Origin of the sequence: Caballeronia sp. EK (genome assembly GCF_014384845.1) — a bacterium.
GTDB classification, from domain to species: domain Bacteria; phylum Pseudomonadota; class Gammaproteobacteria; order Burkholderiales; family Burkholderiaceae; genus Caballeronia; species Caballeronia jiangsuensis.
In genome coordinates, this window is sequence record NZ_JACSUE010000006.1 from 110,975 (window position 1) to 168,645 (window position 57,671).

Below are 57,671 nucleotides of genomic sequence, written 5' to 3' on the forward strand. Positions count from 1 at the left end.
TTGGCGGCGTAGTTGATCTGCACGAAATCGATGCGCTCCGTACGCAGCACCGCTTCGACCTGCGGGAACGCGCCGGACGTGTAGTGCGTGACGCCGATATAGCGGATCTTGCCGGCGGCTTTCCAGTCGCGCAGCGTGGCGAGATGCGTGCGCCAGTCGAGCAGGTTGTGAATCTGCATGAGGTCGATGCGATCGGTCTGCCACAGTCGCATCGACTGCTCCATCTGCGCGATGCCGGCCTCGCGTCCGTCGGTCCAGACCTTGGTGGCGATGAACGCCTTGTCGCGCGTGTGCGATTGCGCGAGCAGCGCGCCCGCGACGGCTTCGGAGGAACCGTACATCGGCGATGAATCGATCACCGAGCCGCCTGCCGCGAAAAGCACGCGCAGCACTTCGGCGAGTTCGCGGCGGCGGGCTGCGTCATCGCCGACGTCGAAGGTGCGCCAGGTGCCGCAGCCGACGATGGGCAAAGGCTCGCCGGTCGAGGGAATGGGACGTTTGTGCATGAGTTGGGCGGGCGGTTCGGCGGCTTGGGCTGCCTCGGTTGCGCGGGCGACGAGCGCGGCGGCGGTGAAGTGGAGAAAGTCGCGGCGGGTGGTCATGGGCGGCGCGCGCGGGTCGCGCGATTCGGCGGGTGAAAGGGCATTGTCGCGAGTTTCTGCCCGAAGGTGGTCCGTTCGATTCTTTCACTTCTGGAAACGCACGATGACGCAACTTCGTTTCCATCCCGGAGCCGCTGCGCCTACCTTGAAGTTACGCATTTTTGCGGTTCGGACGCTTCGAAGAATTAGCATAACCGGCCGTCACCGGCGATCTCAGCTCACAACATCATGACCCATCCCAACGACCTGCAACACATGGAGCCGCTGGAACTGATCCGCGCGCTTCGGCTAGCCGGCCGCGCCAGAGAGGCGCAAGCCCTCGCGGCGAAGTTGTCGGCGTCGGACGATCCCGGCTGCCATATCGGTCAGCTCGGCATCGACCTGAGCTTCGCCGGGCTGCACGCCGAAGCCGAAAAGCATCTGGAACGCGCTTTGGCCGACGAGTCGCTGTCTCAGCGCGATCGCTACATCATGAGCGAAGAGCTCGCGATCGTGCAGTTCATCCTCGGCAAGTTTCACCTGGCGAACGAGCGACACCGCATGATTCGCGGGCGGGCGTACGCGGAAGCCTTCCATAGCCTCATTCTGGGAGATCATCCCGTGTGGCAGGCCACACCGCCGGAGAAGCTCCTCGGCATGGACGAATCCGTCGCGGGCATGCAAATTTACGTCCACTACGAGGGCGGTTTTGGCGACTTCGTACAGTTCTCGCGCTACGTCGATCTGCTGCTTCGCGACGGTGCGCGGGAAGTCGTCGTGGAGTATTTCCCGGGATGGAACGAGATTTTCCGGCATAGCGACGTGGTGCCGCTGTTATTGGCGACGGAGGAGCAGCGCGCGATCGGACTCGAACGCTGCGATCGCTTTACCTTCGGCTTCAGTCTCTACGCGCGCTATCAGCGCTCGCCGTATTTTCCGGCGGAGAATCCGGGGGCGCGCATCGCCATCGATCCGGCCACGGTGTTGTCCGACGAAGCGAGCGCGCTGCTGAGCGCCGACACGAAGCGCCCGAAAATCGGCCTGATATGGAAAAGCGCGAGCGGCGTGCGTCAGGAGCCGTATCGATCGATTCCGCTCAGCCGCCTCGAATCGGTGCTGTCGAACCGCGCCTGCCGTTTCTATTCGCTACAGGTAGGCGAGATCAGCGACGAAGAACGCGCCGTCATGCACCGTCACGACGTGACCGACATGGCGCCGCATCTCTCGACCTTCGGCGACACCGCCCGCGTGCTCGAAAAGCTCGATCTGCTCATCACCATCGATACGGGCTCGGGGCATCTGGCCGGCGCGCTGAATCGCCCGGTGTGGGTGTTGCTGTCCCAGACCTGCGATGCGCGCTGGCTCGACTGTCGGCGCTTCACGCCGTGGTATCCGTCGATGCGTCTTTATCGACAGACCGAACTCGGCAACTGGACCGGGCCGCTCGCCGACATGCACGCCGACCTCAGTGCTTTCTCAACGCAGGCGTCCGCGGGCTCCCCCTGAGCGGCTCCCTCCGATGTTCGTCATCCGAAGTGCGCGGGGCGAACTGTGACGCTCGCGAGTTCGGCGATACGTCTGCTCGCGATATCGAACCATCGATCGATGTATTCGGACAAGAGCGCACGATTCTCGCCGTAAATGGATTCGCGCATGGGCCGCATTCGCTCCAGCGTCTCGACGGCGCGTCGAAGCGAGTCGACGTCGGTGAGATGATTCGTGCCCCAGTATTGCGTTTCGAGCAATGGGGCTAGATTCATCGCTTCGCGTCGCGAGAGTTGCGGGAAGAACGACCGTACCACCAAGTCGCGATTTGCTCGGCCTGAGGCGAGAACGGACTCGACGTCATGGCTGATGTTAGTCGCGTGCCACCGGTACACGGCAAGCACACGATCGAGATTTGCAAAGCCCGCTCCGGCCAGCATCGCGTCGATCCAGAAACGATGATCGCGACCGGAAGGCAATGACGCATTCCACCAGATGTTTCGCTCGAGAAACCAGGCCCGACGCCACATGGTTGTGGACGTGATGAAATGGTAGCCGCCGTCGAGCAATGCGCTTTTGATGTCTGCGTCCGAGCGTGCTGTCCATTTCAACGGTGCCCTGATTCCGGTCGACTCATCCAACGTGTCCACCTGTGCGCCGGTGACGGTCACCCAAGAATTGTTATCGAGCACATCGACTTGATAGAGCAGTCTGTCGGGCAGGGCAATATCGTCGGAGTCGAGTCGCGCGATGTACTCTCCGCGTGCAGCAGTAATCGCGATATTGGTCGCGATGGACTCTCCTGAATTCGAGCTTAGGGTAATGACGCGAACGCGGGAATCTCTTTCGTAGCGACTCAGGACGCGCACCGTATTATCGGTCGAACCGTCGGATACTATGATTACTTCGAAATCTTGAAAAGTCTGTGCGAGGACCGAATTGACGGCTTGCTCAATGAACGCGCCGGCGTTGTAGGCGGGGATAATTACTGAAACTCGGGGTGAGGTCACTGCTGAGAACCTGTTATTGAGTTATTTCATCGAGCATACTTAGGGATGCTTAATTGATTTGTGTGTTAAAAAGTATTAAAAAATGATAAATTTTAATAAAACTAATTAAACGATCGAAATCGAAAAAGAATCGGGGATCTTAGCAGATGGCAATTCAAGCCCGAGTTATGACAGATATTCACCTTTATCCGGCGATGGATTGAAGGTGTGTCTCCATCGCCGGACTGAGCTGCGACACTGGGCGCAGCCGTTTTCCGTTCCGCACGCCGACCTCAGTGCTTCCGTAGCACCGCCGTCCGCCGAAAACCCCTGAATCGCTCGCGCCGATGTTCCTCGTCGAAGTGCGCGCGCGCGGGCTTGACGAGATCGCTGCGCGACACGATGCCGACGAGCCTTAGCGACTGCTTGTCCGCGACCACCGGCAGGCGCTCCAGTTCATGCACGGCAAGGCGCGTCGCGGCAAGCCGGCACGGTTCTCCCGGCAGCGCGAAGACCGGCGCTGCGGGCTGATGCCGCTGCAATGCCTCACCGATGCTCATACCCGCCTGCGCTTCGTTCAACGTCCCGAGCGCCCCTCGATCCAGCATCCCGACGAGCACGCCGTCACGCACGACCGGATACGCGCGATGCACCTGATGCGGCCCGAAGTGCTTCGCGAGCACGTCGCTCAAAGGCGCGGCGGCGTCGATCGTCAGCACGTCGCGCGTCATGACTTCATCGACGTGATGACGCTCCAGCGGATCCACGCCGTATTCGCGATAGATGTGATAGCCGCGCCGCGCGATCTTCTCGGTCATGATCGAGCGTTTCATCACGACGGTCGCGAAGCCGTGCGCGACGAGCGTCGCGGCGAGCAGCGGCAGGAGCGCGTTCGCATCGTGCGTGAGGCCGAACGCGAAGACGATCGCGGTGAGCGGCGCGCCCAGCGTCGCGCCGAGCGTCGCGGCCATGCACACGAGCGGCCAGAGCGCGGCGTCGTGGCCGGGGAGGATCGCGCCGAGCGCCGTGCCCAGGCCCGCTCCGAGCATCAGGAGCGGCGCGAGCACGCCGCCCGACGTGCCCGAGGCGAGCGCGACCACCCAGATGAGCGCCTTCACGGCGAGAATCGACAGCGCCACCTTGATCGCGATGTGCTGATGCAGCAGGTCGCCGATCACGTCATAGCCGACGCCGAGCGCGCGCGGCTCGATATATCCGCCGATACCGACGAACACCGCGCCGATCGCGGGCCACCACATCCAGTGGATCGGCAACTTGCCGAACACGTCCTCCAGCTTGTAGAGCGCCGCCGACAACCCCGACGCCAGCGCCCCCGCCAGCAAGCCGGCCACGAGGCACGAAAGCAGCGAAATCATCTGCGACGGCTGCGTTTCGAGCGGAAAGAGCGCGCCCGTGCCGAACACCGACGCGCGCGCGAAGCCCGCGACGGCGCACGCGAGCGCGACCGGCAGAAAACTGCGCGGCCGCCATTCGAAGAGCAGCAGTTCGACCGCGAGCAGCACCGCTGCGACCGGCGTGCCGAACACGGCGGTCATGCCCGCCGCCGCGCCCGCGACGAGCAACGTTTTGCGCTCGGCCGCCGTCACGTCGATGCATTGCGCGATCAGCGAGCCGAGCGCGCCGCCCGTCATGATGATCGGGCCTTCCGCGCCGAACGGCCCGCCGCTGCCGATCACGATGCCCGACGACAGCGGCTTCAGAATCGCCACTTTCGGCGACATGCGGCTCTTGCCGAAGAGAATCGCCTCGATGGCTTCGGGGATGCCGTGGCCGCGAATTTTCTCCGAGCCGAAGCGCGCCATCATCCCGACGATCAATCCGCCGAACACCGGAATCACGATCACCCAGGGTCCGAGCGTGTTGAGCGCGGGAGAACGGTCCTCGATCGAGAACGTGCCGAAGAAAAACAGGTTCGTGAAGAGATGGATCAGCCCGAGAAGCACGACGGCCGCGAGCGTGGCGACACCGCCGATGATCGCGGCGAGCCCGCAGATCCTGAGCAGCCGGTCGTTGACCGAAAAGTCGCGCTTGTGATGGTCCATGATCAGTGCTCCAGGAGATTCAGAGATCGATGCTCGGCACGCGGAACGCGCCTTCGAGCGACTTCAGCTCCGCGCGATGCAGCGCGGCGAGTCGTTCGAGCACGTCTTCGCCGCGCGCTTCGAGATGCACCCGGACCTGGCGGCGATCCTCGTCGCTCGGCGCGCGGCGCACGAGCCCGGCCGCCTCGCAGCGCGTGACGAGCGCCACGACGCCGTGATGATGCGATTGCAGCCGCTCCGCGAGTTCGCCGACCGTCGCCCAGTCGCGGCCCGGATAGCCCTTGATGTGCAGCAGCAGCAGATACTGCAGCGGCGTGATGCCTTCGCTCTGCGCGGCTTGCTCGGAGAAGCGTTCGAAGCGGCGCATCTGATAGCGGAATTCGGATAGCTGTTCGAAGTCCGGCTTGTCGAGCGTGCGAGGGGTTTTCATCGGATTCCAGTCAGCGCGAGGGGGTCAGGCGCTCTTGCGCTCGCCCACGAAAGATTGCCGATAGAGCCCGGAGATCAGGTCGGTTTCCGTGATCATTCCGGCAAGCTCATCGTGCGTGCCGACCACCGGAATGTGGTGGTGCCCGAAGTGCGCGAACATCGGCACCAGTTCGGCGATCGCGGTGCCGGTCTTCACGGTGCGCACGTCCGTCGTCATCAGCGAGGCGACGAGCGGCGGCGTCGTCGACGGGCCGCGCATGAGCCGCTCGATCGCGCGCTTCATACCCTCGACGATGCCGCCGCGGCGCACCGGCGCCAGGTCCGCGCGCGTGACGATGCCGCACACGCGGCGCGTTGCGTCGATCACCGGCAGCGCCTTCACCTGATGCCGGTCGATGAGCGCGAGCGCCGCCTGCGCGCTCGTATCGGGCGTCACCGACACGATCGCGCGCGACATGATGTCCGCGCATGTGAATTCCGTGAAACGGCGCGCGTAGGCCTGCAACTGCGTCTCGCGCAGGAGCGCTTCGAGATCGTCCGGATCGACGTCGAGCATTTCGCTGCGCCGCGACAGCACGGCTTCGAGATCGGCGCGCGTGAACGAGGCGGCGTCGGGCGGCGCGTTCGCGGGTTTCGGCGCGGCGTGGCCGTGCGGATAGCGATGGCCCGTCAGCGCATGAAACACGATCGCCGAGGACAGCAGCGCCGCCGACTGGATCGCCACCGGCGCGAACACGAAGCCGAAGCCGAGCGCATGAATCGACGGTCCGCCGAGCACGGCGGTCAGCGCGACCGCGCCCGAAGGCGGATGCACGCAGCGCAGCGCGAACATTGCGCAGATCGCGAGGCAGACGGCGAGCGCGGCGGCGTCGACGGGATCGTGGATGAGCATCGCGCAGGCGACGCCGACCGTCGCCGACACGAGGTTGCCGCCGATGATCGACCACGGCTGCGCGAGCGGACTCGCGGGAACGGCGAAGAGCAGCACGGCGGAGGCGCCCATCGGCGCAATGAGAAACGGAATGGCCGCTGCGTCGCCTACCAGGAGATGCGCGAGGCCGCCCGTCAGCGCGATGCCGATCAGCGCGCCCAGACCGCCGCGCAGCCGCTCGGTCCAGCGCAGCGTGACAGGAGCGGGGAGAAAGCCTTGCAGCCAGCGAAGCAATACGTTACGCGACACTTTTTCAGCGTTCCGGAAGAGTCAGTGGAGGGTCACACTGGCCGGCCGGATCGGTGGCGCGAAAGCAAGCGTGCGACGATCCGAAAATTATATCCCAACATGATACAAATTGTCGCATGTCGCGATTCGTCGCGGGAAACGGGCGTGCGCGTCCTCCTGTACGATAAGTTTTCTCCCTGCGGCGCGGGCTCTCACATGTTTCGTCGCTTCATTCCCGATCTGGCGTGCGTCATCGTCGGCATGTGCGTGTGGTCGTGCGCCCTTGCCGCGACGGACGACGATCCTTCCACCGTCGTCAGCGACGTTCACGAGTTCGTCGTCGCCGCCGATGGCTCGCTGACCGAAGACGACGCCGCCGTGCTGCGCGCGAACACGTCGGCGGGCGTCGACGAGATCGCGCAGCGCTATGTCTGGTACGACAAAAGCGTGTCGAAGGTGGATATCGTCGAGGCCTATTCGGTCGATGCGAACGGTGCGCGCCACGACGTCTCGCCCGATCAGATCCGCGACATTCAGGAGCCGCGCTCGGCGGGCGCGCCGACGTTTCAGGACGCGAAACTGCGCGCGGTGATCTTTCCGGCGGTGGGCATCGGCTCGACGGTGCATCTGCGTTCTCGCAAGAGTCAGGCGGCGGCGGTGATTCCGGGGCAGTTCAACTATTACGTCGATCCGGGGCCGAGGCCCGTGCTCCAGCAGCGGCTAGTCTTCGATCTGCCGGCGGACAAGCCGCTCTATGCCGACGCGCGCGGTTACGTCGCCGAGCCGCCCGTCACGGAAAACGGGCGCACGCGTTATGCGTTCGTCTACCGGCGCGACCGTATCGCGCGCATCGAAAGCGGCTCGGTCGGCTATGCGCAGTACGGCGATCGCCTGATGGTCACGACCTTTCCCGATTACGCGAGCTTCGCGAAGAGCTATCGCGAAGCGGCCGCCGACCCGGGCGCGAGCGATCCCGCCATCCGCGCGCTCGCGCAATCGCTCACGAGCAGCGACGCCGACGACCGCGCCAAAGCCAAAACGCTCTACGACTGGGTGCGCCACTCGATCCGCTATGTCGCGATGTTCATCGGTCAGAGTCCCGCCGTGCCGCATCGCGTGACCGACGTGCTCGCGAACCGCTACGGCGATTGCAAGGACCACGTCGCGCTCTACGGCGCGCTGCTCGATGCCGTCGGCATTCGCAACGAGCCCGCGCTGATCGGCCTCGGCTCGGTCTATACCCTGCCGTCGGTGCCGGGATACGGATCGGGCGCGATCAATCACATCGTCACGTGGCTGCCCGATCTGAACCTGTATGCGGACAGCACGGCGTCGAGCGTCGAGTTCGGCTTTCTGCCGCTCGCCGACATGGATCGTCCCGCACTGCTCGTGAACACCGGCGCGCTCGCCCGCACGCCCGCGACCCAGCCGCTCGCGCGCACGGCGCGTCTGCAGATCGAGGTCGCGCCGCAAGGCGAGGCGAGCTTCGCCTACTGGGTGGAGGACGCGGGATGGAGCGCGGAAATCGAGCGGATGAACCTGCGGCTCGCGAATGCGCAGCGGCGCGACCAGATCGCGGCGGACCGGCTGCGCTTCACGAACCTGCGCGGCGCGGGCGCGCTGACGACGAGCGATGTCGACGCAAGCGGCGGCCCGTTCGCGACGACGCTGCGCGGCACGCTCGACGATGTCGTCTGGCCGACCGGCACGACGGCGCTGCCCGCGCTTTCGAGCCTGTCGGGCGGCATCGCGACGGCGACGCGCAACTGGCTTGCCGAGCGCACGCGCACGCAGCCGTATCTGTGTATCGGCGGAACGTTCGACGAGGTCTCGCAGATCTCGCTGCCGAAGACGATGCGCGTGGCCGAGGTGCCTGCCGATCAGGATCTGACGAGCGATTTCTTTCGCTACCGCTCGCGCTATCTCTTCGATCCGTCGACCAATGTCGTGCAGATTTCGCGCACGCTGGAAGCGCGCTTCGGCAGGCAGGTCTGCACGCCCGACGATTTCAGGGCCGCGCTGCCCGCGCTCAAGACGATCGAGCGGGATGCGCAGGCGCAGATCATCGTGAAGGCCGCGGGCCGATGAAGCTCACTCCATGTCCCGCGCGACGCGAAAGCCGTTCTGCGACTGGCGCACGCTCGAACTGTATTTGAAGCGCGTCGCCGACTGCATGTAGGACGCGCCTTCGCGCCACGAGCCGCCGCGAATCACGCGCACGGAGCACGAGGGATCGTCCCACGCGCGGCCATCGACGGGCGCGCTCTTGTACGAGCTATGCCAGCAGTCGGCGACCCATTCCCAGACGCTGCCGTTCATGTCGTACAGGCCATAGGGATTCGCCGCGAACGATCCGACGGGCGTCGGCGCGTCGGGTTTGTACGGATCGCCGCAATCCTTGCAATCGGCCGTGCCCTTCTTCATCTGGTCGCCCCACCAGTAGGTGGACTGCGTGCCGCCGCGCGCCGCGTATTCCCACTCCGCTTCCGTCGGCAGACGATACGCCTTGCCGCCCACCTTGCTCAGCCATTTGACGTAGACCTGGGCGTCGTCCCAGCTCACGTTGCGCATCGGCGCATTGCCGGGCGGCGTGCCCGACTCGCCCTCCGCCGCGACGCGCGTGCACGCGCCCGCATCGACGCAGGCGTTCCATTGCTCGACCGTGACTTCGTATTTGCCGATGGCGAACGCGCGCCCGATCGATACCCGATGCGGCGGCTTCTCGGCGGGATCGTCGTTGTTGCTGCCCATCGTGAAGCTGCCTGACGAGAGCGGAATCAGGACAGGGCACGTCGGGCAATCCTTGATCTCGCCGCCGCTTGCCGTTTTCGCCGCGGGCTTGGTGGTGATGGCGGCGGGCGGCGCCGTCACCGCGGCGGCAGCGGGCGCGGCAGGCACGCTCGGGCGCGGCTTTTCCGGCGCGGTAGTGGTTGCGGCGGCCGGCGCGGACGGCGGCGGCTTGGGCGCCGGTGCGGCAGGCGTCGCGGTCGCAGCCGGTGGCGCGGCCGGCGCCGATGCCGCCGGCTTCGCATTGCCCGCCGCGTGCAGACGATCGATGCGCGCCTTCGCGAGCGCGGCGAAACGGCCATTCGGATACGCCTTCAGATACGCTTCGTAATCGCTCGGATAGGTGCTGTCCTTGATCGATTCCCAGAACGTCAGTTCGTACTGCTCGTTGCTGTCCTTCGGAAGGATGCCGCGCGTGCGCACGGCGTTGGCGGAATCGGCAGGATGGATGGCGTTCGCGTCCGCGATGCGCATGTTCGTCGATGCATCGGCGATCGCAAAGTCCGCATCGAGCGTCGATGCGAGCCACGGCCGCTGTGCGCCGCGCGATGACCGCGCAACATCGGAGGCCGCCGCCGCGAAAGTCGATGGCGTCACCGATCCATGCGCGCCCAGCGCGCGCAGCAGCGCCGCGGTATAGCGCCCGTTGCGTTCGCTCTCGGCGGCGTCGTTTCCAGGCGCTGCCGCATACGCGACGAGCGTGCGCGGCGGCAGCGTCCACGTCCGCGCGTTCGTTTTTTCGAAAGGATCGGTAAGGCACATGTCGAGCACGACGATGTTCGCCGCGTCCGGCCGCGCGCGCGTCATGCGTTCGACGATGTCTTTTGCGGAGAGCGTGTCGCGCACGAGCGTCGCGGGCCGCTGCTCGCGAGCGTCGAGCGGCACGAGCAACGCATCGCCGCCCGCCTGCAATCCGTGGCCCGCGAAATAGACGAGCGCCGTGTCGTTCGGGCCGAGCTTCGTGGCGAATGCATCGAGAGTCTGCCGCATCGCGGCTTCATCGAGATTCGTGCGCTGCGTCACGTCGAAGCCGAGTGCGTCGAGTGCCGCGGTCATGTCATCGGCATCGCGCGATGCGCTTGCGAGCGGATGATCGACATAGTCTGCATTGCCGATCACGAGCGCGAGATGTCTGGGCGCGTGTGCGGTCGTCGCGGTCGAAGGAGAAGTCAGCGCTGCGACCGAAGCCGCATTCGCTTGCGCGGGCGGCAGGCCGATCATCAGCAACACGCCCGCGATAAGAAGAGTTCGCCACATATTCACACCCTGTCCGTCCGGCTTTGAGTGGAGGGCATCGCGTTGCATTCGCGCTCGATGCCGAGGCTTTGGGGCGAGGTCCGCGCCCTCTGTTTGTCCAGCACCAACAACGATAGCACGCACTTACGCAGCGCTTAATCCCCTGAAGGGAGGTATCCGTGATGAGGGCCGGCTCGCACGCCTCTGCACGTATCTTTTTTAAACGTTACGTCCTAATCTAAAAGCCAACGACGGTGCATCACGCAACCCGCAACTCGCGCCGAGCACGAGCGTTCGCGCGTGCAAGGCACGATTCCCTGGCCCATCCGCGAGGCCTTTCAACGAGAGAGGCGTGCATAACATGCTGAGAAGAACCGTGCTTGGCGCGCTGGCTTCCCTGGCCGCTCTGGCCGCCGATTCGTCGTTCTCCGCCGCCGCGCGTGCGCGCACGCCAGCGCCCCCGAACGCCGAGGCGTACATCATCTGGCCGCCCGACGGCGCCGTGATTTCGGGCGGCAAGCTCTGGGTGCGCATGGGCCTGCGCAACATGGGCATCTGTCCGAAGGGCGTCGATCTGCCGAACGTGGGGCATCACCATCTGCTGGTCGATGCGGATCTGCCGCCGCTCGATCAGGAGATTCCGTCCGATCGCAATCATCTGCATTACGGTGCGGGCGAAACCGATGCGCGCCTCGAACTGCCGCCGGGCAAACACACGCTGCAGTTGCTGATGGGCGACTACAACCACGTTCCGCACGATCCGCCGGTGTATTCGAAGAAGATCACGATCACTGTGAAATGAGCTGTGAAATGAGCAGTGAAATGAGCCGTGCACTTGCCGAGGGCACATGACATGAAAAAACGATCCGCTGACGCGCTCGCGTTCTCGCGTTCGCTCCTCGTCGCCGTCACGCTCGCGACGGCGATCGCCGCGCCGTGCGCGTTCGCCGGGCCGACGCCCGCGCCCGCCAACGCCTATGCGTACATCGGCTATCCGAACGACGGCCAGACCTTGCCCGCGGGCAAGCCCTTCAAGGTCTGGTTCGGGCTGCGCTACATGGGCGTCGCGCCGCGCGGCGTGAAGTTTCCGAACACGGGGCATCATCATTTGCTGATCGACGTTGACTTGCCGCCGATGGATCAGGAGATTCCATCGGATCGCAATCATCTGCACTACGGCGCCGGTGAAACCGAAACCATGCTCGAGCTTCCGCCGGGCAAGCACACGATTCAGCTTCTGATGGGCGATGACAAGCACATACCGCATAACCCGCCCATCTATTCCAAGAAGATCACGATCTACGTCAAATGAATCCGGGCGCCGCGTGAGGCACTGAGCGGCGCCTTTCCCGGTTTTTCCATCGGCTTCGAGTCCGCGCGCGTATCGCGGAGGGAAACGTTCGTCCTCGCGCTGGATGAGGTGTCGTTCGTGAACCGACAGTGCAACAGGGAAGTGTCGGTCGGACAGCATCACGATGCTGAAAATGACGACGCAACGCGAATCGATGAAAGCCTTGCGCAGCAACGAATCCAGCGAAAGGCGGCCGATACGCGACATGGTTGGCACACCCTATGCATTACATGGTTGCGAGCGACAAGTTGCTCGAAGCCACCACCGAATGCGCGACGCGCACCCAAGGAGAGCGGAAATGAAGACGCTGACCATCAAGGACCTTCCCGTCACAGCAGAACTCGACAGCCGCGCGATGTCCGCGGTGCGTGGCGGCTATGCGACCTTGTTCCCCGGCTATATCTCGATGAACGGGGCGACGCTCTCGATGCCGTTCAACCCGCAGCAGATCATCAATCAGACGCAGACCACGTTCAACCAGAACGGCAGCAACATCGCGTTTGCCGAAGCGCTCAAGTCGCAATCGACGGTTGCGCCGACGCAGGAAGCGAAGAACATCGCCAACGTCAACTTCGGCGTGGCGGGCAATCTCGCGTGAAGAGATTGTCGCGAGGAATGAATCGAATGCCGATGCAGTAAGCATTCAAGCAGTCAGCAGTAAAGGCGGGGCATGGGGAGCTCTGCTGTAACACCGCCCGCGACATCGGGCGCTGCGGATCGGCCGGGGTCGCATCCTGCCGGACCGCGTCACGAAATGCGCGACGTGCCACAGAGCACGCGCGCGCCACGTGACTTTACCCGTATGGAGTCGCGGCGCGCCGTGTGATTTACTTGAAGAACACAACGGCCGGCACCGCGCTTCTCACCCTTCAAACCGACCGTCGGTGCGCGTTCACCGGGAGCGAGATCGTGCGAGCCTTGTTGCCATCGTTGCGCGTGACCATCAGGCGCGAGTGGGCCGTGCTGCCGGGGCTGATTGCCGCCGCGTTGCTGTCCGGCTGCATCGACGTGAAGGTGCCGACGTATCAGCGGCCCGACACGCCGGAGAAGACAGCCTTCACGAAGATCGACGCAGCGAAGGTCGCCGCATCCGACACGATCCAGCCCGACTGGTGGAAGCAGTTCCACGACCCGACGCTGGACGCGCTGGTCGAGAAGGCAATCAGCGGCAACTTCGACATCAAGGTGCTGGCCGCGCGCATTCAGGTGGCGGGCGCGCAGATCGGCGAGGCACGCGCGGGCGCGTTGCCGTCGATGGATCTGGGCGCTGGCGCGAGCTTCGAGAAGACGACCGGCCAGCAGTTCTCGAAACAGTACAACCTGGCGACACAGGTGAGCTGGGATATCGACATCTGGGGTTCGGTCGAGAAGGGCGTGCAGGCCCAGAAAGCCGAATTCCGCGCGACCGAAGCTGACTGGCGCGCGGGCTATCTCGAACTCGTCTCGCTGGTTTCGACGACCTACTTCCAGATTCTCCAGTTCGACGATCAGATCGCCCAGCAGCAGCAGACCATCACGACGAACCAGCAGATCCTGACGATCTTCGAAGGCATGCAGAAGAACGGTCTCGTGCCGAAGACGCAGGTGCTCACGCAGCGCGCGGAACTCAATCGTCTGACGCGCGAGCTGCTGGAACTGCGCCGCTCGCGCGATCTCGCGAACAACGCGCTCTCGACGCTGATCGGCGTGCCCGCGGGCGAATTCAGGATGCCCGACGGCAAGCTGCAAAAGCGCGTGCAGATTCCGCCGGTGCCAGGCGGCCTGCCGTCGCAGTTGCTCGCGCGCCGTCCCGATCTGATCGCGGCCGAGTATCGCGTGCTCGAAGCCTACGACCTCGTCGGGCAGGCGAAGCTTGCGCAACTGCCGACCATCAACCTGACCGGACGGGCCGGCTCGGCGAGTTTTCAGCTCACCGATCTGCTGAAGATGTTCACGTTGAGCTTCGTGCCGAGCATCAATATCCCGATTCTCGATCCGGCCGTGCGCGCCCACGTGAAGACAACCGAAGCGCAGACGGCGGTCGCCGAACAGCAATATCGCAGCACGGTGATGAACGCGTTCGAGGAAGTGGAGAACGCGCTCGTCAATCTCGATTCGCACACGAAGCAGCGCGTCGAGTTGCAGCAGGAAGTCGATCAGCTAACGGTGGTCGCCGCGCAGATCGACGCGCAACTGAAAGAGGGCGTGATCTCGCAACTCCAGGTGTTCGAGACGGAGCGCACGCTGCTCGCGGCGCAACTCGCGCTGCTCGCGAACCATCAGCAGATTCTGTCCGACACCGTGACGCTCTACAAAGCGCTCGGCGGCGGCTGGCCGATGGTCGATGTGCAAAGCGCGAGCAAGGAAACGACGAAGTGAAGCGCTCCATTAATATCGACGGAGCGCATTCATATGAATTACTAACGATCGTTCCATATCGATGGCCATTTGCGTGACGAACCGGTGCCGCACGATTGACTACGACGATGCAGGACTTAAACTCTCAACAGCCGCCGGTTACGAATGACTTCAATAACGGCGCGGTCCAACCTGTCCATGCGCCCGACGTTGCCGGGCATTCCTCTGGCGCGTCGGCGGCAGCGGCTGGACGTACCTCGTGACATGGACATGGCTCAAGGCTTTTCCGTGGCGGAACAACCGCCGAGCGTGGGCGAGGCGTTCGACGTCATTCTGAAGCCCATGCCGCATCCCGAGCTTGCCGGCGAGCTGGCGGACAGGCTGACGGAAATCCGCATCGACGAAAATCTATTCGCGATCGGCCGCGCCGAAGCGCCGTTCGACACGAGCCCGCCCGAAGCCGTCGCGCAACTCTCGCGCCGTCACGCGCGCATTTTCATCGAGCATGGTTTCGTCTATATTGCCGATCTCGCGAGCAAGAACGGCACCGCGGTGAACGGCACGCCCGTGCGCGATACGCCCGCGCGCGTGCGAAGCGGCGACATCATCTCGTTCGGCAGCCGGCTGTCGTATCGCGTGCAGTTCGCGCCGCGCACGCGACGCATCAACGCGCCGAAGCCGATCGGCATCACGCTCACGCCGCAGCGCGACGATCTCGGTCTTCATCCCGTCGAACTCGCGCAGTTTCCGTTTCTCGTCAGCAAGACCGACGAGACGTTTTCGCGCTATCGCGAGCAGTATCCGCATCAGGTCAACTACGTGTCGCGGCGGCATGCGCATGTGTTCATCAAGGGCGGCGCGCCGTTCGTCGAGGATCTCGGCAGCACCAACGGCACCTTCGTGAACGGCGAGCGGCTCGGCGCGTCGGCGGTCGAGCTGAAGAATGGCGACACCGTCGCGTTTGGCGGCACGCACTTCGCGTACACGGTGCATCTGCACGGCGAAGAGAGCGAATCGACGCTCACGGAAATGGTCGCGCAGGTGGAGGCGCAGGCTCACGACGACGAGCACGACAGCGACAAGACGACCTTCGTCGGCTCGGCGCATTCGTTCCTGGATATCTTCTGCGTCGATCAGGCCGCCGCGCGCGAGGACGAAGTCAACGAGGAAGCGCAGCCCAAGCCCGCCGACGAAAGCCGTCACGACACGCGCGCCGCGAAGCGCAGCAAGTTCGCGCTCTTCGTGGCCGAACTGCATCGTGCGCTCGCAAGCGACGATCAACGCGCCGCGCGTCGCACGCGCATCATCGTCGGATGCGTGCTGGCCGCGCTCGTCGCGGGCGGCGCGGCGCTCTACTTCATCGGCTCGCCCGAGCGTCAGGCCAAATCGCTGATGGCGCACGGAGAGTTCGGCGAGGCCGCGAGCGTTTCGAACGACTATCTGAAGACGCATCCGAAAGACGCGCAGTTCGCGTCGATGAACACCGAGGCCGTGCTCAAATCGAACGTGCCGCGCTGGCTCGCCGCGTTGAAGAAGGGCGATTTCGCGAGCGCGGACGCGATCATCGCGCAGATGAGAACGCTTGCCGAGCACAACGCCGATGTGCATTCGCTCATCGACGAACTGCAGTGGATCGGCAAGCTGGAAAGCTTCGTGATGGGCCGCGGCGGCGCCGAAGCACCGATCCGCATGTATGCCGACGAGCCGCCTATCGGCGCGATCCTGAAGCACTGGGAAGCGGATGCGGCGGGCCATCAGCGCGATCTCGACCGCATCGCGGGCTACGTGCCCGAGTTTCGCGATCCGTACGCGCTCGCGTTGAGCCATCTGCGCAAGCTGCAAAGCGACGATTCGGTGTATCTCGCGGCCATCGAGAGGCTCAATGCGAGCATCGTCAAGAGCCTGGGCCAGGACGATCCCGACGCGATCGGCGCGACGCTCAAGGAATACGCGGACAAGTATCCGCGTCTCGCGGGCCTCGATCGCGTGCGCGCCGATCTCGACAGCTATGCGGGTCTGCGGCGCAGCCTGAACGCCGGAAGCCTCGCGCCGCTCGCGGGATCGGTGAGCAAGGCGAATTTCTCGACGCCGCCGTTTCAGGAAAAATTCGGCCAGATGCGCGCGAGCCAGTTGCCGCCCGCCGACGTGCTCGCGCAATACGCGACGGTCGCCGAGGCATGGAGCCGCGGCCAGAGCGCGCAGGCAATCGAGGCCTTGCAAAAGCTGCCGCAAGGCTCGTGGTCGCCTACCGTGCAAAAGGAACTCGCGCACAAGAAGGCCGTCGCCGCGCAGTTCGCCGATCTGCAGAAGGCGCGCGGCTCGAAGGGCTATGAAGAAGCGTTGCTGTCGTTCTACGAAACGCTCGATCTCGATAGCGACACGTTCTATGCGAAGGCCGTCGCGCCGGATGTGGCATCGCTGAAAGACAAGGCGACCGCCCGCGCGCAGACGCTGATGACGCAGGCGCAAACGCTCTGGCAGCAGTATCGGACCAATGGCGGCATCGGCGGGTCGCAGCGGCTCGAGTCGGGCGTGTCGGATACGTTCAGGACGCAGGCGCGGCTTCTGTCGGACGCGCAGGATGCGGCCACGCGCGGCATGCGCGTCTTCAGGCAGGTGAAGGCGGACAGCGCGACCGCGAAGTGGACCGCGCTCGCCAATGAGATCGACACCGAAGCGGATCTGCAGCGACGCTCGCTGCAGGACCTGCGCATGGTGCTCGAACCGGGACTTCTCAATACCAAGCTGAGTCTGATCGGCGGAGGCACGAGCAGTGAAGAGAGACACACACCTTAAGCCGTTGTCGGAGGCGCTCGGAGAACACGGTGCCGAAGGCATCGCGATTCTCACGGCCGAGCCGCTCGGGCTCACAAAAGGGCTCGTCTACGCGATGGTGGCGCTCGTCGCGTCCGCGCTCGTGTGGTCGTTCGTCGGCCATGCGGACGTGATGGTCAGCGCCCAGGGCACGCTCGCGCCGGAATCGGAAGTTAGGCGCTTCTATACGCCGATCGATGGCGAGCTGGCCGATCTCTATATCGCCGAAGGGCAGCCCGTGCGCAAGGACGATGTCGTCGCGCGCCTGAACGCGCGCGGCGCGATCGAGGCCGCCAGCAACGCGCTCGAAGCGCAACTCAAGCTCGACGACGCCGAGCGCGAATGGAAGCAGTTCCCCGAGAAGAAGCTGCTGATGGAGCGCAAGATCGCCGCGCTCAAGGATCAGATGGACGTGGAGGAGCATCAGCATCAGCAGCGTGTGGCCGAAGGCACGAGCAAGCTCGCGGAAGGCCAGAAGGCGCAGTTGCAGGAAGCGCGCAGCACGCTGGAAAACGCACGCCGCGCGCGCGATGCGGCGAAGGTGGAGTACGACCGCTTTCAACGTCTGCTCGCGCTGCCGGGCGGCGGCGGCGTGGCCGAAACGCAGGTCGATGCGAAACGCAATGCCTATCTGGAAGCGGACGGCGCGTATCGCGTGGAGCAATCGCGGCTCGCGGAACTCGACTTCCGGCTGAGCCACGATTTCACGCAGGCGAAGCGTCAACTCGAAACGAGCGGTCAGGAAGCGACGAGTCTGCGGCTGCAATACGAAGCCGCGATGCGCGAAGTCGCGAGCACCGAAGACAAGCTGCGTCTGCAACTACAGACGGCGCGCCTCGTCGCGGATGCGGCCGCGCGCATCAAGTTCGAAAACATCGACAAGGATAATTTCCTGCTGATTCTCGCGCCGGTGTCGGGCGTGGTCACCGATGTGACATCGACGCAGCCCGGCGACAAGATTCAGGCGAACACGCCGCTCGGCGGCATCGCGCCGGCGAATGCGAAGCCGGTGCTGAAGATCGAGATCGCCGAGCACGACCGCGCGTTCCTGCGCGAAGGGCAGCGCGTGAAGCTCAAGTTCAACGCGTTTCCTTATCAGCGCTACGGCGTGATCGAAGGCACGCTCGCGTTCATCTCGCCCGCGACCAAGCCGAGCCCGACGACCAAGCAACCCGTCTATGAAGGACGCGTGACGCTCGATCGCGATTCCTATCAGGTTGCGGACACGAAGTACCCGCTGCGTTACGGCATGACGGCGACCGCTGAAATCGTGGTGCGCGAGCGGCGCCTGATCGACCTCGGGCTCGACCCGTTCCGTAATGTGGCGGGATAAGGATGGGGGGTTACACGAGCACCGCAACGCGGACATGATGCGCAATTCAACATAGAACCGAACGGAGAACGAGATGACGGCGATTGTGCGTATCGACGACGAAGTGGTCGACGTCGGCGAATTCATCAGGTTATTGAAACTGAACGGCCAGTTCGACGGACTTATCGAGCAACTCGTGCGCGACAAGCTGACCGTGCGTGCGGCGAAGAAATCGGGCGTCGCCGTGAGCGACGAGGAAATCCAGAACCGCGCCGATCAGTTCCGCCGCATTCGCGGACTGCATCGCGCGGCGGACATGAACAACTATCTCGATGCGCTGCACGTGAGTCTCGACGAGTTCGAGGTCTATATCACCGACACGCTCTATCAGGAAAAGATGCTCGACAAGGTCGGCACCGAGCGCGAGATCGAAGAGTACTTCCAGCTCAACTCGCCGAAGTTCGACAGCATCGAAGTCAGTCACATCCTGCTCGATACCGAGGGCAGCGCGAAGGAGATGATCTCCTATCTCAACGACGATCCCGACAGCTTCGCCGAGATGGCGCGCGAGCATTCGCTTGCCGATACGCGCAACGAAGGCGGCGTGATCGGCCGGGTGATGCGCGGACAGATGAAGCCGGAGGTCGAGGCGAAAGTGTTCAACGCGGAAGTCGGCGATCTGCTCGGACCATTCATCTCCGCGGATGGCGCGTCGTATGAAATTTTCGCGGTGACGGCGAAGTATCCCGCGAAGCTCGACGAAGACGTGTCCGCGGAAATCCGCCGCCTGCTGCGCGAAGACTGGATGCTGACGCGCGCGCAGGAGCATGTCATCGAACCACGCTGACCGACGGGGAACGCGATAGAACATGGACGCTCCATCGAGCCTTGATTCGCCCGCCGACTTTCTTTCGTCGGTCGAGATTCTTTCGCCATTCACGCGCGAGGAGATCGAACACCTGGCGGCGAATACCGAGTCGCGCCGCTTCGGCTTCGGCGAAACCGTGTGCAATGCGGGCGATGCGGCCGACGGGCTCTATATCGTGAAGGCGGGCTCCGTGCGCATCTTCACCGAGGAGCACGGCAAGGAAATCAGCATGGGGGTCAAGAAGGAGCGCGAGACCTTCGCCGATATCGCGATGCTGCGCGACTACCGGCACGAGTCGTCGGTGCGCTCCTCCGGCAAGACCGAGCTCCTGTATATCCCGCGCATCGCGATCGATCCGGTGATCGCGAAGAATCCCGCCGCGCTCGCGTTCGTGACGAGCTACGTCGCGATCAATTCGGCGGGCGGCTTCGTCGCGAAGCTCTTCGATCTGCGCGGCAAGCTCGACAAGGCGGAACTCGAAGAATGCGTGCGCAGTGTCGGCGTGAAGCGCGTCGGCGAGGGCAAGGAGATTCTCAAGCAGGAATCGCGCGACGACCGGCGTCTTTATGTCGTGCGGCAGGGCGAAGTGCGCATCGTGCGCGAAGAGGGCGGCGAAAAGCATGTGCTCGCGACGCTCGGTCCCGGCGAGATCTTCGGCGAGAAGGCCTGCGTGATGCGCCAGGAGCAGATGGCTTCCGCCATCGCGAGCGCGGATACGCGCCTGCTCGTGATCCCCGAGAAGACGGTGCATTTCATCATCGAGCGCAACGTGAAGCTGCGCGAAGTGCTCGAAGAACGCATCCGCTTCACCGAGCGCGAATTGCAGCGCCAGAAGAAGCTCGCCGAGCGCCGCAAGCTGCCCGCGATGCTCGATCTGCACACGAAGCCCGAGCTTGGCGAGCGCGTGATCAAGCGCTTCGCGTGGGTCGAGCAGGCCGAGGAAATGGATTGCGGCGCGGCCTGTCTCGCGATGATCTGCCGCCACTACGGCATCAACATGACGCTCGGCAAGCTGCGCGAGCTCGCCAATGTGACGACCTCGGGCGCGACGCTCGATTCACTCGCGCGCGCGGGCGAATCGCTCGGCTTCACGACGCGCGGCGTGCAGTGCACGTTCGAATCGCTGCGCGGCTTCGAGATGCCGTTCATCGCGCACTGGGAGGGCTATCACTACATCATCGTCTACGGCGTGTCGAGCGAGAACGTGTGGGTCGCGGACCCGGCGATCGGTTTCCGGAAGATGACGGTCGGCGAGTTCGAGCGCGGCTGGAGCGGCACGTGCCTGCTGTTCACGGCGGGGCAGGATCTCACGCAGAAAGCGGTTTCGCGCTCGCCGTGGCTGCGTTTCGTCGGCTATCTGAAGCCCTACAAGAAGATCCTGCTGCATCTCTTTCTGGCGACCTTCGTGATTCAGGTGCTGGGCGTGATTCCGCCGCTCATCATCCAGAACATTCTCGACGGCGTGATCGTGCATCAGAACGTGAGCCTGCTGCATGTGCTGATCGGCGGCCTCGTCATCGCGAGCCTGTTCACGCAGCTCATGACGACGATACGCGCGTACCTCGCGAACTTCATGGTCCGCAACATGGACTTCGCGATGATGTCGCAGTTCTTCAAACATACGTTCTCGCTGCCGTTCGGCTTCTTCGCGAAGCGCAAGACCGGCGACGTGTTCGCGCGCTTTCAGGAGAATCACACGATCCGCGCGTTCCTCACGGAATCGACGGTATCGACCGTGCTGAACCTGCTGATGATCTTTATCTACTTCACGATCATGTTTCTCTACAACGTGAAGCTCACGTTGCTGCTGATCGCGTTCGTGATCCCGATGATGGTGCTCACGGTCGTCGCGACGCCGCGCATCAAGCAGAATGCGCGCGAGACGTTTTCCGCGGGAACGGATGCGCGCTCGTATCTGATGGAAGCGCTCGGCGGCGTCGAGACGGTGAAGGGCATGGGCATCGAGCGCCCGGTGCGCCTGAAGTGGGAAAAGAAGTATGCGAAGTCGCTGGAAGTGCAGTACAAGTCGCAGCGCTTCAATATCGCGGTGGGCCTGTGCAGCCAGTTGCTGAATGCGGCGACGACCATCGGCGTGCTGTGGGTCGGCGCGAACCTCGTGCTCGCGCGCGAACTGACGATCGGGCAACTGATCGCGTTCAACGCCTACATGGGCAGCGTGCTTGCGCCGCTGATGGGTCTCATCAACTTGTGGAGTCTCTTGAACGACGCGGGCGTCGCGATGGAGCGATTGGGCGATGTGCTCGACATCGAGCCGGAACAGAAACCCGAAGACATGCAGCAGCGCGTGATGCTGCCGGACCTGCAGGGCGACATCAGCTTCAACGGCGTGTACTTCCGTTATGGCGACGGCGACGCGCCCTACGTGCTGGAAAACATCAGCTTCGATGTGAAGCCGGGCGAACTGATCGCGATCGTCGGGCGCAGCGGTTCGGGCAAGACGACGCTCGCGAAACTGCTCGTCGGTTTCTATGCGCCGAGCGAGGGCAAGATGACGGTGGATGGCTACGATATCAACGTCGTCGACAAAGGCTTCTTTCGCGCGCAGATCGGCTATGTGATGCAGAGCAATCTGCTGTTCTCGGGGACGATCGCCGATAACATCGCGAGCGGCGACGAAGCGCCCGACAGACGGCGCATCGAGGAAGTCGCGAAGATGGCCGATGCGCATGCGTTCATCGTGAAGATGCCGCTCGGGTATGAGCAAGTGGTGGGCGAACGCGGCGTGGGCCTTTCGGGCGGACAGATCCAGCGGCTATGCATTGCGCGCGCGCTGTATCACGACCCGCGTCTGCTCGTGTTCGATGAAGCCACGTCCGCGCTCGACACGCAATCGGAAAGCAATATTCTCGGCAACATGCAGGAGATCCTGAAGGGACGCACGGCGGTGATCATCGCGCACCGGCTGTCGACGATCATGCGCGCCGACAAGATTCTCGTGCTGTACGAAGGCGGCATCGTCGAGCAGGGCAAGCACGACGAACTCGTCGCGAGAAAAGGCATGTACTACCAACTCGTGCAAAAGCAACTGAGCGCAGCATGAAAATACTCGACCAACCGGAAAGCGATGCAAGCGCGCCCGCATCATCGGCGATTTCGTATGCGGGGCTCATCGAGAAGATCGAGATTCTGCGCTCGACGCTCAGATGGACCTCGCGTCTCGAACGGCCCGAAATCGAAAAGCTGCTGCGGCAGGCGAGCACCTTGCGCGACGAAGTGATGCAACTGTCGCATAAGGAGCGCTTCGTGCAGGCGGCCGGCGCGGAGCCGAAGCGCGACCTGCCGCCGGGCGCGCGGCGTCAGGCGCTGATCGAACGCAGCTTCGTGTTCGAAGGCACGTTCGGCGATAACCCGAAGCTGCTGGAAGCGCTGGAAATCGCGGAAAAAGCCGCGCCGACGGACCTGCCGGTGCTGATCGACGGCGAGAGCGGCACCGGCAAGGAACTGATGGCGAAGGTCATTCACGCGAACGGCTCGCGCGCGGACAAGCCGTATATCTCGGTGAACTGCGGCGCGATTCCAGACAATCTGCTGGAGTCCGAATTATTCGGCCATCGCAAGGGCGCGTTCACGGGTGCGTCGAACGACCGTAAGGGCAAGTTCGAAAGCGCACATACGGGCACGATCTTTCTGGATGAGATCGGCGAGCTGCCTTTGTCCGGACAGGTAAAGCTGCTGCGCGTGCTCGAAGCGCACGAGATTCAGCGCGTGGGCTCGGATGAGCCGATCGCGGTGGATACGCGCATCGTCGCGGCGACGAATCGCAACTTGCGCAAGTTCTGTGAAGAAGGGCGCTTTCGCGAGGACTTGTTCTATCGGCTGAGCGTGATTCATCTGACGCTGCCGGCATTGCGCGAGCGGCGCGACGAGATTCCGCTGTTGCTCGCCTATTTCGGCGATGAAGCCGCCGCAACTTTGAAGCGCAGGCCGGTGAAGCTGTCGCCGAGGCTGCGCGATTTTCTGCGCAACTACGACTATCCCGGCAATATCCGCGAGCTGAGGAACGTGCTGTATCGGGTCGCGTGTCTTGCGGGCGATATGGCCGATATCGAACATCTGCCGGTCGATATCCGGCCGAAATCATCGCTCTCGCTGGCGATGGGCGGGCCGGCCGCGAGCGGCAACGGCATCGCGACGGCGAGTTCGCTGGCGGAAGCGAAGCGCGTCGCGAGCGATGAGGCGGAGCGCGCGTTTCTCGAACGCGGGTTGCAGGAAACCGGCGGGACGGTCGCCGAGCTTGCGAGGCGGTATGAGATGAACCGGTCGCACCTGCAGATGCTTTTGAAGAAGCACGGGCTGCATTCGAAGGAGTTTCGGGCGGCGGCGCAGAAGAATAAGGAGGCGGGGGGATAGCGGCCCGGCCATCCAAAGCTAGTTGACGTCGTGCGCCGTTGGCATCAAAATGTACATACAAACGTCAATACGGGTGGTGTGTGCATTTCGAATGGGATGAAAAGAAAAATCAAACCAACATTCGAAAGCACGGAATCGATTTTCAAGATGCAGCCGACGTATTCAATCACCCGGTGCTGACGTGGCCCGATACGCGGGAAGCGTACGGAGAAGAGCGCTGGATCGCGCTGGGCTGGATGAAGGAGCTAGTAGGCGTCGTGGTGTATGTCGAGCGATATGCGGATGTGATCCGTATCATCTCGGCGCGCAAGGCAGCCAGACACGAGGCGAAAAGATATGAGCAAGAAATCGGGAACTGACTGGAAGCGGCTGGCGAAGATGAAGGACGCCGACATCGATTTTTCCGACATAGCGGAACTCGACGACGCGTTCTTCGAGCAGGCGGAACTGCATGTGCCGCCCAAGCAAGCCGTGACGATGCGGCTGGATGCCGACGTGCTGGAGTGGTTTCGCCAGCAGGGAAAGGGATATCAGACACGTATCAACCGGCTTCTGCGCGCCTACATGCAGACTCAGCAAAGGCGTCATTCCTGAACGCCCCTAAATCGACGGATTCACCTGCGTCTTGTCGGGCGCCATCAAATCCTCCACATGCGCGACGACGACCGAAATGTTGTCGCGCCCGCCGCGCGCCAGTGCGATCTCCAGCAGCCTTTGCGCCGCCATATCGCAATTGCCGGGCGCAAGCTCGTTCATGATCTCCGTCTCGCTCACCTCATTCGACAAGCCATCGCTGCACAGCAGAAACGTATCGCCATCGTGCAAGGCGAGCGTGTTTTCGTCGAGTTCGAGCACGTCGAGCGCGCCGACCGCACGCGTGATCAGATGCTGCGCCGGATGATGCAGCGCTTCCTCCGCCGTTAGCTGGCCGCGCGCCTTCAGCTCCTCGACATGGCTGTGATCGCGCGTGAGCTGCACGAGGCGTCCCTGACGGAACAGATAGATGCGGCTGTCGCCGGCCCACACGTAACCGCATGCGCCATCGCGCGCCGCGAGCAGCACCACCGTGCTGCCGATGCGCGATACCATCCGCCGCGCCGCCTCCGCACGCAACTGGTCGTTCACGTCGAGAAGCCGCGTGCGCGCATCCGCGATCACGCCCGACAGGTCGTTCGACGCCGATACCCGGGCCAGGCTCTCGATCACCATCCGGCTCGCCAGATCGCCGACCGCGTGTCCACCCATGCCATCCGCGACGGCCCATAAGCCGCGCTCGGGGGCATCGAGCAGCGCGTCCTCGTTGATCTGCCGCACGCAGCCGGTGTCGGTGCGGGCGGCGGAAGTCCATCGAAACTCGGTGTTGAAGGTCACGGCAACCTCCGGAATCCTGGGTGGCGCGGCGTCGGGCGCGCGTCGCGGACGGTCCCGCTCATTGTGTACCAACGCGCGCCCGAAGCGAATCTTGATCTGCACCGTTCAACCCGCGCGATTCCCCGCCACCGAGCTTGGATTGACCGTGAGCGTCGCGCCGTTCCCCGTGTTGCTGACCGCGACGTTCTGAAACTGATTGACCATCTGGCCGACCGAGATGTTGGTGATGTTGTTGGTGACCTCGTAGACGTTATTGGTGACATCGATGAGGTTCACCACGGCGCTTCCCCCAACGCCGCCGCCCGACGGGCGATCGACATACGGCGTAATCCAGCCGTACACCCAGGGCGCACCGCCGCCGCCGCTGATGGCCGACATCGCCGCGTGATCCAGCTCGCGGTCGTATTCAAGATCGGTGACGGTGATGGCGCACATGTCGTTTCTCCGGGATGGGCCTGTGAGCAGGACGCAGGAGTCAATGCAAGGCTCATGCCGACGCACACGCTCTTTCGCATTTTTCCGCGCGTGCCCGGTGGGACGGCGTTCCGGCGAAACCGGCCCAAGCGCGCGCAATGGCATCCGTTGGGTCGCCGCCAACAAGCGCTGTTGGCGCAGCAGCGACCAACCAACACACGCAGGCGCGTCCCACGCTCGCGGGCTTCTGCCACGAAGGTGCGTGTCCTGACGCACTCAGCCCAACAAACATCCCTCGAAACTGTTGGCCGATCCAGAACACAAGGTCGTTGAGACTTGCTCGCAAATTATGGATAATTCAAACAAATCAGTGACTTAGAGAAGCTGGCAAGGAAGATGCAAATGACATGGCAACCCGGCGCCAAACGAACACATGGCGCCAAGCAAAGAAAAATCGGAGCCAGCCATGTCAACCAACCAACAAACCGGACTGATCGACCAGCAAGCCGCTTGCGGTTTCTCGCTCGACGACGAACCGGCGCTCGGCACCGAACTCATCACGCGCCGCTCGGGCTACGAACACCACGGCATCTACGCCGGCAACGGCATGGTCATCCACTATGCCGGCTTCGCGAAGTCGCTGCATCGCGGCCCGGTCGAGGAAGTCTCCGTCGAACAATTCGCCGCCGGCCACGAAGTCACGATCCGTCAGAACCCGGCCGCGAAGTTCGTCGGCATGGAAGCCGTGGGCCGCGCACGCAGCCGCCTCGGCGAAGACCAATACCACCTGCTGACCAACAACTGCGAGCACTTCGTCACGTGGTGCCTCGACGGCCGCGCCCGCAGCCGTCAGGTGCAAGCGTGCTTCGTGCATCCGCGCGCCGCGCTTCGCGCCGTGTCGGGACTTTTTCGCGCCTATGTCGCCGCCGAACGCCGCCGCCGCATGAACGCGGCGCTCGCAGCCTGAACCGCACGTCTTGCCGATCGATTCCGAGGAGACCATCATGCAAACCATCGAAAATTCGCTGCACTGGGCCGTCGACAAATGGCTCGCCCCGACACCCGCGCGTCCGGCACGTGTCGTGCGTCTGTGCCGCTCGCATGTCACCGGCGCGCGCTATGTTTGCATCGAGGCAGAGCATCCGGGCGGCCCGCTCGCGATCATCTTCTTCCGCCATGACGACGGCACCTGGAACGTGTTTCCCCCGCAGGCGAAGCGCCCGTCGATGAGCGCGCAGCGTCTCGCCGCCTGAGCGCATACTGAATGCGTACGATGGGCCGGGGCGCGTCGGGCTGCCCCGGCTTTGACACGGCAATCCCGCTGCCGCTACTCTAGGCGCACCCAGGCGGCCATTCGACGAAGCCGCCGGGTCGCACGGATGCGGCAGGTCGTGGTAGTTTTGCGTCCGTGAACCAGATCGTACATTTTCGAGGTATTGCCGATGACCCAGCCCGACTCTTCTTCCTCCGCCCGCGCGACGCCCGATTCGACCCTCGGCGACAATCCGCTCGGCATCGCGGGGCTGGAGTTCGTCGAGTTTTCCAGTCCCGATCCCGCGGGCCTCGCCAGGCTGTTCGAGACGCTCGGCTTCGTTGCCGTCGCGCAGCATGTCAGCAAGGCCGTGACGCTTTTTCGGCAGGGCAGCATGAATTTTCTGCTGAACGCCGAGCCGGATTCGTTCGCCTCGCGCTTTGCGGAGTCGCATGGCGTCGGCATCGCCGCGATCGGCATTCGCGTGCTCGATGCGCAGGTCGCCCACGAGCGCGCGCTAGAGTACGGCGCGTGGGATTTCGAAGGCGAAAAGATCGGCCCGAACGAACTCGCAATTCCGGCGATCCAGGGCATCGGCGATTCGCATATCTACTTCGTCGATCACTGGCCGGGCAAGAACAGCGGCGAGACGTCGATCTACGACATCGATTTTCGTCCGATCGCCAGCGCCAGCGCGGACCCAAAGAGCACCGGCCTGCTGGAAGTGGATCATTTCACGCAGACCGTCGGCGCGGGCCGCATCCAGGAATGGCTCGATTTCTACCGCGAAGTCCTGCACTTCTCGGAGATTCATCAGGTGCACCCGGACTGGCATGTGTCGCAGGATTCCGCCGTCACGCTGTCGCCGTGCGGCTCGATCCGCATTCCGGTCTATGAGGAAGGCACCTATCGCACGGACCTGATGCAGCAGTATTTGCCCGATCACGAAGGCGAGGGCGTGCAGCATATCGCGCTCGCATCGGCGGATATCTTCGCTTCCGTCGATGCCCTGATGGCGCGCGGCGTGCGCTTCCTGCAGCCGCCGCCGCGCTACTACGACGAGATCGACGAGCGGCTTCCCGGCCACGGCCTCGACATCGACGAGATGCGCACCCGCGGCATTCTCGTCGATGGCGAGATTCTCCCCGACGGCACGCCGCAGCTTTTCCTGCAGACCTTCGTCGAGCGCCAGCCCGGCGACATGTTCTTCGAAATCGTCGAGCGGCGCGGGCATCACGGATTCGGCGAAGGCAATCTCGCCGCGATCGCGAAGGCGCGGGGCTGACAAGCCAACCGCATGCGCCACGCCGGGCGGCGCTCATTGCACGACGATCGTCCCCGTCATGTGCGGATGCAGCGAGCAGAAGTATTTGTACGTGCCCGGCTTGTCGAACACATGCGAGAAGCTCTCGCCGCTGTCTAGTGGATCGGATTTAAAGCTCTTTCCTTCATCCGCGACGGTGTGCAGCATGTCGTCGTGATTCACCCACGTCACCTTCGTGCCCACCGGCACGGTGAGGGCCGGCTGACTGAACGCGAAGTTGTCGATGGAGATGGTCGGCGTGTTGGCCGCCGCGACCTGTTGCGCGGGCTCCTGCGCACAGGCCGACGGAATCGCGGCGCTGATGACGCCCTTCACGACGAGCGCGAACGCGGCCTTGCGCAGGAACTTGCCGGCGAGCGGACGGAGATTGGCGGGCGAGACATAGCTCGCGATCATGGCGGCGTTCATGACTGCGCGGCGGCGAGCGCCGTGTCGGTGATGGCCAGTTGCGAGCGCCCCGCGATATGCGTGACTTCGCGCAAGCCGAGCATCGTACGCAACTGCTCCGCGGGCACCTTCATCGGTCCGGGCCCGGACGGCGCGCCCGGCGCGGGTTGCGGAAACGCTGTCGACATCGCCGAATAGAAACGCATCTCTCCCTCCACTTTTTGCGCCACCTGATGCACGTGGCCATTCAATACCGTCACCGAGCCGAAGCGCTTGAGCAGCGCGAGCGCCTGCGCGCTGTCGTCGGTGCCCCAGCCCCATTGCGGATACAGCGCCCACAGCGGGATGTGCGCGAACACGACGATCGGCGTGCTGCTCGATTTGCCCTGCAGATCGGCCTTGAGCCACGCGAGTTGCGCATCGCCGAGAAAGCCGAGGCCGCCGCCCTTCAGATCGATCACATTGGTGAGGCCGATGAAATGCACGCCGCCCTGATCGAAGCTGTACCAGTGGCGCGTGCTGTCCTTGCCGTACTGCCCGGAAAAACGCTCGAAGAAGGGATTGCCGTCCTCGACCAGCACGTCGTGCTCGCCGGGAACGTAATGCACGTCCATCCCCGCCTTGTTGATGATCTGCGTGGCCGTGTCGAACTGGCCGGGCTTCGACATGTGTGTGATGTCACCCGTGTGGATCATGAAGGCGGGGCGCGTCTTCATCGTGCTCACGCGCGTGACGGCCTCTTCGAGCGTGCTCGTCGGCTCGGTGTTCGGATCCTTGTTGAAGCCGATATGGCTGTCGCTGATCTGCACGAAGCTGAACGAACTCGTCTTCTCGGCAGCTTCCGCCGACGAAATCAGGCGCGAGACGGGCACGCCGCCGCTTACGGTCCAGATCACGCCGGCGCCCGCCCAGGCCATGCAGGAGAGGGCGGTGCGGCGGCGCTTGCCGTGCTCGTCGAGTTCGTCGCGTTCCTGCGCGGGCGGCAGTGCGGTCGGGTCGGGTTTCATGATGGGGTCCTCTGATGATTGCGGCCGCGGTTCTTGTCATTCGAATCGGCAAAATCGCGCCCACGGCGGCTCGATGCATGGGCGCGAGGCCGGCGACGTACGCTTCGTTCGGGCGAGGTCGCTTGGGCATCCGTCCATCGAACCGGCGAAGATGGCGGGATATTCCCGCTATATTTTTTTGAGTCGCTGCTGCAAACGGGAATAAACCGTCCGCGAGAGGAGTAACGGAGGGGAAGGCGCGAGAAAGCGATGCCGGTCGCGCCCGAACGATGTTTTCCGAACGTGGTTGTCGAAAGGAGACCCCGCGCGATGTGGCCAAGCAGGTCGAAAGAAGACAAGTCCGGGCGCCGCGGCCAGGCGGGCGCCGAGGCGGTGCACGCGCGCTTCGAGGCGACGGTGATGCCGCACCTGGACGCCGCGTACAACCTCGCGCGCTGGCTGTCGGGCAGTGCGACCGACGCCGACGACGTCGTGCAGGAAGCGTATCTGCGCGCGTTCCGTTTTTTCGGCGGATTCGAGGGCGGCGAGGAAGCGAACGCGCGGGCATGGCTGCTCGCGATCGTGCGCAATACGTGGTTCACGGAATGGCGGCGGCGCGTGCAACTCGCGGACGCGACGCCCTACGACGAGGAACTGGGCGGCGACGAGGCGTTGCCGGGCTGGTCGGAGGAAGGCGCGGCCGATCCGGAAACGCTCGCCGTGCGCCGCGACGAAGTTCATCTGGTGCATCGCGCACTGGAGGCGCTGCCGATCGCCTTTCGCGAGGTGCTGGTGTTACGTGAGCTGGAAGACATGAGTTACAAGGAAGTCGCATCCGTGACAGGCGTACCGATCGGCACGGTGATGTCGCGGCTCGCGCGCGGTCGCAAAATGCTGGCGGGGGCGGTTCGCGCGGCCCAGGGCGGGCAGGACAAGCCGAGCGTGCGGCTCGTGCGCCGTGCCGGACCGGGACATTCAGAGGAGTCGGGAAATGGAAAATAACGACACCGCCTCGCTCGATACGAGGCTCACCGATGGTTCGCTCTATCAGCGCGCACCCGTGCATCTGCGGGCGCAAGTGCTGGCGCGTGTGCGGGAGGAAGCCGAACGGGACGCCCGCACGCGCTTGCCGGAGCGCGCGGCGAAGGGCGGCTGGAGCAACCTGTTCTCGGCGCCCTGGCCGTTCTTCGGCGGCGCGTTCGCGGGCGCGACGCTCTCCGCGCTCGTGCTCGGCGCGATGCTGTGGTTTCAGGCCGCGCCGCTCATGACGGGCGTGGCGGGCGCTTCGCCGATCGCGCAGGAGATCGTGTCGAGCCATGTGCGCGCGCTGATGTCGGACCGTCCGATCGACGTGCTCTCCAGCGACAAGCACACGGTGAAGCCGTGGTTCAACGGCCGCATCGACTATGCGCCGCCGGTGATCGATCCGGCGGGACCGGGCTTCGCGCTCGTCGGCGGACGGCTGGATTACATCGATCATCGGCCGGTTGCGGTCGTGGTGTATCGCTACCTGAAGCATCCGATCGACGTGTACGTGTTTCCCGAGCGCAAAGGCGACGTAAAGAGCGATGCGAACGACAAGGAGTTCTCGCCGGTCGTCACACAGTCCGACGATGGCTACGCACTCGCGCGCTGGAACCATGACGGCATGACGTTCTGGGCCGTCACCGATGCATCGGGCGCGGTGCTGCGCCAGTTCGCTCACGCGATCGAAACCGGCGCGCCGCGCTAAAGCGGTGCATCGCGATAAAGCTCTTATTCGCTGAAAGAACCTGAGAGTGCGCAAGGTTGCGCGCGGTGATCCTCCGGGGACGCCGCGCGTTTTTTTTTTGCGCGTCCTTACGCGTATACCCGCTGTCTCTTCGCTTTCCCGAAACTAAAAAAACGCTTCGGGATGCTGTCCAAATCCTGTCCGCGCAATGCTTCTTTAACGCTTATTCCATGCTGTGCACCCTTACGATGCGTCAGGTGTGGGCTAACGCTCGTGCTCTTCGGGTATGTCCGAATATGGTCATATCCTTACATTTTTCTACACTCGCTCACAGCCCATGTAATCGATAACGCGCAATGCATTTAAAAAGCATTGCAGGGTTTTCGCGCGATGCATGGGACTTTCAAAAAACGATCAGGCGATGGAGACACACATGGGTATGAAGATGAAGCTCATCGCGAGCACGCTCGCGTTCGGCGTTTTCTCGATGGCGCACGCGGCGGACCCGATCAAGATCGGCGTCGATGGTCCGTTTACGGGCGGTTCGTCATCCATGGGTGTCAGCATGCGCGACGGCGTTCGTCTCGCCACGGCGGAGATCAACAAGTCCGGCGGCGTGCTCGGCCGACAGATCGTGCTCGTCGAACGCGATGACGAGGCGAAGAACGAGCGCGGCGTGCAGATCGCGCAGGAGCTCATCAACAAGGAGAAGGTCGTCGCGGTCGTCGGCTATATCAATACGGGTGTGGCGCTCGCGTCGCAGCGCTTCTTCCAGGAAGCGAAGATTCCCGTCTTCAACAATGTCGCGACCGGCACGGTGGTGACGAAGCAATTCGACGATCAGCCCGATAACTACGTGTTCCGCAACGCGGCCGCCGACCGCATCCAGGCGCCGATGATCGTCGAGGAAGCGGTGACGAAGCGTGGCTTCAAGAAGGTCGCGATTCTCGCCGATTCGACGAACTATGGTCAGCTTGGCCGCGAAGATCTTGAAAAGGCGCTGGCCGCGAAAGGCGTGAAGCCTGTGGCTGTCGAAAAGTTCAACATCAAGGACGTCGACATGACGGCCCAGTTGCTGAAGGCGAAAGAAGCGGGCGCCGAAGCGGTGCTGACTTACGGCATCGGGCCGGAGCTCGCGCAGATTGCGAACGGCATGTCGAAGCTCGGCTGGAAGGTGCCGTTGATTGGCAGCTGGACGCTTTCGATGGCGAACTATATCGACAATGCCGGCGCGAACGGCGAAGGCGCGCGCATGCCGCAGACCTTCATTCAGGAAGCGAATACGCCGAAGCGCAAAGCCTTTATCGATGCGTACCTGAAGGAATTCAAGCCGAAGAACGATCGCATCGATTCGCCGGTGTCGGCGGCGCAAGGTTATGACTCGGTGTACCTGCTCGCGGCGGCGATCAAGCAGGCCGGCACGACGGATGGTCCTAAGGTGAAGGAAGCGCTCGAAGGCCTGAACACGAAGGTCGAAGGCGTGGTGATGGTCTACGACAAGCCTTTCTCCAAGGGCGATCATGAAGCAATTTCGCCCAATGTGCCGGTGATCGGCGAGGTGAAGAGCGGCCGCGTGATCTATGCGTATGACGCCGACAAGAAAGGCGGCGGGACTTTGCGTAGCAAGCAGGCTACTACTGCTTCTAATTGACGTTGCCGTTTTTTTAAGGGGCTTTGCCGGTGGAATCCTGATTTCGTGTCGGTCTATTGGCACTGCCCCTCCCCGGGGCGGGGTCACTTTCTTTGCTGCTGCAAAGAAAGTAACCAAAGAAAGCAGCTTCTCACCGCCCGCGGTCACACGCAGTTTGGCCATGCTTGCCAGCCCACGGTGGCACTCGCCTAAGTGTCGCCCCCAAAGGACTTACCGGGCTTGGCTCGCGCACGGTCTGACAAGCTAGTTGTTTTAAGGCGCTGGTTCAGCACCAAATAGCTTCGGCACAGCGCTACGCGCTGCCGTGGGGTATGCGAGGGAAACCGAAGAGGGAGCGCGCGCGCACCCGATTGACCCATCGGCCGCGAAGCGGGCTGGAGCTATATGGTGCTGAACCAGCTTGTTGTGTGGCGCGATGAGTCAGACCGTGCGCGGTCCAAGCCCGGTGAGTTTTTCGAGGGCACTCGCTACTGCCGGGCCATTAGGCCAATCGTCTGTGCCGCGGCCGGTGTGAAGTGCTTAGGCTGGGGATAGCTGTTTCTTTGGTTACTTTCTTTGCAGCAGCAAAGAAAGTGACCCCCGCCCCGGGGAGGGGCAGAGCCAATAGACCGACAAGAAATCAGGATTCCACGAAAGCATAAGCGCACCAACCCCAACCGCCCAAAAACCCGCGATGATCCTCCTGCAACTCATCTACAGCGGCATAGCCCTCGGCATGATCTACGCCGTGATCGCATTCGGCTATCAGCTCACCTTCGCCACATCGGGCACATTGAACTTCGGCCAGGGCGATGCCCTGATGCTCGGCGCGCTCGTCGGCCTGACGCTCGTCTCCGCAGGCGTCAACTACTGGCTGATGATTCCGCTCGTATGCCTCTTCGGCCTGATGCAAGGCGCATTCGTCGAGCGCATCGGCGTGCGGCCCGCCATCAAGATCAAGTCCGAATTCGGCTGGATCATGTCGACGATCGCGCTCGGCATCATCTTCAAGAACGTCGCGGAAAACGTATGGGGCCGCGACGATCTGCGCTTTCCGTCGCCGCTGCCCGAAGCGCCGCTCAAGGTGTTCGGCGCAAACGTGCTGCCGATGGAACTGCTCGTCGTCGGCGGCGCGCTCGTGATGATGCTCGCGGTCGAGTTCTTCAACCGCAAGACGATCTTCGGCAAGGCCGTGGTCGCGACCGCGAACGATCGCGATGCTGCGTCGCTCATGGGCATCAACACCGGGCTCGTCATCACGTTCTCGTATGCGCTTTCATCGCTGACCGCTGCATTTGCAGGGGTTTTGATCGCGCCGCTCACATTGACGGGCGCGACGATGGGCGCGGTGCTCGGCCTCAAGGCCTTCGCCGTCGCGATCATCGGCGGCTTGTCGAGCGGCATGGGCATCATCGTCGGCGGCATGATTCTCGGCATCGCGGAAACGACGACCGGATTCTATATTTCCACCGGCTACAAAGACGTGCCGGGACTCGTGCTGCTCTTGATCGTGCTCGCGGTCAAGCCCGCAGGTCTCTTCGGCAAGATGGCGATCAAGAAAGTCTGAGGCGGCGACGATGAAAGCAAAGAACTGGATTGCGGCGATCGTCGGGCTTGCCGTGCTCGCGATTTTTCCGGTGGTATCGGGCAATCCGTACTACATCCACCTCGTCGAAACCATCATGATTTACGCGATCCTTTTGTTCGGGCTCGATATCGTGGTGGGTTATACCGGCCAGGTGTCGCTCGGTCATGCGGGTCTGTTCGGCGTGGGCGCGTACACGGCGGGCGTGCTGTTCATGAAGCTCGGCATGCCGTTCTATGTGACGGCGCCGCTTTCGATTCTGGTGACGGCCGGCTTCGGCGCGATCCTCGCGTTGCCCGCGCTGCGCGTGTCCGGCCCGTATCTCGCGATGGTGACGCTCGCGTTCGGCACGATCATCCAGATCCTCATCAACGAGATGGATTTCCTGACGAACGGACCGATGGGCCTCAAGATCCCGAAGCCGATGTTCGCGGGTCACCGGCTCGACGAAGTGCAGTACTACTGGCTCGTCGCGGCATTGCTCGTCGTGTCGTTGATCGTCGTGCATCGCGTGCTGAAGTCGCATCTCGGGCGCGCGTTCGAGGCGTTGCGCGATAGCCCGATCGCATCGGATTGCATGGGCGTGTCGGTGTATCGCTACAAGGTCTATGCGTTCGTGATCAGCGCGGGCTTCGCGGGACTTGCGGGCTGTCTCTATTCGTATTCCGAGCAGTACATTTCGCCGAACACGTATAACTTCGAACTCACTATCCTGTTCCTGCTCGCGATCATCATGGGCGGACGCAAGACGCGCACGGGCGCGATCATCGGCTCGACGGTCATCGTGATGTTGCCGAAGCTGCTCGACGATATCGCAAACTTTCGCGTCGTCGCGACGGCGCTGGCGGTCGTCGTCGTCGCGGGCGCGGTGCTCGCGCTCGTGCGCAAGACCACGACGCTGCAGCGCGTGGCGGTGCCGGTCATCGGCACGGCGGGCCTCGCGGTGTTCTCGTTCTGGATCGAAGCGCTGACCGACTGGCGCCTCACCATCTTCGGTCTGATGATCCTGCTCGTCGTGTATTACCTGCAGGACGGCATCGTCGGCTTCGTGCGCAAGACGCTGAACCTTGGCCGCGTGCGTGTGACGAAGGTCGATACCGATGAACTCGCGACCCAGACGCGCCAGGACGATGCGGTGGCGGCGGTCGGCACGCAGGGCGCGGATACGATCCTCGACGTGCGCGGCGTGCTGATGCAGTTCAGCGGCCTGAAGGCGTTGAACGACGTGAACCTGACGGTGAAGCGCGGCACGATCCACGGCCTCATTGGTCCGAACGGCTCGGGCAAGAGCACGATGATGAACGTGCTGACGGGCATCTATGTGCCGACGGCGGGTGCGATCGAATACGAAGGGCAGTCGCTCGCGGGGCGGACGTCATCGAAGATCGCGCTCTCGGGCATTGCGCGGACGTTTCAGAACGTGCAGCTCTTTGGCGAGATGACGGCGCTGGAGAATGTGCTCGTCGGCTTGCATCATACGTTCGAGTCGAACTTCGCGGATGTCGGCGTGATGAGTCCGCGATATCGACGTGAGGAACGTGCGGCGCGTGAGCGTGCGTTCAACATGCTGCGCTTTGTCGGGCTGGAGAATGTCGCTGCGGAGGAAGCGCGCAATTTACCTTACGGCAAGCAGCGTCTGCTTGAAATTGCTCGTGCTCTGGCGCTCGATCCGCAACTGCTTTTGCTCGATGAACCAGCGGCGGGGTTGACCGCGCCGGATATTCGCGAACTCGTCGCGATCATTCGCAAGGTGCGCAATCATGGGATTACGCTCGTTTTGATCGAGCATCATATGGATGTCGTCATGAGTGTTTGCGATACCGTTTCGGTGCTGGATTTCGGGCAGAAGATCGCTGAAGGGAAGCCTTCGGAGATTCAGGCTAATGAGAAAGTTATCGAGGCTTATTTGGGTGGGCAGGCGGCTCAGGTTGCTTGATTTGGGGTTTTTTTTTGCTTTGCCGGATCCCGGTTTCGTGTCGGTCTATTAGCACTGCCCCTCCCCGGGGCGGGGGTCACTTTCTTTGCTGCTGCAAAGAAAGTAACCAAAGAAAGCAGCTCGTTCAGGCCCGAGGTCACACGCAGTTTGGCCATGCTTGCCAGCCGCCGATGGCACTCGCCTAAGTGTCGCCCCCAAAGGCCCACTCGGGCTTGGATCGCGCACGGTCTGACGAGCTAGTTGTTTTAAGGCGCTGGTTCAGCACCAAATAGCTCCGGCACAGCGCTACGCGCTGCCGCTGGGTCTACAAGGGAAACCGACGGAATACATGTGCGGTGCATTGAGTTGGAGACATCAGCAAAGAAGCACACGCAAACCCGATTGACCGGTCGGCCGCGTAGCGGGCCGGAGCTATTTGGTGCTGAACCAGTGTGTTGTGTGGTGCGATGAGTCAGACCGTGCGCGATCCAAGCTCTTATCTGCTTGTGAGGGCACTCGCTACAGCCGGGCCATTCAGCCAATCGCCTGTGCCGCGGCCGGTGTGAAGTGCTTAGGCTGGGGATAGCTGTTTCTTTGGTTACTTTCTTTGCAGCAGCAAAGAAAGTGACTGCCGCCCCGCATAGGGGCAGAGCCAATAGACCGACACGAAATCAGGATTCCACCAAAAAAAGCCTAAAGCGAAAACCAGAAATGCTGACGATAAAAAACCTCCACGCCGGCTACGGCAAAGTCAAAGTCCTCCACGGCATTTCGCTAGACGTGCCCAAGGCGAAGGTAGTCACCCTGATAGGCTCCAACGGCGCAGGCAAGACCACAACCATGCGCGCGATCTCCGGCATGATCAAACCGACGGAAGGCGAAATCACGATGGGCGTCGGCAGCAACACAAAGCGCATCGACTCGCTCGAGTCGCACAAGATCGCGCGTCTCGGGCTCGCGCATTCCCCCGAGGGGCGTCGCGTCTTCGCGACCATGTCCGTCACCGACAATCTGCTCCTCGGCGCATTCCCGCGCCTGACGTGGTCGCGTCCGAAAGGCGACGTCAACGCCGATCTCGAACGCGCGATCGACCTGTTTCCGCGATTGAAAGAGCGCCGCAATCAGCTCGCAGGCACGCTATCGGGCGGCGAACAGCAAATGCTCGCGATGGCGCGCGCGATCATGCTCAATCCGGACCTCGTGCTGCTCGACGAACCATCGATGGGCCTCGCGCCCATTCTCGTCGACGAAGTATTTCGCATCATCGAGCGCCTGAAAGCCGATGGCGTCACGATGCTGCTCGTCGAGCAGTTCGCCGCCGCCGCGCTCAACGTCGCGGATTACGGCTATGTGCTGGAGAACGGCCGCGTCGCGACACATGGGCCGGCCGAGCAGTTGCGCAACGATCCATCGGTGAAGGCCGCGTATCTCGGCGCGAGTCACTGACACTTCGAACAAATGCCGCACTGCGGCAAGCGAAGCCGAACTATCATGGTGACGGGCGCGCGCAAACATGCGCACGCGACATCCTCACAAGGAGCTGCCATGATCAGCGGCAAGACCACTCTGATTGCCCACCTCGGCTACCCGACCGAAGCGTTCAAGGCGCCGATGATCTACAACCCCTGGTTCGACAAACAGAACATCGACGCCGTCGTCGTGCCGATGGGCGTCAAACCCGAGGATTACGTCGCGTTCCTGCCGCATCTGTTCAAGCTGACCAACATTCGCGGCGCGCTCGTCACCATGCCGCACAAGATCACGACCGTCGGACTGATGGATGAAGTCAGCCCGACCGCGCGCATCGCCGGAGCCTGCAACGCAATCCTCAAACGCCCGGACGGCACGCTCGTCGGCGATCAGTTCGATGGCGCGGGTTTCGTGCGCGGCGTCGAACGCAAGGGCCGCAAGCTCGCGGGCACGAGCGTGCTCGTGCTCGGCAGCGGCGGCGTCGGGTCGCCGATCGCGGCATCGCTCGCGGCGGCAGGCGTCGCGGAACTCGCGATCTTCGATACCAACACGGCTTCGGTCGAAGGGCTCGCGTCGCGCTTGCGCGAGCACTATCCCAAGCTCGTCGTAAGAACGGACACGAAAGATCCCGCCGGCTTCGACGTGATCGTGAACGCGACACCGCTCGGCATGAAGGAAACAGACCCCTTGCCGTTCGATATCGACCGCATCGCGCCGGGCACGTTCGTCGGCGAAGTCGTGATGAAATCGGAGTACACGCCGCTCTTGCGCGCAGCCAAGGACAAGGGCTGCGCCGTGCAGGTCGGCACGGACATGCTTTTCGAAATGATTCCGGCGTATCTGGAGTTCTTCGGCTACGGCACCGCCACCGCCGATGACTTGCGCGCGGTTGCGCAGATCAAATATGCGTAAGGAAGCTTGCGCGGACATAACCGCGCTTCGTTCCTATACTTTGATCGACATAGCTTCGATCGACACAGCAACGCAGACGCTCATCCTCTGACAAATAGGCCGTCCCACGCGGCGGCCCGGAAAAAGGAAGGGAGGAATCATGGGATCGACTGCACCCGGCGTTCCGGCCGACGACAAGCACGCGCCCGAGCCGCACGGCCACCCGGCATTGATGGGGCTCTCGCTCGCGGCGCTCGGCGTCGTCTACGGCGACATCGGCACGAGTCCGCTCTATACGCTCAAGACCGTCTTCGATCCCGCGGGCGGTCTGCCATTGCAGCCCGCGAACGTGATCGGCATCGTGTCGCTCATCTTCTGGTCGCTCACGATCATCGTGTCGCTCAAATACGTGACGCTGATCCTGCGCGCCAACAATCACGGCGAAGGCGGCATCATGGCGCTGCTCGCGCTCGCGGCGTCATCGGTCGAATCGAAGAAGCGGCTGAAGCATGTGCTCTTGCTCATCGGCGTGATGGGCGCCGCGCTCTTTTACGGCGATGGCGTCATCACGCCGGCCATTTCCGTGCTGAGCGCGGTGGAAGGGCTCGAAGTGGCCGCGCCGGGGCTGCAGCCCTATGTCGTGCCCGTGACGCTCGTCGCGTTGATCGCACTCTTCGTGATGCAGAAGCACGGCACATCGGGCATCGGCGCGGTGTTCGGGCCGGTAATGGTGCTGTGGTTCGCGATACTGGCGGTGTCGGGTGTCGTGAACATCAAGGATGCACCGCATATTCTCGTGGCGCTCAATCCGCTCGAAGGGCTCGCATTCTGCCTGCATCATCGCTGGCTCGCGTTCGTCGCCCTCGGTGCGGTCGTGCTTTCGCTCACGGGAGCCGAAGCGCTTTATGCCGACATGGGCCACTTCGGCTCGCGGCCGATCCGCCTCACGTGGTTCGCCGTGGTCTTTCCCGCGCTCGCGCTCAATTATCTCGGACAGGGCGCGCTGCTGATCACGGACCCGGGCGCCTTGCAGAATCCGTTCTACCGGCTCTTTCCATCGTGGATGCTCTATCCGATGGTCGTGCTCTCGACCATCGCGACGGTCATCGCATCGCAGGCCGTCATCTCCGGCACCTATTCGATGACCAAGCAGGCGATGCAGCTCGGCTTCCTGCCGCGCATGAGCGTCGTGTACACGTCGGCGAAGGAGATCGGGCAGATCTATGTGCCGGGCATCAACTGGACGCTCCTGCTCGCGGTGGTCGCGGCCGTGCTGGGCTTCGGCTCGTCGACTGCGCTCGGTTCCGCATACGGCATCGCCGTCACCGGTACGATGCTCATCACGACGGTGCTGACGTTCTTCGTGATCCGCTACGCGTGGCACTACAACTGGGCGCTATGCGTCGTCGCGACGGCCTTCTTCTTCGTCATCGACGCGATGTTCTTCTCGGCGAATTGCCTGAAGATCGCGGAGGGCGGCTGGTTTCCGGTCGCTATCGGTCTCGTGATGTTCACCGTCATGGCGACGTGGGGACGCGGCGCGCAAATGATGATCCAGGAGGCTCGCGTGCGCGCCGGCGCGACGCCGCTCAAGCCCTTCCTCAAGAGCCTCATCGCACGCGCGCCCGCACGCGTGGAGGGCACGGCGATATTCATGTCGAACGATCCCAGCGGCGTGCCGCATTCGTTGCTGAACAACCTCATGCATAACCGCGTGCTGCACGAACACACGGTGTTTCTGACGGTCACCACCGAGCCGGTGCCGTGGGTCGAGGAGGCGCGCCGCGTCTGTATCGAGACGCTCGGCAACGGCTGTTTTCAGGTGACCGTGAACTACGGTTTCAAGGACGAAGTTGACCTGCCTGCCGCGCTCGAAAAGTGCCGCTCTTCGGGGCTCAAGTTCGATCGCGCGACGATTTCGTATTTCCTTTCGCGTGCAACCGTGGTGCCGACGCCGGGCACCGGCATGGCCTTATGGCGCGAACGCCTCTTCGCGATCATGCTGCACAATGTGGGCAACGTAGCGGCCTATTTGCGATTACCGGCCGATCGCGTGATCGAGCTCGGCGCGCGGGTCGAAATATGACGGCGCAAATCGGCTGATTTGCGTGCATCCGGCGCAAGCGGGCGGCCGCGGATTGCGCGAGACTCAAGACAAGACATGCGGCACACAGGAGACGCCATGACCGCCAGCAGCCCGCCGACCCGCCATCCGTTCCCCTCTACCGCGCGCCTCGTCGAGCGCGGCAAGATCGTCTCTGCGCGCGAGGCGGTGCGCCTGATCCGCTCGGGCGATACGCTCGCGACAAGCGGTTTCGTCGGCATCGGCTTCGCGGAGGAAGTGGCGATCGCGCTCGAGGAACGCTTTGTCGAAGGCAGCGATCCGATCGGGGATCTCACGCTGGTCTATGCCGCGGGTCAGGGCGACGGCCGCACGAAAGGCCTCAATCACCTGGCGCATGAAGGCCTGATCAAACGCGTGATAGGCGGCCACTGGGGACTCGTGCCGGGCCTGCAGAAGATGGCGATCGAGAACCGCGTCGAAGCGTACAACCTGCCGCAAGGCGTGATCTCGCAACTCTTTCGCGATATCGCCGCGCATCGGCCCGGGCAGCTCTCGACGGTCGGCCTCGGCACCTTCGTCGATCCGCGCAACGGCGGCGGCAAGCTCAACGCGCGCACGACCGACGATCTCGTGCGGCTCATGCCCATCGACGGCACGGACTATCTGTACTACAAGACCTTTCCGATCGATGTCGCGATCGTGCGCGGCACGACCGCCGATCTGAACGGCAACATCACGATGGAAAAGGAAGCGCTGACGCTCGAAGCGCTGTCCATCGCGATGGCCGCGCGCAATTCGGGCGGCATCGTGATCGCGCAGGTCGAGCGGCTCGCGGAGTCGAACACGCTCAATTCGCGTCACGTGAAAATTCCCGGCGTGATGGTCGATTGCGTCGTGGTCGCGAAGTCCGACAATCACTGGCAGACCTTCGGCGAGCAATACAGCGCGGCATTTTCGAGCGAGCTGCGCGTGGCCGCGAGTTCCGTGCCGCCGATGGCGCTCACGGAACGCAAGATCATCGCGCGGCGCGCCGCATTCGAGCTGATGGCCAACAGCGTCGTCAATCTCGGCATCGGCATGCCGGAAGGCATCGCGAGCGTCGCGAACGAGGAGCAGGTGATCGACCTCTTCACGATGACGACCGAGCCCGGCGTGATCGGCGGCATTCCGGCGGGCGGCCTCAACTTCGGCGCGGCCACGAATACGCAGGCGATCATCGATCAGCCCTATCAGTTCGATTTCTACGATGGCGGCGGCCTCGATATCGCGTTCCTCGGTCTCGCGCAGGCGGACGCCGACGGCAATCTCAACGTGAGCAAGTTCGGGCCGAAGCTGGCCGGCGCGGGCGGCTTCATCAACATCAGCCAGGCGGCGAAGAAAGTGGTGTTCGTGGGCACGTTCAACGCGGGCAAGCTGGATGTCGCTATCGGCGACGGCAAGCTCAGGATTCGCCGCGAAGGCGATTGCCGCAAGTTCGTCGATGCGGTCGAGCATCGTACGTTCAGCGGCCGTTATGCGGCCGAGCGCGGGCAGACCGTGCTCTATATCACCGAGCGCTGCGTGTTCGAACTCACGGACAAGGGCCTCGCGCTCACGGAAGTCGCGCCCGGTATCGATATCGAACGGGATATCGTCGGGCAAATGGGCTTCAGGCCGATCATGGATACGCCGCCGCGTCTGATGGACGAACGCATTTTCCGCGACGCGCCGATGGGTCTTCGCAATGTGCTGCTCAGGCTCGATCTGTCGGAACGCTTCAGCTACGACCCGGAAAAGAATCTCTTCTTCATCAACTTCGAAGGCCATGAAGTAAAGAGCCTGAGCGATGTCGAAGCGATACGCGTCGAAGTCGAAAAGCAATTGGCGGCCATGAGGACGAAGCCGCACGCGATCGTGAATTACGATAACTTTTCCATTCGGCCCGACATGCTCGACGCCTATTCGGAGATGGTGACGAAGCTCGTCGATGGCCTCTACGACCGCGTGACGCGCTATACGACGAGCAGCTTCCTGCGCCTCAAACTCGGCGATGCATTGAAGCGCCGCGGCGTCGCGCCGTATATCTACGAAAGCCCTGAAGAAGCGCGCGAACACGAATCGAAACGCGCGTCCGAATGACAATGGGCCGCGTCGAGCGGCCCATTGCATTGCATGTTATCCACGCGCGGTGTGCTTCGGCGCAGTCTCCCGCTGATTGCGCAGCCTGCTGTGGCGTATGCCATAGCCGAAGTAGATCACGACGCCGATCGCCATCCATACGATGAGCCGTATCCATGTATCGGCGGGCAGTCCGGACATCAGGAAGAGCGAGGACAGCGCGCCGAGCGGAGCGACGACATACACCGCGGGTGTCTTGAACGCGCGCTCCAGATTCGGCTGCGTGATGCGCAGCACCAGCACGCCGATACACACGACCATAAACGCGAACAGCGTGCCGATGCTCACCAGCTCGCCAACGAGCCCTATCGGCAAAAGCCCCGCCAGGATCATCACGATGATGCCGGTGATGATCGTCGTGATGTAGGGCGTCTGAAAGCGCGGGTGAATCTTCGATGCAAACGGCGGCAGGAGGCCGTCTCGCGCCATCGAATAGAAGATGCGCGGCTGCGACAGCAGCAGCACGAGAATCACCGACGTGAGGCCGAAGATCGCGCCCAGCTTGACGATGGGTGAGAGCCAGCGCATGCCGATCGCATCGACGCCGACTGCGATCGGATCGGCCACGTTGAGCTTGTCGTATGACACGATGCCCGTCAGCACATACGACACGAGCACATAGAGGATCGTGCAAATCGTGAGCGAGCCGAGCAGGCCGATCGGCATGTCGCGTTTCGGGTTGCGCGTCTCCTGCGCGACGCATGACACCGAATCGAAGCCGATATAGGCAAAGAACACGACCGCCGCGCCGCGCAGCACGCCGCTCATGCCGAACACGCCCGATTCTCCTGTGTTCGGCGGAATGAACGCGCCTGTCGGGTTTTGCGCGGTGACCCAGTGGCTCCTGTCCACGAACGCGATGCCCGCGGCGATGAACGCGATCACGATCAGCACCTTGATGATGACGATGAAGCTGTTCACGCGCGCCGACTCGCGTATGCCAATCACGAGCAGCATCGTGATGAGCCCGACGATCACCATCGCAGGCACGTTGAGGATCGCGCCGACGTGGCTCCAGCCGTGACCGGGATCGTAGGCGAAGGGCGCTTTCGCGAGCTGCTCCGGTATGTCGATGCCGAGCGAATGCAGAAAGCTCACGACATAGCCGGACCAGCCGATGGCGACTGTCGTCGCGCCGACCGCGTATTCCAGGATCAGATCCCAGCCGATGAGCCATGCGATCAGCTCGCCCATCGTCGCATAGGCATACGTGTAGGCGCTGCCGGAAACCGGCACAGTGGACGCCATTTCGGCATAACACAGTCCCGCGAGCGCGCAGACGATCGCGCCCAATACGAACGACAGGATGATCGCGGGCCCGGCGTTGGTCGCGGCCGCGTGGCCCGTCAGCACGAAAATCCCCGCGCCGATGATGCAGCCTATGCCGAGCAACACGACATCGAGTGCGGTGAGCGAACGTTTCAGCGTGTGGCCGCCGTGTTCCTGAAGCACTTCCTCGGTTTCTTCCGCTTCGCTTTGCAGCGTAGCAACGGACTTTCTTTGCATGACGGTCACGATCGCCTCCTGTGCGGCGGCAGCGAGGCCGCGCCCGGTGGCGCGGCGAAGTCTGTCGCCCGTTCAAGTGCGGGATGATGCACACGCCGCTTGCTTCACACCTGCACGTTCGTTCTGACGTATTGCCGTTTCGTGATAGCAGATTTTGCCGGGGAATTCGAGCGCTGCTAAGCGATGCGCGTGCAACGACACGTTTTACGAGTACGTTCGTGCACGGCGAGCGGCTTGCAGCAGGAAACGTGCCGCGCCCGGCGCCGGTTGTGGCTGCGCTCGCGCGGCGCAAGACCCCACAACGGTCAAGGACATACGCGGACGGCATAAAGCACGGATGCGCGGCGCACTATAATCAGTTGCACAGTTGCGATTTTCAACCCGGAATCCGTTCCTGTTGCTTGCGGAACGTTCACCGGACTTTCCTCACGTGGAGAATTTGATATGGCTATACGCATTGGTGATGAAGCCCCCGATTTCACGGCGGAGACGACCGAAGGCACGATTCGCTTTCACGAGTGGATCGGCGACAAATGGGCGATCCTGTTCTCGCATCCGAAGGACTTCACGCCCGTCTGCACGACCGAGCTCGGCTACATGGCCAAGCTCAAGCCCGAGTTCGACAAGCGCGGCACGAAGGTGATCGGACTCTCGATCGATCCGGTGACGAATCACTCGCAATGGGCCAAGGATATCGAGGAGACGCAGGGCACCGCGGTCAACTATCCGATGATCGGCGACGCGGATCTGAACGTCGCGAAGCTCTACGACATGATTCACCCGAACGCGAGCGGCGCGAATCCGCGCACGGCAGCCGACAACGCGACGATCCGCGCCGTGTTCATCGTCGGTCCGGACAAGAAGGTGAAGGCTACGTTCACGTATCCAATGAGCGCGGGCCGCAACTTCGACGAAGTGCTGCGCCTGCTCGACGCGCTGCAACTGAACGCGAAGCACACGGTCGCGACGCCGGTGAACTGGAAACCGGGCGAGGACGTCATCATCCCCACGTCCGTATCGGATGACGACGCGAAGAAGAAGTATCCGGACGGCTTCAAGACGCTCAAGCCGTATCTGCGCACGGTGGCGCAGCCGAAGTAACGCACGCGCAACTGAAATCGAACGCCGGCCGCACACGCGGGCCGGCGTTTTTATTTCAGCTCAGTTGTGCCCCGTGCGGCGCTCGGGCGACGTTTCGACTTCGCCCGGCTTGCGCAGCATCTTGTCCACTTCCCCCGCGTGCATCTCCTCGGTTTCGATCATCTGCCGCGCGTATTCTTCGAGCGCGACGGAGCGGCCCTCGACGAGCGTCAGCAAGTCGCGATAAAGACCGAGCGCGACGTTTTCCGCCTGCAGCGATTCACGCAGGATCGTCGCGATGTCGAAGGTGTGATTGTCGAGCAGCGGGCCGATTGCGAGCGATGGATAGGCGCCGAGCGTCGTGATCCATTCGCCGGCCTGATGCGCATGCACGAGCGATTCATCGGCCTGCGCGCGCAGCCACGACACGATGGGAATGCGTCCGAAGCCGAACACGAGAAACGAATAGTGCGTGTAGCGCACGACGCCCGCCAGTTCGGATTCGAGGATCCTGTTCAGGACGTCGACGACCTTTTCCTTTTCGAGCTCTGCCATTCTTGCCTCCGTTTTTCCAACGCCAGGCGCTCCGCAGGACGGAGAGGCCATGATTCGTCGCATGCCGCGGCATCACTCATTGTAGTCACGCGGACGGCGCATGCGAGGCGAAACTGCGGCTGGAGGCGCGCAAGATATGCGCCCGGAACGGCGGTGGAGGCGATGCAGGCGGCCCTGCGGCCGCGGCACCGGTATGGCGGAAACCCTGCGTTCAGGCGATTTCTTCGATCCAGAGCGCAGCCGTGCGCGCCAGCACCTGCGACATGGCCGTGCGCGCGCCGTCTCCATCGGCGGTTTCGATGGCCCGCACGAGCCGGCCGTAATCGCCGAGCTGCGAGTCGGGCACGCGTGGCAGCGCATGCGGCTGCGCGCGCAAGGCTGCCTTCATCGTCCGGATGCCGACGCGCACGACGCTGCCCATCTGGCGCAGCACTTCGTCGCCGCTTGCATCGACGATAGCGGCCTGTAGCGCCTCTTCCGCGGCGGACTGAAGGGGTTCGGACGGGCTCGCGTGCAAAAGCCGCTGATAGGCCGCATTGATGGCGATGCGCTGGTGCCGGTTCGCGCGCGTCGCGGCGAGCGCGGCGGCGGGCGGATCGACGAGCGCGCGGAACTCGATCAGCCTGCGTATGCAGTCCGGGTCATGCAGCGCGCGCATGCGCCACTCGGCGACCTCGGGATCCATGATGAGCCATTCCCGCGCGGGCTTGATGCGTGTGCCCGTCTTGGGTCGCACGTCGAGCATGCGGCGCGAGATGAGAATGCTCAGCGCCTCGCGCATGATGGTCCGGCTCACGCCGTGCTGCTTCGAGAGAATGACTTGTGGCGGCAGCACGTTGTCCTGGTATTCGCCGCTCACGATGCCCGCTACGAGCTGGTTCACCACGCGTTTGACGAGCGATGCTTCATAGCCATGATTCATGTTTTTGTTCTCGTGATAACGCCCACGCCTGTGGCTTCTCGCTACTCGTCGCCGAGTGGCAGAGCCAGCGCTTGTCTAAGTTCACGGCGTGCCGGTGCACCGCGCGGGCGAACTTTCGCGCGCAGCGCTTCCCCCCCGGCACGCCGTGTATTTGGTCCCCGGATTCAGCTATCGATGCGGTATGAGCCGCATACCCCGCAGCGGTCGGCATTGTTTGGACAGCATCGTCGATCCGCTGAAAGAAGCGTATCTCTGCGTGACCTGTTTTAACAATATGGTGCACCGCTAATTCGACTGACTATCGTGCGTCCGCCCACAAAATCGCGCGGGCGCGCAACACGGCGAGATTCGCGAGAAATGCGCAAGCGTTTGCGCGTCGTCGGTTATGCGAAGCATCGAACACAACGGCCGATGCGGCAGCCATGTGTTATTTTTGCGAGCCATAGCAACGCAACGAAACAACGAGGAAACGAAACATGAAAGTCGCCGTCATGGGTGCGGGCGCGGTCGGTTGTTACTACGGCGGCATGCTCGCGCGCGCGGGTCACGAGGTCGTGTTGATCGCGCGGCAGCAGCATGTCGAAGCGATCGAACGCGACGGCCTGCGCCTCGACACGCAGCATTTCGACGAGCGCGTGCGCGTGGCCGCGAGCACCGACGCGAGCGCGGTGAAGGGCGCGCAACTCGTGCTCTTCTGCGTGAAGTCCACCGATACCGAGAGCGCTGCAAAGGCGCTCGCGCCGCATCTCGAACACGATGCGTTGCTGCTCTCGCTGCAGAACGGCGTGGAGAATGCCGAACGCCTGCGCGAGTTGCTGCCGCAGGAAGCGGCGGCCGCGGTCGTGTATGTCGCGACCGGGATGGCGGGGCCGGGGCACGTCAAACACAACGGGCGCGGCGAGCTCGTAATCGAGCCGTCGACGAAAAGCGAGGAGGTCGCGCGCGCCTTCGTCGAGGCGGGCGTGCCGACCGAGATTTCCGACAACGTGCGCGGTGCGCTGTGGGCCAAGCTCGTGCTGAATTGCGCGTATAACGCGCTGTCCGCGATCACGCAGTTGCCGTACGGAAAGCTCGTGCAGGGCGAGGGCATCACGCGCTCGATGCGCGATGTCGTCGACGAATGTCTCGCGGTCGCGAAGGCCGACAACGTGATCATTCCCGGCGACGTCGATGCCGCCGTGCGCCGCATCGCCGAAACGATGCAGAACCAGTACTCGTCGACGGCGCAGGACGTGGCGCGCGGCAAGACGAGCGAGATCGATCATCTGAACGGGCTGATCGTGCGGCGAGGCGAAGCGCTCGGCATCCCGACGCCCGCGAACCGCCTGCTGCATGCGCTCGTCAAGGCGATCGAAAGCAAGGCCTCGTAGCGCGCGATTCGAAGGTGTGGGGGCGAGGTCGGGCACGGCCGATGCTGAGTTATGCAGCACGCACAGAAAACACCGTGCGTAGCCCAACACACCGGAGGTTCACCATGAAATCGTTCGTCAAGGCTGTGGCCGTCGCCGCTGTAGTGGTGGCGCCGGCGCTCTCTTTCGCGCAAACCGATTCGTCGTCGCTTACGCGCGATCAGGTGAAGCAGGATCTGCGGCAGGTCGAAGCCGCCGGCTATGATCCGTCGCGCTCGGATCAGACTTCGTATCCATCGGATATCCAGGCCGCTGAAAGTCGCGTATCGCGCCAGAACGGTGCATACGGCGGGACAGCGGCGGGCCGATCGGCCTCAGGCACGCGCAACATGATGCCGCCTTTGAATGACGACGGCACGAAGCCGGTTTATTTTGGCCGTTGATGATGACGCGGCCGGGTTCTGCGCGTTCTGCGCAACGGCGCTACCATCGGTTCTTCCATTCGCCCTATCGCGTTCATGCGCAGGAAGACACTCATGGGTAAAGCCGTCAAGATTCCCGGCCCCGATCATCCGATCACGGTCGAACCCAGTCCGTTGCACGTGATCGTGAAGGCGGGCGGGCATGTCATCGTCGATACTTCCAGGGCGTTATCCTTGCGCGAGGCGTCGTATCCCGAGGTGCTCTATGTGCCGCGCGAAGACGTGGACATGACGAAACTCGAACGCACCTCGCACACGACTTATTGCCCTTACAAAGGCGAATGCAGCTATTACAGCATCCCGTCGGGTGGACAAAAAGCCGCCAATGCAGTGTGGTCCTATGAGACGCCATACGACGCGGTTGCATCGATAAAGGATCATCTGGCGTTTTATCGTGATCGCGTCGATTCATTCGAAACGCGCGACGCCTGACACTCAATCGAGCAAGGTTTTGGCGCGGTGCTTGAGCATCGCGCTGAAGTCGTCGAGCCAGCCGACCGACAGACGCCAGCTTTGCCAGTAAAGGTCAACATCCAGGCGCGCGCCGGGCGACACTTCCACGAGCGCGCCACTGTCCAGTTGCGCCGCGACGAGCCTTTGCGGACACATACCCCACGCAAGCCCGGACGTGCACGTGCGCACGAAGCCTTCGCCATGCGGCACGACATGCGCGGGCGGCTCGATATCCGCGCGGCTTACACGCTTGACGAAGCGCTTCTGCAATTCATCCTTCTCGTTGAAGTTGACGCATGGCGCTCGACGCAGCGCGTCACGTGTCAGTCCGTCAGCGAAATGACGCTCGAAATACGCGGGTGAACACACGGCGCGATATCGCATGCGCCCGAGTTTCACCGAGCGCCAGCCAGGTACGGGTTCGGCCTGCGTGGTGATTGCGCCTTGCACGTCGCCTTCGCGAATGCGTTGCGCGGTGTGGTCCTGATCGTCGACGACGAGATCCAGCATCAGCTCACGCTCGATGCAGAAGTCCGCAGCGGCGTCGATGAACCAGGTGCTCATGCTGTCGTCGTTCACCGCGATGCGCAGCTTCGCACGCCGCTCGCTCGGCGCGCCCGGCAAGGCCGGCATGCGCCCGCCGAGTTCCGCTTCGAGCAATTGCACGCGTTCGGTGTGGCGACACAGCAGCGCGCCCGACGCCGTCGCCTCGCACGGCTGGCCGCGCTTGACGAGCAGGCTGCCGACGCGCTCTTCCAGCAGCTTCACACGCTGCGACACTGCTGACGGCGTGACGTTGAGATCGCGCGCCGCGCGCTCGAAAGATCCCGTGCGCACGACGGCGAGCAACGCATCGAGCAGAGCGTAGTCGAGCATTAGCGTTCCTTAATCGAAATTAGAAAGTTTAGCTGTTTGAACGCGCGTTCAAAGCGCAGACTACGGCTTTCTTCAATCCCGATCAAGCGACGCCATGCAACCGAATCCCTTCAAACTCGAACGATACTTCGCGCGACATGAATTCACCGCGCGCCACTTGCTATGCAGTTCCGATCCCGAATCGATGTCGATCGGTGAGTTGCTCGCGTACGAACCCGGCGCGATCGACGGATTGCGCGATACGTGGCTCGGCTATACCGAGTATCCCGGCGCGCCCGCGCTGCGACGCGAGCTCGCGACGTTGTACGAGCACATCGACGCGGACGACATCATCGTGCACACAGGCGCGCAGGAAGCCATCTATTCGTTCATGCACACGATGCTCGCGCCGGACGATCACATGATCGTGCATATGCCGGGCTATCAGTCGCACTATTCGGTGGCCGAGGCGATGGGCGTGAGTGTGTCGCCGTGGAAAGCGCGCGAGGAGGCGGGCTGGACGCTCGATCCGGATGAACTCGACAAGCTCGTTACGCCCGCCACGCGCGCGCTCGTGATCTGCGCGCCGCACAATCCGACCGGCTATCTGCCGTCGCGCGAGGTGTTCGATGCGATCGTCGCGTTCGCGCGCAAGCATGGGCTGTGGCTTTTCAGCGACGAGGTGTATCGCGGTCTGGAGCACGATCCCGCCGATCGCCTGCCCGCTGCGTGCGACGTGTACGAGCGCGCGATTTCACTCGGCGCGCTTTCGAAGACGCATGGGCTCGCGGGGCTTCGCCTCGGCTGGATCGCGACGAAGAGCGCGCAGGTGCTCGAACGCATGAGCACGTTCAAGGACTATCTCACCATCAGCAATAGCGCGCCGAGCGAGTATCTCTCGGCGATCGCGGTGCGCCATACCGATGCGCTCATCGAACGCAATGTGTCGATCGTGCGCGCCAATCTGCGCGTGCTCGACGATTTCTTCGCACGTCACGCGGATCGCTTCGAATGGCATCGTCCGCGCGCGGGCACCATCGGCTTCGTGCGTCTGAAACGCGGGCACGCCGAACAGTTCTGTGCCGAACTGCTCGAACGCACCGGCGTGCTGCTACTGCCTTCGACGCTCATCGATCACGGCGACGCGCATGTGCGGCTCGGTTTCGGCCGACGCAACATGCCCGAGGTTGTCGGGCATCTCGACGCTTATCTGGAAGCGACCGCCACGAGCACCGCATCCTGACGATACGCGCCCGGATACATCTGCTTCAGATTCGCGACTTTCGGCAGATCGTTGATCGCGATATATGGGCTTTCCGGATGCTCCGTCAGGTAGTTCTGGTGATAGCCTTCGGCCGGATAAAAGCCCTTGTAGTCTTCGACCTTCGTGACGATCTTGCCGCTGTACACGTGGGCCTTGTCGAGTTGCGCGATATACGCATCGGCGATTTCGCGCTGCGCCGTGTTCGTCGGGAATACCGCCGAACGATATTGCGTGCCGTGATCCGGGCCTTGATAGTTCAGCTCCGTCGGGTTGTGCGCGACGGAGAAGAAGATCTGCAAGAGCTTGCCATAAGAGACCTGCGCCGGATCGTAGGTGATGCGCACCGACTCCGCGTGACCCGTATCGCCTTCGCTGACGCGATCGTATTGCGCGGTATCGGCCGCGCCGCCCGCATAACCCGACATCACTTCCTTCACGCCGCGCACGTGCTGAAACACGCCTTGCACGCCCCAGAAGCAACCGCCCGCGAACACGGCGGTTTCCGTATGCACCGCGCCCGCGGTTTCGTCGTGCGCGGGCGGCGGAATCTTCACGGCGGCCTCGCTCGAATGCGCGACGCGCTGCAATGCGAACGCGCCCGCGAACAGCACGGCCACGCTCGCGGCCTTGAACGTCTTGCTGGTGGTCTTGAACATCTTTGCTCCTCGATGAGTCTCGTTCAACCGAACGTGAACGCGTACGCTTCGACCCCGGGGTCGAGAAATTCGATCGTGAACGTGCGATCCGCGACGGTGCCCGTCTGACGCACGAGTTGATAAAGCCGCTGTTCGGTCACAGTGCCGCTGCCGTCGGCCTGCACGTCGCTGCCGTGTGAAGCGCCCGGTGCCGCGCCATCGATGCTCACGCGAAAGCGCACCGGCTTGCCGTCCTTCGACGGTCCGAGCACGAGATGCAGGTCGCGCGCATGAAAGCGATAGACGATGCGGCCCTTCGTGCCTTCGAGCGTCGCATGTTCCGCGCCGACTTTCCACGGGCCCGCGAGTCCCCAGTCGTTCACATCGAGCGCTTTCGGCGCGGCGTAGTCCTGAAGGCGATCGCGCGTTTCGCCGCCCGGCGACATGAACTGCTCCGCGCGTTCGTAGCCGATATACGTCTCCGGCGAACGCATGTCCGTGTTGTCGGCCTGCATCATCGCGCCTTCGCCGATGGCATCGTCGCCGCTCTTCGACGTCATCGACATGGAAGGCGCAGCGCCGTGGCCCGCTTCGGCGAGCAGTTGCTGGATCACATGCTCGGAGTGCGCATAGTCGCCTTCGCCGAAGTGGTGATAGCGGATATTGCCCTGCGCATCGATGAAATAGTGCGCCGGCCAGTACTGATTGTTCAGCGCGCGCCAGATCGCAAAGTTATTGTCGATGGCGACAGGATAGTCGATGCCGAGATCGTGAATCGCCTGCTTCACATTGTCGACGTTACGCTCGAATGCGAACTCCGGCGCGTGCACGCCGATCACGACGAGTCCCTGATCGCGGTACTTCTGCGCCCAGGTCTTCACATACGGCAGCGTGCGCAGACAGTTGATGCACGAGTACGTCCATACATCGACGAGCACCACCTTGCCACGCAACGCTTCCTTCGTGAGCGGCGGCGAGTTGAGCCATTGCACCGCGCCGTCGAGCGACGGAAGCGTGCCTTCGACGGGCAGCGGCGCGGGGTTGGCCGACTTCGGCGGCTCGGTGCTCGCGCGCATCATCGCGCCATTGTTCGCGGGCTTCGCGGACATCATCATCGCGCCATTGTTTTTATTCGAGAGCTTGTCGACGAGTTGCTGTTCGATACCGGAGGTCGCCACCGTCGATACGCGAGCGAGCACGCCGGTATCGAGTCCGAGCGCGATCGCGACGACGCCGAGCAGCATCGCCGCGCCAATGCCGCGCCGCACCCATTCGCCCGCGCCCAGCGAGCGCTTCATCGCGGCGAACACGCGCCCGCCGATCAGCAACGCGACCGCAAGCGACGTCGCCGCGCCGGCCGCGTAGGCGAGCAGCAGCAGCGTGGTGCCGGCGCTCGCGCCGTTGAGCGCGGCACCGGTCAGCACGAGGCCCAGGATCGGGCCCGCGCACGGCGCCCACAGCAGGCCCGTCGCGATGCCGAGCACGAACGATCCGCCAAAGCTCGGCCTGCCGTCGCCGCGCTGCGCGAAGGCGGTAAGGCGATTGCCCGCACTGACGAGCGGATGCATCACGCGCTCGGCGACGCTCGGCAAGAGCAGCGTGAGGCCGAACACCGCGAGCAGCACGATCGCGGCCCAGCGGCCGTATTGATTGGCTTGCGTGACCCAGCCGCCGCCCACGGCCGCGAGCGTCGCGACCACGGCGAACGTCAGGCCCATGCCCGCGAGCAGAGGCAGGCCGCTCTTCACGAACGGCTGGTCCGCGCGCGAGAACACGAAAGGAAGCACGGGCAGGATGCACGGACTGAGAATCGTCAGCGCGCCGCCGAGATAGGCAAGGACGATAAGCAACATGATGATGTCGGGTCGGGGTTGATCGTGGTGTGAACGCGGTTCAGGCCGCGCCCGGCGTGAAAGTCATCGCGACGCCGTTCATGCAGTAGCGCAGGCCCGTGGGCTTCGGTCCGTCGTCGAAAACGTGGCCCAGATGGCCGCCGCAGCGCCGGCAATGCACTTCCGTGCGTTCGACGCCGAACGAGCCGTCGATGCGCGTCGCGACCGCATGATCGAGCGGCGCCCAGAAGCTCGGCCAGCCGGTGTGACTGTCGAACTTGGTGCGCGACGAGAACAGCGCCAGCTTGCAGCCCGCGCAACCGAACGTGCCCGCGCGATGCTCGTCGTTGAGCGGGCTGGTGTACGGCCGCTCGGTGCCTTCGCGCCGCAGCACGTCGAATTGCACCGGATTCAGCAGGCGGCGCCATTCGTCCTCGCTATGGACGATTTCGAAGCGTTCCTGCGACGGCGCTTGCGGCCCGGAACCGGCCGCGAGCGCGCGCAGGCGTCCGCCCAGCGCGAACGCGGCGGCGGCGGCCGCGGTGCCCGTCAGGAGAAAGCGGCGGCGGGTTTGCATGATGCGTGCCTCGTTTTCGAGTGGAATGCCTGCATCGTAGTCGCGCGCGCATCCCCGAGTCCTCACCGAAAGTTAAATTAAATGTGATACTTCGGCGCGCGCTTTTCTGCACAATGGCACAGTCGCCGGTCCATTTCTTCTATGGACAGGGCGAGCATCATTCGACATTCGCTCATGGATCATCCGAAACGCATTCTGATCGTCGAAGACGACATGCATATCGCCGATGTGCTGAGTCTCAACCTGCGCGACGAGCGCTACGAAGTCGTGCATAGCGCCGATGGCGCCGAAGGCTTGCGCCTGCTGGAGCAGGGCGGCTGGGACGCGCTGATTCTCGATCTGATGCTGCCCGGCGTCGATGGCCTCGAAATCTGCCGCCGCGCGCGGGCAATGACGCGCTACACGCCGATCATCATCACGAGCGCGCGTTCGAGCGAGGTGCATCGCATACTCGGTCTCGAACTCGGCGCGGACGACTATCTCGCGAAGCCGTTCTCGGTGCTCGAACTCGTCGCGCGTGTGAAGGCGTTGCTGCGCCGCGTCGATGCGGTCGCGAAGGACTCGCGGCTCGACACGGGGCGCATCGAGGTCGCGGGCATCGCGATCGATCCGCTCGCGCGCGAAGCATGGGTCGATGGCGCGCGCATCGAGCTCACGCCGCGCGAATTCGACCTGCTGTATCACTTCGCGCGGCATCCGGGCAAGGTGTTCTCGCGCATGGATCTGCTCAATGCGGTGTGGGGATATCGGCATGAAGGCTACGAGCACACCGTCAACACGCACATCAACCGGCTGCGCGCGAAAGTGGAGAAGGATGCCGCCGATCCGAAGCGCATTCTCACGGTATGGGGCCACGGCTACAAGCTCGCGGCGCAATCGCCCGAAGGCAAGGACGCCACGCCGTGAAGCTCACGCTGTCTCAACGGCTCTTCGCGGTGTTTTGCGTGCTGCTGCTCGCGTGCTGCGGCGCGTCGGCGTGGCTGCAGATCCGCGCGAGCGATCTGCGCGAGAAGGAGGTCATCCAGAGCCTCTCGCGCGGGCTCGCGGCGCACATCGCCCATGACGGCGCGCTCGCCGATGTGAACGATTTCGACGCGCCCACCGTGCGCCGTCTCTTCAGTCAGTTGATGGTGGTGAATCCGAGCGTCGAGGTCTATCTGCTCGATGACACGGGCCGCGTGCGCGCCGACGATGCGCCGCCTGGGCACGTGAAGCGGGATCGCGTCGATCTCGCGCCGGTGCGTCAATTTCTCGATGGCGCTCCGTTGCCGATCCTGGGCGACGATCCGCGCAGCGACGACAAGCGCAAGGTGTTCAGCGCCGCGCCGCTCGCCGCGCCCGGCAAACCGCCGTTCGGTTATGTCTATGTGGTGCTGCTCGGCGAAGAGCACGACGCACTGGCGGCGAAGGCATCGGCGAGCGCGGTGTTGCGCACCACGCTCGCATCGATGGGCCTCGTCACCTTGCTCGGGCTCGTTGCGGGCGTGGTCGCGTTCGGGCTCGTCACGCGGCCGCTGCGACGGCTCACCGAAGCGATGCGAAAATTCGACGCGCGCGGCGCGCCCACAGAACCGCCATTGCCGTCGATGCAGAGAGCAAGCGCAGCCGACGTGCGCGAGAACGAACGCGACGAGATCGTCGTGCTCGAAAGCGCGTTTGCGCAGATGGCCGAGCGCATCGGCGAGCAATGGCGCGCGCTTGGGCGACAGGATCGCGAGCGTCGAGAGATGGTCGCGAATATCTCGCATGATCTGCGCACGCCGCTGTCGTCGCTGCATGGCTATCTGGAAACGCTGTCGCTCAAGTCCGACACGCTTCCCGATACCGACCGGCGCCGTTATCTGTCGATCGCGCTTGCTCAGAGCGCGAAGGTCGGTCATCTCGCGCAGTCGTTGTTCGAGCTCGCGAAGCTCGAACACGGCATGGTCGCGCCGGAAGCCGAGCCGTTCTCGCTGACCGATCTCGTGCAGGATGTCTTCGAGAAGTTCGAGTTGTCCGCGCAGTCACGAGGCGTGCACCTGAATGCGCAGATCGCGCCGCGCTTGCCGAGCGTCGTGGCGGATCTCGGCATGATCGAACGCGTGCTGACCAATCTGCTCGACAACGCGATTCGTCACACGCCCGCGCAAGGCACGGTGGACGTGACGCTGGCACATGGGCGCGAGCATGCCGATCGCGTCGAAGTCACGGTCAGCGACACAGGCACAGGCATTCCGCCCGCAATGCGGGAAGCGCTGTTCCAGCGTCCGTTCGCTTCAGGCGGCGCGCATCGTGGCGGGCTCGGCTTGCTCATCGTGCAACGCATGCTGCAACTCCACGGCAGCCAGATTCGCATGATCGATACGGAAGGCGCGGGCACGACGTTTCGCTTCGACTTGCCCGCCGCGGTGGCGCAGACCGGCGACGGCGCGCCGCACGCTCGCGGATGGCGCGGATAAAAAAAAGCCCGACATTCCTGCCGGGCTGAATGGGATGGTCATCGCCTGCGCCTGATCGCGCCGTTGGAATGCGCGTGCGGCGTTGCCCGGTCTGACCATCCGCGTGGACGTTCGAGTGAAAGCCGATTCGCAGCGGGCTGCAAGGCAGCGGTATCGAACCACAATGCTGTCGGCGTCATGTGAGACGTTTTAGGCTCATAGCCTTAAACCAGTCTTAAGGACTGTGCCTTGCGTGGGGTCGTGCATCCGGGAGCCAGGCAAGACAAGACAATCGTTGCGCATTCGCTTAAGTGCGTTCACTAAAGCGGCTTAATCGTTTCTTTAGCGTCGCTTGCCGCCGCATTGCGAATACGCCAGGCTCGAAACTACGCCGAATGACAGCCACGTGAAAAAGCGCGGCGTTCTTCCATGCGGAAACTTTCCTTGGTTTCCCGCAATATGTTTGCTAGCATGTAATCGGGTCACAGCCGCCACGTGAGCTTTCGGTCAAAAGTACGGCGCTGTGGCGTGGGATTCAATAGGGCCCATCGAGGCCAATTATGAGTAAAGCGCCCAAGATTGGCGCTTGCTATTGTATTGCCCGTACCAGTGTATTTCATCAGTCCACTGCTGCGCAGGCGGCCGTGTGGCCTCGTGCGGGACGTCGCAGTGCATTGCTCAATATCTGATAAGCATCGACGTTTAATGTATTTCGCATTCTTGGCTACTTGCTCTGTTTCTTTTAGCGCGGGAAATAAAACGCTTCGTTTTATAAAACGAATTTAGCCGAAGTTTCAAAGACAG

Annotated in this window: 49 protein-coding genes (1 of these 49 cut by a window edge); 32 read left to right on the plus strand and 17 right to left on the minus strand. The window is 63.2% G+C overall.

The window, feature by feature from the left end; genetic code table 11:
• A protein-coding gene (locus IAG25_RS18995) for an aldo/keto reductase (RefSeq protein ID WP_187606232.1) crosses the window boundary here: on the minus strand, positions 1-602 show its 5' portion. It extends 313 nt beyond the left edge of the window; 602 of the gene's 915 nt are visible here — the first part of the coding sequence; it begins with the start codon at positions 600-602; its stop codon lies off the left edge, out of view.
• Positions 603-830: 228 nt separating this feature from the next.
• On the opposite strand from IAG25_RS18995, the gene IAG25_RS19000 reads away from it, so the two are divergent.
• Positions 831-2,087: a glycosyltransferase family 9 protein gene (locus IAG25_RS19000; RefSeq protein ID WP_187606233.1), complete on the plus strand. Its 1,257-nt coding sequence runs from the start codon at positions 831-833 to the stop codon at positions 2,085-2,087.
• A 20-nt stretch (positions 2,088-2,107) separates the two neighbouring features.
• Here the strand turns inward: IAG25_RS19000 and IAG25_RS19005 are convergent, their stop codons facing one another.
• From IAG25_RS19005 to IAG25_RS19020, 4 genes are all read right to left on the minus strand, one after another.
• Positions 2,108-3,076, minus strand: a complete 969-nt coding sequence (locus IAG25_RS19005) for a glycosyltransferase family 2 protein (protein ID WP_187606234.1) — start codon at positions 3,074-3,076, stop codon at positions 2,108-2,110.
• Positions 3,077-3,348: 272 nt separating this feature from the next.
• The gene (locus tag IAG25_RS19010; RefSeq protein WP_375336530.1) at positions 3,349-5,118 is read right to left on the minus strand and encodes a chloride channel protein; all 1,770 of its coding nucleotides are present in this window, start codon (positions 5,116-5,118) and stop codon (positions 3,349-3,351) included.
• A 19-nt stretch (positions 5,119-5,137) separates the two neighbouring features.
• Positions 5,138-5,548, minus strand: a complete 411-nt coding sequence (locus IAG25_RS19015; RefSeq protein WP_035503580.1) for a MarR family winged helix-turn-helix transcriptional regulator — start codon at positions 5,546-5,548, stop codon at positions 5,138-5,140.
• A 24-nt stretch (positions 5,549-5,572) separates the two neighbouring features.
• Positions 5,573-6,727, minus strand: a complete 1,155-nt coding sequence (locus IAG25_RS19020; RefSeq protein WP_187606235.1) for an HPP family protein — start codon at positions 6,725-6,727, stop codon at positions 5,573-5,575.
• A 195-nt stretch (positions 6,728-6,922) separates the two neighbouring features.
• Here IAG25_RS19020 and IAG25_RS19025 point away from each other — a divergent pair, with 195 nt between their 5' ends.
• Positions 6,923-8,794: a DUF3857 domain-containing transglutaminase family protein gene (locus IAG25_RS19025; protein ID WP_255503798.1), complete on the plus strand. Its 1,872-nt coding sequence runs from the start codon at positions 6,923-6,925 to the stop codon at positions 8,792-8,794.
• A 3-nt stretch (positions 8,795-8,797) separates the two neighbouring features.
• Here IAG25_RS19025 and IAG25_RS19030 read toward each other — a convergent pair whose 3' ends face one another.
• Positions 8,798-10,750, minus strand: coding sequence for an SUMF1/EgtB/PvdO family nonheme iron enzyme (locus tag IAG25_RS19030; protein WP_187606236.1), 1,953 nt, complete (start codon positions 10,748-10,750; stop codon positions 8,798-8,800).
• 340 nt (positions 10,751-11,090) lie between these two features.
• Here IAG25_RS19030 and IAG25_RS19035 point away from each other — a divergent pair, with 340 nt between their 5' ends.
• The 11 genes from IAG25_RS19035 to IAG25_RS19085 all read left to right on the plus strand — a co-directional run bounded on the left by IAG25_RS19035 (position 11,091) and on the right by IAG25_RS19085 (position 24,376).
• Entirely contained in the window at positions 11,091-11,531 is a 441-nt protein-coding gene (locus IAG25_RS19035; RefSeq protein WP_035511122.1) for a DUF4399 domain-containing protein, read from the plus strand.
• A gap of 51 nt (positions 11,532-11,582) precedes the next feature.
• Positions 11,583-12,041, plus strand: coding sequence for a DUF4399 domain-containing protein (locus IAG25_RS19040; RefSeq protein WP_187606237.1), 459 nt, complete (start codon positions 11,583-11,585; stop codon positions 12,039-12,041).
• Positions 12,042-12,378: 337 nt separating this feature from the next.
• Positions 12,379-12,678: a hypothetical protein gene (locus IAG25_RS19045; RefSeq protein ID WP_035511118.1), complete on the plus strand. Its 300-nt coding sequence runs from the start codon at positions 12,379-12,381 to the stop codon at positions 12,676-12,678.
• Positions 12,679-13,016: 338 nt separating this feature from the next.
• Positions 13,017-14,438 carry an efflux transporter outer membrane subunit gene (locus IAG25_RS19050; protein ID WP_371882251.1) on the plus strand — a complete coding sequence of 474 codons (1,422 nt, stop codon included), beginning with the start codon at positions 13,017-13,019 and terminating at the stop codon, positions 14,436-14,438.
• Between the two features lie 249 nt (positions 14,439-14,687).
• Positions 14,688-17,213: an FHA domain-containing protein gene (locus IAG25_RS19055; RefSeq protein ID WP_187606625.1), complete on the plus strand. Its 2,526-nt coding sequence runs from the start codon at positions 14,688-14,690 to the stop codon at positions 17,211-17,213.
• Complete coding sequence (locus IAG25_RS19060; protein ID WP_035511116.1) at positions 17,191-18,564, plus strand: HlyD family efflux transporter periplasmic adaptor subunit; 1,374 nt, start codon at positions 17,191-17,193, stop codon at positions 18,562-18,564. The genes IAG25_RS19055 and IAG25_RS19060 overlap by 23 nt, the downstream gene beginning before the upstream one ends.
• Before the next feature lie 73 nt (positions 18,565-18,637).
• The gene (locus IAG25_RS19065) at positions 18,638-19,390 is read left to right on the plus strand and encodes a peptidylprolyl isomerase (protein WP_187606239.1); all 753 of its coding nucleotides are present in this window, start codon (positions 18,638-18,640) and stop codon (positions 19,388-19,390) included.
• Between the two features lie 22 nt (positions 19,391-19,412).
• On the plus strand, positions 19,413-22,472 hold the full coding sequence (locus IAG25_RS19070; RefSeq protein ID WP_187606240.1) for a peptidase domain-containing ABC transporter: 3,060 nt from the start codon (positions 19,413-19,415) through the stop codon (positions 22,470-22,472).
• Entirely contained in the window at positions 22,469-23,782 is a 1,314-nt protein-coding gene (locus IAG25_RS19075; RefSeq protein WP_187606241.1) for a sigma-54 interaction domain-containing protein, read from the plus strand. Before IAG25_RS19070 ends, IAG25_RS19075 begins: the two co-directional genes overlap by 4 nt.
• Positions 23,783-23,862: 80 nt before the next feature.
• Positions 23,863-24,141 carry a BrnT family toxin gene (locus IAG25_RS19080; protein WP_187606242.1) on the plus strand — a complete coding sequence of 93 codons (279 nt, stop codon included), beginning with the start codon at positions 23,863-23,865 and terminating at the stop codon, positions 24,139-24,141.
• Positions 24,119-24,376, plus strand: a complete 258-nt coding sequence (locus IAG25_RS19085) for a BrnA antitoxin family protein (RefSeq protein WP_187606243.1) — start codon at positions 24,119-24,121, stop codon at positions 24,374-24,376. The genes IAG25_RS19080 and IAG25_RS19085 overlap by 23 nt, the downstream gene beginning before the upstream one ends.
• Before the next feature lie 6 nt (positions 24,377-24,382).
• Here IAG25_RS19085 and IAG25_RS19090 read toward each other — a convergent pair whose 3' ends face one another.
• A complete protein-coding gene (locus tag IAG25_RS19090) occupies positions 24,383-25,153 on the minus strand; it encodes a PP2C family protein-serine/threonine phosphatase (RefSeq protein WP_187606244.1) in 771 nt (256 codons plus the stop codon).
• Positions 25,154-25,258: 105 nt separating this feature from the next.
• Positions 25,259-25,588, minus strand: coding sequence for a hypothetical protein (locus IAG25_RS19095; protein ID WP_187606245.1), 330 nt, complete (start codon positions 25,586-25,588; stop codon positions 25,259-25,261).
• Positions 25,589-26,033: 445 nt separating this feature from the next.
• Here IAG25_RS19095 and IAG25_RS19100 point away from each other — a divergent pair, with 445 nt between their 5' ends.
• From IAG25_RS19100 to IAG25_RS19110, 3 genes are all read left to right on the plus strand, one after another.
• Positions 26,034-26,534 carry a lecithin retinol acyltransferase family protein gene (locus IAG25_RS19100; RefSeq protein ID WP_187606246.1) on the plus strand — a complete coding sequence of 167 codons (501 nt, stop codon included), beginning with the start codon at positions 26,034-26,036 and terminating at the stop codon, positions 26,532-26,534.
• 37 nt (positions 26,535-26,571) lie between these two features.
• Complete coding sequence (locus IAG25_RS19105) at positions 26,572-26,820, plus strand: hypothetical protein (RefSeq protein WP_035511103.1); 249 nt, start codon at positions 26,572-26,574, stop codon at positions 26,818-26,820.
• A 189-nt stretch (positions 26,821-27,009) separates the two neighbouring features.
• Entirely contained in the window at positions 27,010-28,104 is a 1,095-nt protein-coding gene (locus IAG25_RS19110) for a 4-hydroxyphenylpyruvate dioxygenase family protein (protein WP_187606247.1), read from the plus strand.
• Positions 28,105-28,137: 33 nt separating this feature from the next.
• Here the strand turns inward: IAG25_RS19110 and IAG25_RS19115 are convergent, their stop codons facing one another.
• Together IAG25_RS19115 and IAG25_RS19120 are read right to left on the minus strand one after the other, a co-directional pair.
• On the minus strand, positions 28,138-28,551 hold the full coding sequence (locus IAG25_RS19115) for a cupredoxin domain-containing protein (protein ID WP_187606248.1): 414 nt from the start codon (positions 28,549-28,551) through the stop codon (positions 28,138-28,140).
• Positions 28,548-29,537 (minus strand): metallophosphoesterase family protein, encoded by a 990-nt coding sequence (locus IAG25_RS19120; RefSeq protein ID WP_187606249.1) that lies wholly within the window; start codon positions 29,535-29,537, stop codon positions 28,548-28,550. Before IAG25_RS19120 ends, IAG25_RS19115 begins: the two co-directional genes overlap by 4 nt.
• 309 nt (positions 29,538-29,846) lie before the next feature.
• On the opposite strand from IAG25_RS19120, the gene IAG25_RS19125 reads away from it, so the two are divergent.
• The 9 genes from IAG25_RS19125 to IAG25_RS19165 all read left to right on the plus strand — a co-directional run bounded on the left by IAG25_RS19125 (position 29,847) and on the right by IAG25_RS19165 (position 42,901).
• Positions 29,847-30,518, plus strand: coding sequence for an RNA polymerase sigma factor (locus IAG25_RS19125; protein ID WP_187606250.1), 672 nt, complete (start codon positions 29,847-29,849; stop codon positions 30,516-30,518).
• Positions 30,508-31,248 carry an anti-sigma factor family protein gene (locus IAG25_RS19130; protein WP_187606251.1) on the plus strand — a complete coding sequence of 247 codons (741 nt, stop codon included), beginning with the start codon at positions 30,508-30,510 and terminating at the stop codon, positions 31,246-31,248. The genes IAG25_RS19125 and IAG25_RS19130 overlap by 11 nt, the downstream gene beginning before the upstream one ends.
• Positions 31,249-31,666: 418 nt before the next feature.
• Positions 31,667-32,878, plus strand: coding sequence for an ABC transporter substrate-binding protein (locus IAG25_RS19135; protein ID WP_371882252.1), 1,212 nt, complete (start codon positions 31,667-31,669; stop codon positions 32,876-32,878).
• Between the two features lie 673 nt (positions 32,879-33,551).
• Positions 33,552-34,424: a branched-chain amino acid ABC transporter permease gene (locus IAG25_RS19140; protein ID WP_035501820.1), complete on the plus strand. Its 873-nt coding sequence runs from the start codon at positions 33,552-33,554 to the stop codon at positions 34,422-34,424.
• 10 nt (positions 34,425-34,434) lie between these two features.
• Positions 34,435-36,378 (plus strand): branched-chain amino acid ABC transporter ATP-binding protein/permease, encoded by a 1,944-nt coding sequence (locus tag IAG25_RS19145; protein WP_187606252.1) that lies wholly within the window; start codon positions 34,435-34,437, stop codon positions 36,376-36,378.
• A 690-nt stretch (positions 36,379-37,068) separates the two neighbouring features.
• A complete protein-coding gene (locus tag IAG25_RS19150) occupies positions 37,069-37,803 on the plus strand; it encodes an ABC transporter ATP-binding protein (RefSeq protein ID WP_187606253.1) in 735 nt (244 codons plus the stop codon).
• Between the two features lie 99 nt (positions 37,804-37,902).
• Complete coding sequence (locus IAG25_RS19155; RefSeq protein WP_187606254.1) at positions 37,903-38,739, plus strand: shikimate dehydrogenase family protein; 837 nt, start codon at positions 37,903-37,905, stop codon at positions 38,737-38,739.
• Between the two features lie 139 nt (positions 38,740-38,878).
• Complete coding sequence (locus IAG25_RS19160; protein ID WP_187606255.1) at positions 38,879-40,804, plus strand: potassium transporter Kup; 1,926 nt, start codon at positions 38,879-38,881, stop codon at positions 40,802-40,804.
• Positions 40,805-40,900: 96 nt separating this feature from the next.
• The gene (locus IAG25_RS19165; protein ID WP_187606256.1) at positions 40,901-42,901 is read left to right on the plus strand and encodes an acyl CoA:acetate/3-ketoacid CoA transferase; all 2,001 of its coding nucleotides are present in this window, start codon (positions 40,901-40,903) and stop codon (positions 42,899-42,901) included.
• Between the two features lie 36 nt (positions 42,902-42,937).
• Here the strand turns inward: IAG25_RS19165 and IAG25_RS19170 are convergent, their stop codons facing one another.
• Positions 42,938-44,446, minus strand: a complete 1,509-nt coding sequence (locus IAG25_RS19170) for an amino acid permease (RefSeq protein WP_187606626.1) — start codon at positions 44,444-44,446, stop codon at positions 42,938-42,940.
• A 444-nt stretch (positions 44,447-44,890) separates the two neighbouring features.
• Between IAG25_RS19170 and IAG25_RS19175 the strand changes: the two genes are divergently transcribed.
• Entirely contained in the window at positions 44,891-45,547 is a 657-nt protein-coding gene (locus IAG25_RS19175) for a peroxiredoxin (RefSeq protein ID WP_035501829.1), read from the plus strand.
• A 60-nt stretch (positions 45,548-45,607) separates the two neighbouring features.
• Here the strand turns inward: IAG25_RS19175 and IAG25_RS19180 are convergent, their stop codons facing one another.
• Together IAG25_RS19180 and IAG25_RS19185 are read right to left on the minus strand one after the other, a co-directional pair.
• Complete coding sequence (locus tag IAG25_RS19180; RefSeq protein WP_187606257.1) at positions 45,608-46,081, minus strand: ferritin-like domain-containing protein; 474 nt, start codon at positions 46,079-46,081, stop codon at positions 45,608-45,610.
• A 211-nt stretch (positions 46,082-46,292) separates the two neighbouring features.
• Positions 46,293-47,003 (minus strand): FadR/GntR family transcriptional regulator, encoded by a 711-nt coding sequence (locus tag IAG25_RS19185; protein ID WP_035501832.1) that lies wholly within the window; start codon positions 47,001-47,003, stop codon positions 46,293-46,295.
• 476 nt (positions 47,004-47,479) lie between these two features.
• On the opposite strand from IAG25_RS19185, the gene IAG25_RS19190 reads away from it, so the two are divergent.
• The 3 genes from IAG25_RS19190 to IAG25_RS19200 all read left to right on the plus strand — a co-directional run bounded on the left by IAG25_RS19190 (position 47,480) and on the right by IAG25_RS19200 (position 49,266).
• A complete protein-coding gene (locus tag IAG25_RS19190; protein WP_187606258.1) occupies positions 47,480-48,373 on the plus strand; it encodes a ketopantoate reductase family protein in 894 nt (297 codons plus the stop codon).
• A gap of 104 nt (positions 48,374-48,477) precedes the next feature.
• Positions 48,478-48,795 carry a DUF4148 domain-containing protein gene (locus tag IAG25_RS19195; RefSeq protein ID WP_187606259.1) on the plus strand — a complete coding sequence of 106 codons (318 nt, stop codon included), beginning with the start codon at positions 48,478-48,480 and terminating at the stop codon, positions 48,793-48,795.
• Between the two features lie 93 nt (positions 48,796-48,888).
• Complete coding sequence (locus tag IAG25_RS19200; protein ID WP_187606260.1) at positions 48,889-49,266, plus strand: DUF427 domain-containing protein; 378 nt, start codon at positions 48,889-48,891, stop codon at positions 49,264-49,266.
• A 3-nt stretch (positions 49,267-49,269) separates the two neighbouring features.
• Here the strand turns inward: IAG25_RS19200 and IAG25_RS19205 are convergent, their stop codons facing one another.
• Positions 49,270-50,163, minus strand: coding sequence for a LysR family transcriptional regulator ArgP (locus IAG25_RS19205; RefSeq protein ID WP_187606261.1), 894 nt, complete (start codon positions 50,161-50,163; stop codon positions 49,270-49,272).
• 94 nt (positions 50,164-50,257) lie between these two features.
• Here IAG25_RS19205 and IAG25_RS19210 point away from each other — a divergent pair, with 94 nt between their 5' ends.
• A complete protein-coding gene (locus IAG25_RS19210; RefSeq protein WP_187606262.1) occupies positions 50,258-51,385 on the plus strand; it encodes an aminotransferase class I/II-fold pyridoxal phosphate-dependent enzyme in 1,128 nt (375 codons plus the stop codon).
• On the opposite strand, the gene msrA is transcribed toward IAG25_RS19210, so the two are convergent.
• From msrA to msrB, 3 genes are read right to left on the minus strand one after another with little or no spacing between them, the layout of a single operon-like run.
• The gene (gene msrA / locus IAG25_RS19215; RefSeq protein ID WP_187606263.1) at positions 51,349-52,062 is read right to left on the minus strand and encodes a peptide-methionine (S)-S-oxide reductase MsrA; all 714 of its coding nucleotides are present in this window, start codon (positions 52,060-52,062) and stop codon (positions 51,349-51,351) included. The two genes, IAG25_RS19210 and msrA, sit on opposite strands and share 37 nt — an antisense overlap.
• Positions 52,063-52,085: 23 nt before the next feature.
• Positions 52,086-53,894, minus strand: a complete 1,809-nt coding sequence (locus IAG25_RS19220; protein ID WP_187606264.1) for a cytochrome c biogenesis protein DipZ — start codon at positions 53,892-53,894, stop codon at positions 52,086-52,088.
• Positions 53,895-53,934: 40 nt separating this feature from the next.
• A complete protein-coding gene (gene msrB, locus IAG25_RS19225) occupies positions 53,935-54,450 on the minus strand; it encodes a peptide-methionine (R)-S-oxide reductase MsrB (protein ID WP_187606265.1) in 516 nt (171 codons plus the stop codon).
• Positions 54,451-54,624: 174 nt separating this feature from the next.
• Between msrB and IAG25_RS19230 the strand changes: the two genes are divergently transcribed.
• Together IAG25_RS19230 and IAG25_RS19235 are read left to right on the plus strand one after the other, a co-directional pair.
• A complete protein-coding gene (locus tag IAG25_RS19230; RefSeq protein ID WP_187606266.1) occupies positions 54,625-55,356 on the plus strand; it encodes a response regulator transcription factor in 732 nt (243 codons plus the stop codon).
• Positions 55,353-56,888: a sensor histidine kinase gene (locus tag IAG25_RS19235; RefSeq protein ID WP_187606267.1), complete on the plus strand. Its 1,536-nt coding sequence runs from the start codon at positions 55,353-55,355 to the stop codon at positions 56,886-56,888. The genes IAG25_RS19230 and IAG25_RS19235 overlap by 4 nt, the downstream gene beginning before the upstream one ends.
• Positions 56,889-57,671 lie beyond the last annotated feature (783 nt).

What these genes read in the sequence shown, in the direction of transcription:
- IAG25_RS19165 (WP_187606256.1), top strand. Translation starts at nt 40,901, where the DNA reads ATGACCGCCAGCAGCCCGCCGACCCGCCATCCGTTCCCCTCTACCGCG.
- IAG25_RS19040 (WP_187606237.1), top strand. Translation starts at nt 11,583, where the DNA reads ATGAAAAAACGATCCGCTGACGCGCTCGCGTTCTCGCGTTCGCTCCTC.
- IAG25_RS19035 (WP_035511122.1), top strand. Translation starts at nt 11,091, where the DNA reads ATGCTGAGAAGAACCGTGCTTGGCGCGCTGGCTTCCCTGGCCGCTCTG.
- IAG25_RS19000 (WP_187606233.1), top strand. Translation starts at nt 831, where the DNA reads ATGACCCATCCCAACGACCTGCAACACATGGAGCCGCTGGAACTGATC.
- IAG25_RS19200 (WP_187606260.1), top strand. Translation starts at nt 48,889, where the DNA reads ATGGGTAAAGCCGTCAAGATTCCCGGCCCCGATCATCCGATCACGGTC.
- IAG25_RS19065 (WP_187606239.1), top strand. Translation starts at nt 18,638, where the DNA reads ATGACGGCGATTGTGCGTATCGACGACGAAGTGGTCGACGTCGGCGAA.
- IAG25_RS19025 (WP_255503798.1), top strand. Translation starts at nt 6,923, where the DNA reads ATGTTTCGTCGCTTCATTCCCGATCTGGCGTGCGTCATCGTCGGCATG.
- IAG25_RS19110 (WP_187606247.1), top strand. Translation starts at nt 27,010, where the DNA reads ATGACCCAGCCCGACTCTTCTTCCTCCGCCCGCGCGACGCCCGATTCG.
- IAG25_RS19120 (WP_187606249.1), bottom strand. Translation starts at nt 29,537, where the DNA reads ATGAAACCCGACCCGACCGCACTGCCGCCCGCGCAGGAACGCGACGAA.
- IAG25_RS19010 (WP_375336530.1), bottom strand. Translation starts at nt 5,118, where the DNA reads ATGGACCATCACAAGCGCGACTTTTCGGTCAACGACCGGCTGCTCAGG.
- IAG25_RS19145 (WP_187606252.1), top strand. Translation starts at nt 34,435, where the DNA reads ATGAAAGCAAAGAACTGGATTGCGGCGATCGTCGGGCTTGCCGTGCTC.
- IAG25_RS19105 (WP_035511103.1), top strand. Translation starts at nt 26,572, where the DNA reads ATGCAAACCATCGAAAATTCGCTGCACTGGGCCGTCGACAAATGGCTC.
- IAG25_RS19115 (WP_187606248.1), bottom strand. Translation starts at nt 28,551, where the DNA reads ATGAACGCCGCCATGATCGCGAGCTATGTCTCGCCCGCCAATCTCCGT.
- IAG25_RS19085 (WP_187606243.1), top strand. Translation starts at nt 24,119, where the DNA reads ATGAGCAAGAAATCGGGAACTGACTGGAAGCGGCTGGCGAAGATGAAG.
- IAG25_RS19195 (WP_187606259.1), top strand. Translation starts at nt 48,478, where the DNA reads ATGAAATCGTTCGTCAAGGCTGTGGCCGTCGCCGCTGTAGTGGTGGCG.
- IAG25_RS19180 (WP_187606257.1), bottom strand. Translation starts at nt 46,081, where the DNA reads ATGGCAGAGCTCGAAAAGGAAAAGGTCGTCGACGTCCTGAACAGGATC.
- IAG25_RS19205 (WP_187606261.1), bottom strand. Translation starts at nt 50,163, where the DNA reads ATGCTCGACTACGCTCTGCTCGATGCGTTGCTCGCCGTCGTGCGCACG.
- IAG25_RS19055 (WP_187606625.1), top strand. Translation starts at nt 14,688, where the DNA reads ATGGCTCAAGGCTTTTCCGTGGCGGAACAACCGCCGAGCGTGGGCGAG.
- IAG25_RS19140 (WP_035501820.1), top strand. Translation starts at nt 33,552, where the DNA reads ATGATCCTCCTGCAACTCATCTACAGCGGCATAGCCCTCGGCATGATC.
- IAG25_RS19015 (WP_035503580.1), bottom strand. Translation starts at nt 5,548, where the DNA reads ATGAAAACCCCTCGCACGCTCGACAAGCCGGACTTCGAACAGCTATCC.
- msrB (WP_187606265.1), bottom strand. Translation starts at nt 54,450, where the DNA reads ATGCAAACCCGCCGCCGCTTTCTCCTGACGGGCACCGCGGCCGCCGCC.
- IAG25_RS19150 (WP_187606253.1), top strand. Translation starts at nt 37,069, where the DNA reads ATGCTGACGATAAAAAACCTCCACGCCGGCTACGGCAAAGTCAAAGTC.
- IAG25_RS19095 (WP_187606245.1), bottom strand. Translation starts at nt 25,588, where the DNA reads ATGTGCGCCATCACCGTCACCGATCTTGAATACGACCGCGAGCTGGAT.
- IAG25_RS19100 (WP_187606246.1), top strand. Translation starts at nt 26,034, where the DNA reads ATGTCAACCAACCAACAAACCGGACTGATCGACCAGCAAGCCGCTTGC.
- IAG25_RS19190 (WP_187606258.1), top strand. Translation starts at nt 47,480, where the DNA reads ATGAAAGTCGCCGTCATGGGTGCGGGCGCGGTCGGTTGTTACTACGGC.
- IAG25_RS19230 (WP_187606266.1), top strand. Translation starts at nt 54,625, where the DNA reads ATGGATCATCCGAAACGCATTCTGATCGTCGAAGACGACATGCATATC.
- IAG25_RS19185 (WP_035501832.1), bottom strand. Translation starts at nt 47,003, where the DNA reads ATGAATCATGGCTATGAAGCATCGCTCGTCAAACGCGTGGTGAACCAG.
- IAG25_RS19045 (WP_035511118.1), top strand. Translation starts at nt 12,379, where the DNA reads ATGAAGACGCTGACCATCAAGGACCTTCCCGTCACAGCAGAACTCGAC.
- IAG25_RS19170 (WP_187606626.1), bottom strand. Translation starts at nt 44,446, where the DNA reads ATGCAAAGAAAGTCCGTTGCTACGCTGCAAAGCGAAGCGGAAGAAACC.
- msrA (WP_187606263.1), bottom strand. Translation starts at nt 52,062, where the DNA reads ATGTTCAAGACCACCAGCAAGACGTTCAAGGCCGCGAGCGTGGCCGTG.
- IAG25_RS19155 (WP_187606254.1), top strand. Translation starts at nt 37,903, where the DNA reads ATGATCAGCGGCAAGACCACTCTGATTGCCCACCTCGGCTACCCGACC.
- IAG25_RS19075 (WP_187606241.1), top strand. Translation starts at nt 22,469, where the DNA reads ATGAAAATACTCGACCAACCGGAAAGCGATGCAAGCGCGCCCGCATCA.
- IAG25_RS19175 (WP_035501829.1), top strand. Translation starts at nt 44,891, where the DNA reads ATGGCTATACGCATTGGTGATGAAGCCCCCGATTTCACGGCGGAGACG.
- IAG25_RS19210 (WP_187606262.1), top strand. Translation starts at nt 50,258, where the DNA reads ATGCAACCGAATCCCTTCAAACTCGAACGATACTTCGCGCGACATGAA.
- IAG25_RS19130 (WP_187606251.1), top strand. Translation starts at nt 30,508, where the DNA reads ATGGAAAATAACGACACCGCCTCGCTCGATACGAGGCTCACCGATGGT.
- IAG25_RS19070 (WP_187606240.1), top strand. Translation starts at nt 19,413, where the DNA reads ATGGACGCTCCATCGAGCCTTGATTCGCCCGCCGACTTTCTTTCGTCG.
- IAG25_RS19160 (WP_187606255.1), top strand. Translation starts at nt 38,879, where the DNA reads ATGGGATCGACTGCACCCGGCGTTCCGGCCGACGACAAGCACGCGCCC.
- IAG25_RS19135 (WP_371882252.1), top strand. Translation starts at nt 31,667, where the DNA reads ATGAAGATGAAGCTCATCGCGAGCACGCTCGCGTTCGGCGTTTTCTCG.
- IAG25_RS19220 (WP_187606264.1), bottom strand. Translation starts at nt 53,894, where the DNA reads ATGTTGCTTATCGTCCTTGCCTATCTCGGCGGCGCGCTGACGATTCTC.
- IAG25_RS19030 (WP_187606236.1), bottom strand. Translation starts at nt 10,750, where the DNA reads ATGTGGCGAACTCTTCTTATCGCGGGCGTGTTGCTGATGATCGGCCTG.
- IAG25_RS19125 (WP_187606250.1), top strand. Translation starts at nt 29,847, where the DNA reads ATGTGGCCAAGCAGGTCGAAAGAAGACAAGTCCGGGCGCCGCGGCCAG.